Source organism: Providencia sp. PROV119, from assembly GCF_028482435.1.
In the GTDB taxonomy this organism is placed as follows: domain Bacteria; phylum Pseudomonadota; class Gammaproteobacteria; order Enterobacterales; family Enterobacteriaceae; genus Providencia; species Providencia stuartii.
In genome coordinates this window covers 1-55,499 of record NZ_JAMPQL010000022.1, presented here as the reverse complement: position 1 = coordinate 55,499, position 55,499 = coordinate 1, and the positions used below count along the sequence as shown (strand labels likewise).

Genomic DNA, 55,499 nt, shown 5'->3' with positions numbered 1-55,499 from the left:
TTTCATCACGCATTGGTAATGCACTATGCGGGGGCCGGAGCAAAGCAAAGTAAGGTAAAAACGGCTATGCCGTTTTTTATTTGTCTATTACGGCATCACATTATAAGCCTGTAAATGCTGAATCTGTAATTGCCCAAAATGGGCGTGAGCAGGGGCGGGGTGTGAGGTCGTTCTAAGGCAAAATACTTTGTACTGGCAGAACAAAGAAAGAATGAACTTTCACATGTGAAAGTTTTTGGGGTACGGGATGGAACAAGCAATTCAAAGTTACTTGGCTGACGACCGGCAATATCAAGACAGGATTACCGCAGCTCTCAGCCAGGTTGAAGAGAAAGGTGCAGAGTACGAAGCTCTTTGCCAACAGCGTGCTCAGTTGGGGATCTGGCAAAAAATTATAACGTTCTGGCAGTTTCGTCGAGACATCGCCGTTATACGTTCAGCACTAAAAGGCCATAACAGCGATTTGCGGTATTTGCGCCGTGGGAGAGACCAGCTCAAAGAGGGATTGGTTTCTCGGGCCGTGAAGCAAGCGATTGACGGTAGCCAGATTCTGGAACGAATCACCCAAGCTCAAGATAGGCTTGACGCCGCATCTCGACTCCACGAGAGCAACAAGCGACTGGTGGACATGGGGCAAAAAGCCTTACGTGAAATCAGTGAGGCCTCTTCCAGTATTTCATCAGCACAAACAATGGAGGTTCTCGACCTTGTGACTGACAACAAGGGCATTTCCGTCATGTCGTCGATGTCAAACTCCTCGGCCAGCAGTGAAATAGACGATGCGAAGAGAGCTGTGAAAGCCTTCGCAAATGCGCTGGGGGATCATCGTGACATTGTGGGCTCACTGCACCACTCAATGGCAACTGAGTTTATCGATCTGGGTATGGACTTTGCCGGTTTGAATGATGGTTTCGACTTTGGGAGCGTCTTCTCGCTGTTCAGCTTGTCGTCTGCCAGTTCCTCTCTGGACAAAGTAGAGTCTCGCGTTGAATCTCTGATGCCAGATCTAAGACGAGCCGCCTCCAATTCGGCAGCAGAGTATGCCCGTGTTAACGAAGAGTTCTTTGGCCTAAAACAACAGGCCTGTTGCCAAGTGCATGAGTTGCTGGTGACAAATGGTATAGACGTGTCAGTCAAGCGCGTTGAGTCCGCCGTGAACAGCTACAGAGTTGGAAGGTGATATTTACAGCATCATAAAATGAACTTATGATGTGAGGTGATCAACAAGTCGAAATTTATTTAAAGGATAAGCGATGAGCGATATTACACAGCAAATGGACAAACTTGAGATTCCAATCAAGTTGTCCTTTCCAGTCATCAACGTTAGCACTTTTGAGCTGGGCCGTGCAGAGAGCGTTTTCTCTGACATTGCAAAGAAAGTCGGCAAGCACTTTATTGTGATGCCATTCAAGAAGCTGCCCGATCCAGGCACGATGAAGGCAATGGTGGACGAGTCCAAGAAGTCCTCCAAAAACGGTGTTGTCGTGTTCGACACTTTCTTTTTCGACCGACAACGTGCAAACCCGGAAACACTCCCAGCCCTCAAGTCATCACTGACCTATCTGGAGAATGAGGGGATCAACTACATCATCGCTGGCAAAGACGTCTTCAATGAAGAGTTCGTTTATCACATCGATCTCCCGGCTATGAGCAATCAGGAAATCCTGAAACTGCTCCAGACCTGTGAAGATAACGTGAAAGATGGTGGAGTCTTCGAGAGCAACGAACGTGCTGTCATCGCAAACCACGCCCTGGGCTTGTCACACACCCAGATGAAGAACGTCTTCACCTATTCCGCTTACTTGAAATTCAAGGGTGAAGAATACCTGGGCGAGATCCGAAAAGAAAAAGCTCACATCTTGCGTGATGTCGGCCTCGATGTGCTTGAGGCCATTGATATTGGGAATGTCGGTGGGCTCGAAAACCTCAAGGAGTTTCTCCAGATACGTAAAGCCGGTTGGGACAAAGACCTTCCGGTAAAAGGTGTCCTTCTGGCCGGTGTACCTGGTGGTGGTAAATCGCTGACGGCAAAAGCCGCTGCCGGTGTACTTGGCACTACCTTGGTTCGCCTGGATATGGGCCGTTTCTATAGTAAGTATCTCGGTGAAACCGAGCGCCAGTTCAATCGTGCATTGCAGACCATTGAGCAGATCGCACCCGTTGTTGTGTTGATTGACGAGATGGAGAAGTTTTTTGGTAATGCCGATGGCGAACACGAAGTATCCAAGCGCCTGCTGGGCTCTTTCCTCTACTGGCTTCAAGAGCGCAAGAAGAAGATCTTCATTGTGGCGACGGCCAACCGGGTTCAGTCGCTGCCTCCTGAATTGATGCGAGCTGGCCGCTGGGACCGAGCATTCTTCATTGATCTGCCAAGTGTGGCTGAGCGCCAGAAGATTTTCGAGATCCACCTCGCCAAGCAGAAGGCCAACATCGCCGCGTTCGATATGCCTACGCTACTGCGTACCACCGAGGGATACACCGGGGCAGAGATTGAACAGGCCGTCATTGACGCGATGTATCTGGCGAACGCTCAGGACAAAGAGCTCAACAATGAAGCGCTGGTGGATGCGGTCACTCGCATTACCCCGACCAGTGAAACTCGCCGAGAAGACATCAACCAGATTCGCAGTTTGCGGGATCAAGGCTTCTATCCGGCCAATAACTTCGATGTTCAAGAGCAGAATGGCTCTGGACGAAAACTCGCCATCGAGGACTAAGCGATTAACTTTGTCATGCCGGAACACGGCATGACCCCCGAAACAACTCAGGAGTGATGAGATGAGCCATATCGTAAAAGGCAAGGTGCAGGTCGCCTACAAAGACAAAGAGCTGCTGTTGAAGGCTCTGGAGGGAGTTGGCGTCGTTGTTGAAAACGAAAAGCTATACCGCGTGGGCGCTGGCTACACCTTCGAGAAATACCCGATTGTTCTGATCGACCAGAACAACAAGGAGCACCGGATTGGCTACAAGGAAAAAAACGGTGTTTGGGAGCAGTACCAGGAAAACTACGGCTCTTATGGCCGCTGGACGCAGCAGGCAAGCAGCAAGGTGCAGGATCGCTACATTGCCTTCCACTACGAGCAGCAGTTGAAAGAGGAAGGTTTCAGCGTGACGGTGAAGCAGCATCACGATGGCACTTTGGAACTGGAAGCTGAGGAAGCTGTTTGGTAATAGCGCCAAGGCAATCAGATTAGTTGAACTTAACGACGAGGTGACAAAGTGAAAAAGGTAAACATCAAGATCAAGGGCGGCAAGATTGCTGCCGATTTCACGGGGTTTCAGGGTAAGACCTGTGAAGCGCTGGAGCAGCGTATTCGCCCGGAAGAGCTCGAAGTCGAAGAAAAAGAGCTGAAACCCGAGTACCACTTCAATGCTGGTCAAACCCAGCACGAAACGGAACAGAACGAATGGTGATGAGAAGGACAGGGCGCGTCCCCCTTCTTTTGCTGGTTGGTCTCATGGTCGCAGCTCCTGCGGCCTTTGCCAGTGACTTTGTGACTGGCGTAATGGTGGGGCAAATGCTCTCAGATGACTCAGGCAGCAAGAAGGTAGAGGACACTGGCCCGGAGAGCAAAACGGTCATTGATTACCATGACGGTCAGCCAGTTGTGACCAAAGTGGAGGCCTTCAAAAGCAATAAATGGCGCAAACTGGATGGCCCTCAGGGCGGCTATTTTGTTTGCCCAGGTGAATACCGTAGCTATTCGGGAAGGCTGCGTTGTCGCGTCCATGATGACGGGCTCAATGGCTTTATGGGCGGTATGACTGATGCTCAGGAGCTACCGCTCCAAGAAGCTCTGACCAAGTTGGAAGGTAAACCCATCTCCCTGCAAACCATTGAAGTCCACGGGAACAACCTGGCAGTCAAATACCAGTTAGCACCACCAGCACAAACGCACGTCAAAACTCAGGACCTGGGGGTGGTTAAGCAAGATGGTGAAATGCAGAAGGTTGCCAGCCAACCACCAGCGCTATCCATAGAGACTGCACCAAAGAGTGAACCTCCCAAGCAGATTGGTGCTGCACAAGACACCGACCGCAATACCAGTGCGTTTCAAAGTCCGTTCGAGGAGGTAAGTGACTCCATGATCGGTCTAATGGATAGCTCTTTCGTCAAAGTCATAGCGGGGTTGATGCTGGTGTTTGGGGTTGCTAGTGGAATTATGAGGCAGAGCCCATCAGGAATTGTGATGGGGATAATGCCTGCAATTATGATCATGACCGCGCCAACGGTTATTCGTACCATGTTCGATACAGGCGCGGCCAGTACCAAGCCAGTGGAAGATAGCGGAAGCTCATTTCCTTTCTTCTTGGTGGCAATAGTGCCGGTGCTGATTTTCTTTGCCTATAGAGCTTTTATGAACAACCGGAGCGACTCCGAAATTGATGAGTTGTTAAGAGAAGCCCGACGTGCTGAAAGGGCTGAACGACCAAGCAATGAGCCTCCCTCAGTGGATGAACTCCGTGAGCGCCAGCAACAAAACCCAGAAAGAGAACCGGTGGTTGTCAGCTCATCAGCTCCGGCACCAAAGGTGCAAAAGGAAGAGCCAATCGAAGTACAGCCAGGCAAGCGCAAAATTATTTTGGATTAGTGGGGTAGGTTATGAGCAAAAAGCGCATCGTAATCAAAAATGGTGAGGTCTGCGGGTTTGCCGATGAGGTTTCCTTCAAAGGCCTTGAAGTGCAGGAATACAGTAAAACAAGGGTTTCGCGCATCGTGCCGACGAGCGGCATTCTAATGATTGCGTTCTATGTTATTCGCGGACTTTGTTCAGACGAGTCAAAGATTGCGGCATGGACTCGTGTTTGGCGTTGCCAGTGGAAGGTGCTGATCGACGGTAAAAGCTATGGACCATTCAGCAGTCGTGCGGATGCTATCTCGTTCGAGAAGGACGAGATCTACAAACAAGGCAAATTCTTTGCCGATGCCACTCACGAGGCGGCAGTATGATGACACGGGCGGCTATGGCCGCGCTGTTATCCGCGTTGGTAATAGGCCTTGTGTCTGATTTGTCCGCACAAGAGCTGGTGGTAAGCCAGGTGGCTATAGACAAGTCCACTGAGGTGGAGAAAGAAGCTACCTTCCACAACCGCAAGTGGGTGTTAAGGACGGGGCAGGTTAGTGGATTCTTCATCTGCCAAGGAGATAACAAAGACATTTACTACCGGCATGACAGGGTGGGCGCTCACTGCCAGAAGACATCGACTGGGTGGCGCAATGTACTGGGTCTCAGGGACGATGTTCCGGAAGTTGAGCTGAGCGTGTACCTGGGGACCGTTGAAGGTGTCCCCGTGAAAGTCCTTCATCAGGAAGTGGATGGTTACGATCTGAAAGTGCAGTACAAGGTTGCACGTAAAGGGTCAGCAAATGAGTGAGAGTGTGCGTCGGTCAACGCCGATGGTAAAGATTAAAATCCTGCCGAGTTTCGTAGGGGTTCCCTTCCCGTCGGTGCTACTTATCGTTGCGGGGCTCCTTAATGGCCCTTTGTGGGGCTTTGCCGCATTCGTCTTTCATATCGTCATCAAGCGGTACATCTACAGAGAATACCGGAGGTTGCCATATCCGATGCCAACCGGCTCAAGGCCTATGGATGAGTTGAGCGAGCTCCTTGTAAAGGGGATACCGGAGGAATTTTTCCGGCGGCTTGACGCAGCTTGCAGCTCTGATGCGTCAGTACAAATAACCTGCCCAAAGAAATACCGGCTGCTCAAAATGTCGTTGAATCGCTATGCCAACCGCGCTGGTTGTTACCCGCAGTTCCGGGAGGGGGATGAAATAGCGATTGAGGTAACAGAGCAGAGACCAAGAAAAGCAGGAGCAGGGAAGGGCTTTCCAAGTATTCAAGTTCTGAAAGCGTCAGAGGGTGTTCTGAGTGAACCGGAGCAGCCTATCGAAATTCAGAAAGATAAGCGCAAGATTATCTTGGATTGAGGTGGGTTGGAATGCGGTCATTTTTATACAGAATATTGCTTCTTTGCTTCGTCATTATCGTCCAGATAGGGCTAATCGCCATTGATGCGAGCCCGTTGGTTGTTGCTATGTTCCTCTCGCTAACAGCTTTAGTCGCTGGGGTCTGGATGGCGTACCTTCATTCCCGATTTTTGATGGCGGTGACTCCAGTAGTTATCTCTGTGCTAATGGCGACCCTCGCCATGAAAATGTTTGAGCCGAGACTCTTTGTTTCTGCCAGCGAAAAAGGCTGGTTCCCTTTGTCATTGTTCGTCTCGATACCGTTTTACTTCTACTTGAGTTACTTGCTTGAGATAGAGGAGAAGAGACGTACATTCCGGGCCAATGTGATTGGGTTTTTGCGTGGAGTTTCGGAAGAGATCCGTCGTTCAACCAGAGAGCATAGAGATCAAGGTGAGATAAGACACGGTGGAACAGAGCTGGGGAGTATTGACGAACTACAAAGGGGCGAGGCCAAAGAGCCAGAAGTCATCAGCTCTACATCGGACCAGAAAGAACAAGGCACTCCCAAGCGAGACAAGAGAAAAATCATTCTGGACTGAACATGGAACAAATCAGAAAAGGCTTAACCCTCGAATACGCAAAAGAGAAGCGTGAGAAGCTCTTGGCGGAGCTCAAATCAGATGAACACTACAGCCAGACTGAAACAGTAGCCTATGGGCACCACGACCCGCTCAGCGTTCCTGTGGCAGCCTGCGATAGTTGTCATGGCCGGGCGCAAATGCAGAAGGTTATAGGTCCTCCTGTGCGCTGGAATATGGTCTGCCTGGGTTGTGGGAAGGCGATCCAACAAATCCAGAAACGACCGTGGCAAGCAGCAATGGCGTGGAACCAAATTAACTTGGGAACACAGGACTACAGACAACTGCCCCTCTTTGGACTTGGGAGTCTGTCTCCTGAATCAGCAAGACAGAGAATGGTGGGAATACGCAGGAACCTGGAGCTGAGAAAGAGCCTCGCCGGTATCGAGAGGACGATAGCCCACAAGGAAGGTCAACGCCCACCAGGGAAAGAGTACCAGCAACGACTGGAAGCATATCTGCAATGGGCCATGCTGGCGCTGAGGTTGCTCAAAGTCAAAGCAAGTTAGTGGTGAGAAGGAAGAGAGAACCCGGTACTGTAAAGCGCCGGGTTTTTTATGCCGCCCTGTTTACAGTATCAAAAAGTGATGCTATAAAGTGAGCAAGTCACAAGGAGAACCAACGAATGGCTGTTATCAACTCACTCCGCGCTCTCAAAGGCGTAACCGCCCCCGAAGAACTGAAAAAAGGGGATGGATTCACTATCTCTCCTCAGCTTCTGCTGGAGGAAGAAGGGTTTAACACCCGTGGCGCTTTCTGCGAGGACTACTACGAGCGCCCGGACATCAAAGCTGGTATTCGAGTGCTGGCCGATGCTTACAAGCGTGGCGACTATGTTCCGCCGATCATCGTCAAAGTTATCGACGGAAAGGTGTATGTCCGTGAAGGTCATCGCCGTCGCCGCGCCATCCTGCTTGCTATAGAGGAAGGTGCCGACATCCAGTTCGTGCAGGTCGTAGAGCACAAGGGCGATGAAGCCGAACAGAGCCTTCTGATCGCCACCAGCAACGATGGGCTCCCTCTTTCTCCACTTGAGCGAGCCGTGATCTACGCTCGGCTTGCAAACTGGGGGTGGAGCGACCAGATGATTGCCCAACGTGTTGGCCGCTCGGCTGAGCACGTTCGTATCGCCCGTGCCCTTTTGGAGATGCCTCTGGAACTGAAACGGATGATTCAGGAAGGCTCTGTGGCTGCCACCTACGCTCAGGAGCTCTACAACGAGCACGGCACCAACGCTGTTGAGATCCTGAAAAAGGCGCAGGAAGAACAGGCCAGTGGCAATGACGGCAAGAAGGCCCCGAAAAAACTGACCAAAAAGTCTGTCGAGAAAGGTCCCCGCCTGGGCAAAAAGGTGGTTGAAGCCATGCACCGAGGCGTGAGCTCTATTACCAGTCGTCTGGACAACATCAAGCCGAACGATGACGGTGAAACGTTCACCCTTACCCTGAGCCGGGAAGATGTTGATGCGTTTCAGGAGCTGAAAGCCAAGCTGGCGGAGCTGGAGCCCAAAACTGACGAGTCCAATGAAGACCAGCAAGAGCTGGATTTGGCGGGTAATCAGTAATGGGGCGCTGTACTGTTGAGGATGCCATCCAGTTGCTGGAAGGGGGAACCATTGTTGCGGTCGTACCGGCGTCATCCGGACCAGATACGCTGGTGGTTTCCTCTATCAGGCTTGAATCCGGACTGACAGTACAGTTTTCCCCTCCAGCGGCAGCCAGTGTCAGTGTTCAGCTCGCGGAGCTCGATGATGAACAGTGACAAGAAATCGTCTGAACTAGCCAGACTGAGGCGTCAGCATCAGCTAGTTTGCTCTGTCATCGCAGCCTTGCTCATCTGTGCAGGTATATATGGGACCGTTGCACGTTTGGGCTTCATCCTGATGGCGCCATTGTTTGTTATCGCCTTAGGTGTGTTAGTCGATGCGTTCCTGCCAAGGGTAAGTTGGTTCTTCTGTGTGCGGGACGTGAGAGACATATTTGGGTGGAGAAAACGATAGTGGCGAAGTTGAAGGTTTATGGCGGGATCACTTATGGGGCCGAGGGGCAGTTCAGAACTGTCGTTGCGGCCACAAGTAAGAGCAAGGCTGCTTCAATTCTGAATATCACGATTTACCAGATGAATAGCTGGTGGACGGAGACTTTTAACAAGTACGAGGTCGAGGCGGCGATGTCTGAGCCGGGGGCTATTTTTTCAAAGCCTCTCGATGGCAGAGACCCATTTGTAAAGCAGGAAGGATAATTGTGAGAAGTGTTTTTGTATGGTTGAAGGCCGGGGCAATACTGGCTTTCCTATTCTTCGGTATTGCTGGTGCTGTCAACCGGGTCTATTGGGTTAACAGCCAAGGTTTGAGCCAGGGGTCGATGTCATCCACATTGGTTAAAGAAAAGTTTGGCCTAGACCTTGGTGCAATGTGCCGTTATGACAAACCCCAGCATGTCGAGTTCAAAGTCCTTCCTGATCAGACAATCCAGTTCCGCTGCTCATGGTTTGAAGGTGGCGGATTAACCTGGTGGCCTTTCTACACCGAGCATGATGTAAAGAGCGCCGAGGCGACCTCTGTGCTCAATGACATATTCCAGGGTACGGAGGGGCATGATGAGTAGCCAGCTAGAACTCTTTCATGTCCAAGAGGCGTATGCCAAGGCCGATAAGCCGTTATCGAATGAGGAGCTCTACGATTCGGTGGCAGAGCTCGCTGGAATCCCGAAAAGCGCTCTGAATGAACAAAGTGAAATTGGCAAGGCAAAGGTCAAGCGGAGCAAGCTGAAAAGACAGATACGCTGGTATCAGCAAACCCTCAAGTCGATGAACCTTCTCCAGAAGGTGGACGGCGAGCGGGGTGTCTGGGAGCTCTCAAGCAAAACCAAGAAGGGCCTGCATGAAGCGCTAGGTGGCGTTCGACTGGTCGCTTATTCAACAAATCTTGGGCTGGCGGTGTGGTCAAACAACAAGAGCTTTTTCTCTGACCTCGATGAGCCGGTGCATCTGTGTGTGACATCTCCGCCGTTCCCGCTCCGTATACAGCGTGGCTATGGAAACGTTGATGAAGCCAAATGGGTGGATTTCATTACTCAGGCACTCGAACCGATAGTCAAGAACCTGGTGCCAGGAGGAAGCGTTGTCCTGAATGTCAGCAATGACATATTCGAGGCCAAGAGCCCCTCCAGATCTCTCTACGTTGAGCGAATGGTGCTGGCGCTCCATGATCGGCTTGGGCTCTCTCTCATGGATAGATGGCCGTGGATCAACCTGTCAAAACCACCAAGTCCGACCCACTGGGCTTGTGTGAACCGTTACCAGTTGTGTGCCGGGTGGGAGCCTGTTTATTGGTTCACCAACGACCCTGACAGGGTGCGTTCTGACAACAGAAGGGTCCTGATCCCTCATACAGAGAAACATCAGAAGCTGATGGCCCAAGGCGGTGATAACAGAGTGGTCAGTTATGGTGACGGGGCATATCGACTGAGAGGGAACGCATTCTCTAACGTCACGGAAGGACGGATACCGAAAAACGTTATCCAGCGCGGCCACCGTTGTGCGGATACTCTGGAGCTTCGGAGAATCGCTAGAGAACTGGGGTTGCCACCGCACCCGGCAATGTTCCCAACAGACATACCTGAAATGGCTATCCGCTTTCTGACGGAAGAGGGCGACCTTGTTGTTGATCCGTTCAGTGGGTCGAATAAGAGCGGGTTGGCCGCAGAAAGGAATAACCGGCGCTGGATCGCCTGTGACATCATTCTTGAGTACATTCGCACCCAGGCGGAAATGTTCACCGGCTTTGATGGATTTTGGATGAACCCGGCCATAGCAGCAGTGGGCGGGGGAGCGTTGAATTAAGAGAACAATGCCCATGAATTTAAGTATTATCGCAAGAGTCTTGCGCCAATTGGCAATTATTTTTGTCCTCTCCGTGCTTCTTGTGGCCGGATATATCTACTATGCCGGTAAACAACATCAGCAGGCAGCAATCAACTTTTGGGGTGAGCAATACCAGCCTGATGCCATCTCGACGCAAATTGATTGGGGGTTTATCGGTAATTGGGTTATTCCTCGCGGGGGGCCAATTATTTCTCCGGGCATTGCTGGAGTGTGTCCCAATACACCACTTCCCGTTGTGCCTCTTAAAACTGGTCCTGATGGCCGGGGTTATGTTCTCTGTGGCATTGGAAGTGAGGCTGTCGCTACCAGCTTTGATGTCAATGACATCCAGGATGAAGAGATACGAAACACATTAAAAACGATGTTTGAGGAAGAATTTGAAAAAACTGTTAAGGGGGATAAATGGACACTCAAGAACTGAACCACATGATAGCTGAGGCCTACAGCCGGGATTTGCAAAAGCCTGAGCTGGTATCGTTCAAAGAGGTGAGTCGCTGGGGGCGTAAGTACGGTTTCCCCGTCGTATGCACTCTGGCCGATGAAAGTGAAGAAAAGCAGATTCACTGGGCTGCCAGTTTGCTCATTCAAGTAGCCGGTACTTGGCCGCGAGAAGATATGCCGGAATTGCTCACACCGGAACGGGGCTCCGCGCTGTTCAACGATGCGATGCAGTTATTGGCGAATGGGCTTGGAGCAGCAAATCAATTGCGCTGACAGCACAAACCTTGTCAATAAGCGGCCTTCATGGCCGTTTTTTTGTTTAAAGTTTGTTTTAACAGAACCATAATTAGATATTGCAGTATCATTTTATGATCGCTACAATCTTTCACATGTGAAAGTTTGGGGGTGGTCTTGATCACCTGCGAGAAACCAAAATAGAGGTGGGTATGGCAAAAGTAATCAGCTTCGCCAACCAGAAAGGCGGAGTGGGTAAGAGTACCCTCTGTATCCAGCAGGCCTTTTATCTGGCGTTACAGAAGAAAAAGAAAGTGCTGGTCTTGGATATGGATGGTCAGGGGAACACGTCCTCTCGACTGGCCCCCAGACGAGAGCTTGAGGATGGTGACTACGAGCCCATCCTCACTGGAACCAAAACCGCAGAGCTGTTCGCTTACGAGCTGGACGGCATTGAGGTCATGCACTGCCCTTGCGGTGCAGACCTCATTCATACGCCGAAGAATGACCCGGATCTGTTTGAGATGGAGGCTGTGCCTCTTGACCAAGCCATGAATCCGGCTCGCCATTTGGCTGAGCTGTTTGAGAACTACGACTACGTGCTGATTGATTGTCCGCCTAGCCTCGGCAGAAAGCTGGTGGCAGCGTTGGTGATGTCTACCCATGTGGCATGTCCGGTAAAGCTCTCTGGCTTCGCTGTGGACGGCGTAGAAGGTCTCCTGAACACGATTATTGGTGTGCGCGAGGCATACAACCAAAATTTGGAGATCCTGGGCATCGTGATCAACGACATGGACCGCTCTGTCAATCACGACAAAGCCCTCAAGTCGCTGGAGAACACAGTTCCGGATCTGCTGTTTGAGAACAAAATTATGCACCGGCCTCCGCTCGATACGGCGACGACTGATGGCATCCCTGTCTGGGAGCTTCGCTATGGACATGTCGCGGCCAAAGAGGTTGAGGCGGTGTTGGAAGAACTATTAGAGAAGGTGGGCTAAGCGATGGCATTGAACAATTTAAAAGGCCTGTCCGAACTTGCTAAAGCCGCCAAAGGCAAGAAAGGCAAAGAGGTTCTTACCGTACCTGTTGACGACGTTGTATCCAAGGTCCAGGTTCGTAAGCGCTTCCGTAACATTGAAGAGCTGGCGGCAACCTTGCTGACCGAAGGGCAGCAATCTCCGATCATCGTGTTCCCGAAGAATGAAGAAGGCAAGTTCGTCATCCAAAAAGGGGAGCGGCGTTGGAGAGCGTGTAAACACGCTGGTATCGAGACCATTGACCTGGTGGTGAATGATAAGGTCCAGAACAATTTGGACGAGACTGCTGGTGAGCTGATCGAAAACATCCAGCGGGATGACTTGACTCCGGTAGAGATTGCCGAGGCGTTAAACCTGTTTATTGAAGAAGGTTGGAAGCAAAAGGATATTGCTGATCGGCTCGGTAAGAATATCACTTTCGTATCTACGCATCTGTCGTTGCTCAAGCTACCTGACTGTGTGCGTGAGTTATACGATAATGAAGTATGTTCTGATACAGAGACCTTGAATAACCTTCGTCTCTTGTTCGATCTGAATGAAGAAAGATGTCGCGCCGTCTGCGCGGTGGCTATGTCTGACGGGATTACTCGTAAACAAAGCCGTGAGCTGCTGAATGATGCCAAACGTATCAAAGACGAAATGGAAAAAGGCCCACTGACTGGCTCCCACCAGAATGATGAGCTTGGCGCTGGCAACACCGACGAGCAATCCCTCAACTCGGGTGGGGATGGTACGTCGGAACAAACCGGGAATGACGACCTGAACCTTGCCCAGGAGGAACTGGAAGGGGGTAAAAATTCCAATGGTCAGGACGATGATGACGAAGACCCTTTGCGTGATGAAGAGGGTGAGCACAAAGATCCTGTCAAGCAGCCAGATAACAGCGGCAAGGACAAAGATGAAGAAGGCGGTGATGCTCTTCCTCCTCTGCCGAAGGACAAGGAATGGAAGAACGTCCGGGCTGACAGTTTGATTTTTGCTGTCAACGTTAACCTGGATGGCGAGACCAAACGTGGAGTCATCATGACCGACCGTGTTGCTCTGGTTCCGTCTACTGTCTGGGTTAAAACGCTCGATGGCGAAGGCAAGGAAAAGCATGTTCATGTGCCTGTGTCAGACATTGAACTCCTGAGTGTCGAAGGCTAATAAAGGAGGCCCAGCCAAAGAGGTTGGGCCTGTCAAGAACAGGTGAATATGAAGATCTCACAGGACATGAAAAGAAAATTTGCTTTGGTGAATGCCCTGTCTAAAACGGAGAAGCCAAGTCTCCAAGACCTTCACAAGGCAACAAATATTCCTGAATCAACGATCAAGAGACAGTTGTCTGCCCTGCGTGATGAGTTCGGAATGAATATCTTGTTCGTCAGGGAGTCTACCGGCGAACGAGGTGCCACCGGCTACTACATGCTGACAGACTGGGGGATCTTAGACAGGTCTTCGTTCTTGAACCGGTACGGAAAACTGTAAGGTGCCATAGAGCAGCGCATTGAATGCAAAACCCGCCAATCGGCGGGTTTTTTTATGCTGCCACGGTAGCGGCGGTTGCTGGAGGTTTTTCGGCGTAGTAGGCGATGTTCTTGGTTCGTCTGCTAAGGGTGTCTATGCCGACGATACTCAGCGTTTTGGGAGTGGTATTGCGGGACTCGAAATAATGGAATAGCTGGATCATGCAGCACTTCACCATCAACGGATCGATGTCTTCCAGGTAGATTGAGGCTTCTCTCAATGCTTCGGGACCGTGGTTCTCGATCAGGTTTTCCATCCAGTGAATGGCGTTGATGCCAGAACCACAGCAGGGCTCATAAAAGTCTGCCGAAGACTGTGAGCCAACAATGAGTGACATCAAGCGGCCAATCTCTGGAGGAGTGGGGAAGTAATTGGTGCCCTTCTTGTGGAAGCCAGACATGCTTAGGACGTAACCCAAAACATCGCTGGTGGGGTCGCGCTTAATGGCGGCAGACAGGACGTGAGAGAGCTCGAAGGCGACCGGCTGAAGTTCTTCCGGGATCTCCTCCTTGGCTGGGTATAGGCCAGTCTGCAAGTATGCCCACTGGTCAATAAAGGCCTCAACAAACCGAGATGTGCCCATTCTGTATCGGGACTGCTCGATGAGAGATAAAGCCTTGGATGTAAGTTGCTGTGTTTCTGGTGACATAAGCGCTCCAGTTTGTTCTGACGAAACATTCAAGAGGTAGAAACGAAGAACCCCGCCGAAGCGAGGTTCTTTGCTTTCCTGCCTGATCGCCTTAATGCCGAAGCAAAGACGTCTTGATAAAGTCGGGGCAACCGGACATTTCCCGGTCGATGAAGTCCTGACGTTTCGCCAGCGGCCATTTCATGAACGCCGCGAGCGGGATGCGCTTATTCGTGTTAGTATTGCCTTGCAGCATAACAAAGCTCCTTAATTGCTTGATTGTGTTGTAAGGGCTGCAACGAAGGTCGAAGAGCGATGCGGCCCTTATTTATGATTATTACAGCATCATAAAATAATATCAAGAGACAATAAAACGATACCAAGAAACAAAACTTTCACATGTGAAAGTCTCCCCGCTGTCCACCTCGCACACTCCAAACGCCCAAATAACTTGTCTATCTGCCCAAAATGGGCGCGTAAGCGTCCGATAGAAAGTAATTGTTAGTGAGATATTGACTACACGGAATATGGCTATATCATAGAATCATAAAATGATGCTGTAAAAGTGATATGTATGCCAAAGCAAGCAAATCATCTCCGTTTGAAGAAACCTTGCGCCAACTGTCCATTCCGGAAGGAGGGCGCTATCGAGCTGGCCCCTGGGCGATTAGAAGGCATCATCAACGACATCGTTGAAAACGACATGACGACGTTTCATTGCCACAAGACCGTGCACTCAAAGTCAGGTGGTGAATGGGATGAAGAGGGTAACTATGCACCTTCGGGACAAGAGTCGATGTGTGCCGGTGCTGCGGCTTACTTGATGAAAATAGGCAGGCCGACAGTGGCTATGCGAATTGCCTTTGCGTTTGGTGATGCAAAGGTGTCCGACTGGGACGAAGCTCAAGAGCTGGTTGTCGAGCCTTTGGTACAAGGGGACCGAAATGAGTAAGCGATATGCGGTAGTGCCGCATCCGAAACTGAAACGAGAGTACAAAGGTCGGCTGGTCAGAACTACTCGGGTACTAAAAAACGGCTGGGGGTTGATCCCTCTAGGGGCTGTGGCAACGGTCACGCATCAGTCTCCCAAGGGATCAGAACTGACCTTTGAACCATGCGACTGCTGCGGCCTGAAAGCCATTATCAGTCATGTAAGCATGGACTCCATTGAATTTATCGAACCGATTACTGAGGAAGAAGATGGACGAGAACAAGCTCAACATTGAAACGGTCGATGGGCACAACGAGCTGGTAGTCAGCTTTTTGTCCAGAATGGTAAGCCTGAGTGACGAGGAAAAGCAGACAGTATTGTCCTGCCTTCCGGACACCGGCAAACAAACAATCACCCAGCTCTATGAGGCGCTGCGTTCTCAAGGGCACCAGGATCTTGCAGAGAAAGTCGAACCATACCTCCAGCAGGGGGTGTTTGGGCCGATCTTCGATAACGCCAAGTCCAAGGTGTTCGTTCGGGACGAAGCGCCTTTTTTCCTCATGGATGAAAATCCTTTGAACTGGGATGACGCTAAAGCATTCAATCGCCTACGTATGAGTACGACCTGTGTTCTTGGCCGTGGCGGCTGGACTATCGGTGAGCGCTTTGATGACCGCTTTGATACCGAGGTGGGCGGAACACAGCTTATCGTCACTCAGTCACTCAACGAAAAAGGTGAGATTGAAGGAGGACTTCCTACCTCGATGTCGCTGAATGACTTTGCTGAGTTCCCTAAACAGCCAAGGCCTCCTCAAATAGTCGATTACCAGGAAGACAAGCGATACACGCTTGAGGAAGCGGAAGCTATCCCTGAGCTCGCACCAGTGGTTCAGCGTCTGAAAGAGCGCATCGAAGAGTATGAGGAGAGAAGAGCCCATGATTGACCTGACATGCCGCCTTTGTGCTGGTTCCGGTGTTTATGACTTTTCCCCTTCCAAAGAAACCTGCGGTATGTGCCAAGGGCATGGGAAATTTGTTGACGCCAAAGCAATGCTGGTGGCTGCCATCGAGCTGGCAAAGAAGCAACGCGAGCCTGTCATTGAAGTGGTAATGGGGTTGGTGCTCCAGGGTGTGGATGTTAGAGGGAAGGAGCCTGGAGAGCGGTTCAAGGCTGCTCAGGCCTTTAACGCCCCAGGGCACAACCTATTACGATACGGGTGGGATGCTTGGGAGCTCTATGCCCTCCATGAGGGTGTAAGTCCAGAACTTGCATCGCTTGGCCGAAGTGTGATGCGCGAGTGGCATAGCCATTCATGGGGCCGGTTCAGTGGAGAGGTAGGCTTTAACGCCGCCGAGATCATGATCAAACAGGCCAAAGACAACCCAGAAAAAGCAGAAGAGCGCTGGGCGTTCCTGCTTAGTGAAGAATGGATGGTGGAGTAATTGTCGTGACAGAACAAACCAATAAGAAATTGATGCTGGATGAGTCTCCAGATATGCCCCTGCAATTCAAGTGGAGAAAGTTTGGTGGTGCGATTTTTACTGCCACGCAAACAATGGAGCACGTCAAGGAAGGACGTAAGCTCGGGCCGACTCCAGCAGGGATGCTACCTCAAGAAGTGTGGCTGAACCGCCTGATCGCTATGGAAGAAACCCTGCCACGAGGGAAGTTTTTTGACAGATTCCGCCGCCGCGACAAAAACGAGCAGTATGACTTGGCCGCCGATCATCTCCGTCTTGTCGGACAGAAAAAGCGATAGGGGGATAGATGAAAGCCCAGGCATACCCACCATCAGTCATTCGTAAAGGCGCTGTGTTGTACGCAGCCCTTTATTACATCTCTGATGATGATAAAGCAAAGGTCGAGGTTACAGAGTGGATAGTTCGCTCTATTCAGAAACGACGCAACTCAACCAGCGATCAACGCTATGTCAATCTTGCCCAAAAGTTAGATGGGATTACGTGGGGGAAAAGGTCACGGAAGAATGGGGACTTTGGTTGGTTGCCATCTATACCGAGCTGGTGCTTGAAGCAGTTCCGGGAAGGTGGCGAATTGCCTTTTGGCGTTTATACGACGCGACTGGCCGCTCTCAAGTTTGCGAAAGTCAGCTTGCAGGAAGAGGTCCAATATTGCGAGGCCGAGCTGAAAAAGGCTCAGACAGAAGAGGATACTCAGGAACTCCAAGAGGAGCTGGCGGAGAACCAGAGACTTCTGAAAGCTGCTGGAGCAATGGTGAAGCGCGAGCAAAACAAGAAGAAAAGAGGTTGACCAATGTTACCGATCGTCTCCCCCTCCGTAGTAACCAAACAACTTGCGTTCAATCGAGTAGGCGATAAACGCAAGGTTAGGGTTTCGTCCAACTTTTTGGATGTTATGGGGTTCAAGCCAGGTATGGGCATCGCCGTTGAGCCAGGGGAGGGGATGGGCGGTTTTTCGGTGATCCCAGCGACCGATGAACTACAGACACACCAGGTTTATCAGCGCCGGTATCAACCAAAGAGTCGCTCCAACAACCCGCTGGAAACCGTTATTGAGTTTTCTGGACAAGGGCTCATAGATAAGTGCTTCCCTCGCTATACAGAGCGTTTCCACGTCGAAATGCGAAAAGGTCGAGTAGTCTTCACTCCCGTCGCAAACAGAGCCTTTGCCATTGCTGATCGGTTCAGAAAAACCAGCCCTTTCCGTGCCTTTGTGGCATTGACTGGCGGGGTAGACATTCATGTTATGGAATCGCTTGGCTGGAAGGCTGAGATTGTTTTGGAACATCGTCCAGTTGAAGCCAGAGACAGAGCATCCGGGCGGAACCTGAGTGAAGTACATGCGCTCAATACGCTGGTGAACAGCTCCCCGCGTATCCTGCTGAATGAAGACATTCATCACCTGGAGCTGGATCGCCTTGGAGCCTTGCTGGCGGAGTGCCCACCAATTGGTTTGGCCCATTACTCGTTGGGGTGTGATGACCACTCAAACGCCAAAAGTCCAAGGGACAAAGAGCGTTCTCTTGAAGATCTCTCCACCATGCTCGACATGGTTTACCCGGCACTAAAACAGATCGAGGTCGTGAACCCTGCCGTCGTGCTGGTGGAAAACGTCCCGAACTTCAAAGCATCCGGAGCCGGGGCGATGATGGGAACGACACTGCGGCGGATGGGGTACTTCCTCACTGAGATGGTCTTGAACGGTCTGGATTTCGGCGCGTACCAGGGGCGAGAACGCTATTACATGGTGGCGTCGGTCTTCCCTGGGTTCGTTCCACCGAAACCTGAGCAGAGAGCTGGTGGACGATTGTGGCCGGTGATCGAGAAGCACCTCGGGGATTGTGCAGACGTCACAGCGTTGAAGTCAATTCAGGCCAGAGAGTCAACTTCTCGCAGGATGCCTGCGTTCTTGACGAGAGAAAGCACCAGTTGCCCGACCATCCTCAAGTCTCAGGATCGTGGGGTAAAGGATGCAGTGTACATCCAAGACGGTGGCCGCATTTACAAGCCATCGGTCGATCTGGTTCAGGAGTTGATGTCGATACCTGATAGCTTTGATATTTCGTGGATGGCAAAAGAACAAGCGACAGAAACACTTGGGCAGAGTGTGGATTACAGATTGCATTCAGCGGTCATGGCCGCAGTTCGGGATCACCTGAATGTGAATTGCGGTCGCCATACCGTGGTGCAGCACGGTATCAGAAGTAAGGAAGGTAAATAATGGCAGTCATTTACTACGGCGAGGGAACCCATGACGCCGGTTTCGTCGGGTTCCGTGTCGCACGAACAGTTGGGGTGGCGGATGATTACCGGCAGGAATACTTCTCCTTGAGAGAGTATTCCTACGCAACAGCTCACCGGCTGGCCTACAGCTTGGACCGAAAGTGGGAAGCTGAGGCAGAAGAGGTGAAGCGTCAGAATAAGACTTGTAAGCGGCGACGCAACTCCGGGCCAAATATCATTGCTGAGGGGCTGAGGGCTTATATCAGTATCGAGAACCGGAGCCGGATGGGGGTGAAGAGAACCTACTTCGCACCTTGTTTTCTCGTCACAAAGCCAGGCTACGGCAATGGGGATATTGTTTTCAGGATTTCCACTCATGGCTACGCAGAAGCCTACGAAAAGGCGGTGGAAAAATATTGTGAGATCCATGATTTGACGGATGAGCAGTATGTTGAGTTGCTTGACCGTATGCCGAGTACAGAGGTGTTCACTGGATACCTGCTGAATGCTCTTTTAATACGCGGTCATCGCGCCACAAAAGCTGAAATACTGAGTAAGCTGGGGGCTGCGAAGAATGAAGATGACATCACCAATAGCAAAGGGAAAAGCGGCCACAACAGAGTGCGTTGCCCAGAGTATCGGTGGGCGCAATAACAGCGCCAGATGTTCAAACCATGTTTTATAGCAACACCTCTTTGGGGGCGGAATTATGTTTTTTGATAACAAAGTAGAATCTCACTCGCTCGTAATGGGAGCCAGCGGGAAGGGCAAATCGGTCTTGTCCGAACAAGTGCGGAAAAACGCGAGGCTGCGCGGTGATCTGCTGGTGGATACTGAGATGTACCGTGAAGGTCGAGGGTTGAAACCATACGAGCATGAGTACGCTCGTCGCTTAGTTCTGGGGCTAAGTGGACCGTTGCCGCGTGAACTGCGTGGGAAGCCGGTGACGGTTATCTCTGATGTGTCCAGACCAAAAAAGGTAAAGCGTCAGCCAAAGCAATTTGTTAAGACCGTAAATGGCGTCACCCTTGAACGCCAATTGGTGGCAGATGCAAGAGACCAGTTGGAAATGCAAACAGGCGTCTGGCTCAAACAACCTCAGCTCATCGAGCTGATGGAAGAGTCGGGCATAGACGAAACTCTAGCCGATTTTGGTGAGGCTGAAACACAGATCCGAGAAATGCTGGCGGATGCGTTGGCGATGAAACTGGTAGGGCGCTCATGGCCCAAGTGTGGAGCCCTCTATAACGCGGCAGAAAAGTCCGACGTTAACTTTTCCTCCGAGCTTGATGCTGCGGCAAAAGAAGCTGGATACATGGTTCGCTGAATGGGATTTGGTGTGGACAAGATAGATCGGCAAAGTTGGCTCGTTAAATTCAGGCGAGCGAAGTGTCAGGACACTTTAGACACGATGCGGGATGCGGCCATTCGCAACTATGAAGGGAATATTCGTGTTATCGCGGATATTGTATTGGCCCATGAGGCGAGAGAGACAGAAATTGAAAAAGGGATGTTTTGTCTAATAGTTAGATAGTCTGATGAGCTATCAGGTGGTGATTATGAAAAAGAGAATACTTCATCTGCCCGTAAAAAAGATTTACTTCGATCAGATCAAATCTGGAGAAAAACCAGATGAATATCGCCTCGTCACAGACTACTGGATAAAAAGACTAGAGGGGCGCGAGTATGATGAAGTCCATGTTAAGTGTGGCTACCCAAAGGCTGGAGATATGTCCAGGATAGAGATTCGTCCTTGGCGTGGCTTCTCAAGGAACGTCATAACGCACCCGCACTTTGGAGATTATCCGGTTGAAGTATTCGCCATCCATGTGAATTGATTTTGGTATTCTGATTTAAAACTATTGTAGCTCAGGTATCAAAAGAACTTGGGTAATTAAAGATAAGGGGCCGACGGCCCCTTAATTGTTTTAGTTTGTGAATATTGAACAATCGAGGTGGGATAGCGCTTGTTCGTAGCTACCTTTGTTGTTCGTCTTACGCAGTGCCACCAGCTCAACAATCAATTGGCTTAAAGCCAGTGATTGAGGCTCCCAGACGCGCTTGCATTTGTCAGCCATGTTGGCATTTACGTCTGTAATGACGTAGAGGAAATCAGGGACGTCTTTCAAGGTCCCCAGGCCTTTTGCCATATCAACAGCCTCAGGGTTTTGATAGCTTCGAGTGGCGCTCAGGTCATCGTGGGAAATATAGCTGGCAGATGTCTCAGCGAAACCTAACACCATGCCTTTTCCTGCGCTTTTTGCAATGGCCGAGCCGATAGCTAGAGTTGGCATGATGGCCTGACCTATTTGGCGGGTAGATGCAGTTGCCAAGCCTGAGGCGATGTTCTTCCCGGCATCTTCGGCAGTGGCAGAGCTGGTTGTGAGCATCGCAGTTAAAATGATTTTTCCAAACATACTTAATTCCTCTATCAATCCATAAAGTCCGACTTTTTGAAGGGCATAGTGCCTTTGCAATCGGGATACGCTGTGCAGCCCCAGAACTTAGAGGCTCGTTTCTTGCCAGGGGCTTTTCCTTTCCTGAGACGCATCGGGCTACCGCAATCTGGGCAGTCTGGACAATCCTCCGCCGCGATACGTTTCTCGGGTTTCCCTCGGTTGTCTGGGAACGTCTTCTTGCAAGCCTCGTTCTGGCAGCCCCAGAAAAAACCGTTCTTCCCTTTGATCCGGTGCATCTCTCCACCGCAGTTGAAGCATTCGTGTGAAGGAGGCTTCGCGCCCTCGAAGGCTTTAGCCATCGCGCCACCTTCTTTGGTCAGAACCGGTGCGGCCACTTTGAGCTGCTCAACCATTTGGCAGATCCAGGTGGAAATCTGCTTCATGAAGACAGACATGTTCCCGGAGCCGGAGGCAACTTTCTCAAGCTCCTGCTCCCAAGCCGCAGTCATGCCGGGTGATTTGATGGCTGGTGGAAGCACTGCTATAAGCGCATGAGCCTTATCAGTTGCAAGCAGTACCTTTTTCTGACGCTTGAAGTAGCCTTTATCAACAGCGCCCTGGATGATGCTTGCGCGTGTTGCTGGAGTGCCTAAACCGGCTGTGTCTTTGAGGATTTGTTTGAACTTCTCCTCAGTCACGAACCGGGCAATGTTCTCCATCGCGGCAAGCAATGTGGCTTCGGTGAAGTGCGGTGCTGGCCGCGTCATTTTGTTTGCCAGCTCGGCCCCATTCAGCAAGGCAGGTTCGCCCTGGCTAACCCTGGGGAGCTTCTCTTGTTCAACCGGCGCGTCGGTGTCTTCCCCCTCGTCCTTGGGACTGCTTTCACTATCAGAAGCAAACAAAACCTTCCAGCCTTGTTTGGTAGGTGTCTTACCAGCGGACGCAAAGAGGTGACGCCCACACTGCACCTCGATGGAGGTTTTGGTGAACTCGAACTCGCTGTAGAACTGCGCGATGTAGAAACGACGGATGGCGTCGTAAAGATTGAACTCGATCTCAGACATGGCACTGATGTCTGTTCTGGCCGGTGTTGGAATGATCGCGTGGTGCGCGGTCACTTTGGCGTCATTGAATACCCTGGCCTTGCGATGAGGATCTGCGCCAGCCACCAGCCCAGAGACGTTCTGATCGGACAAAATGAGCGCCTGGAGAATGTCCGGAATGTCTTCCTTTTGGCTCTCGGGTAGATAACGACTGTCAGTACGAGGGTAGGTGGTCGCTTTGTGCGTCTCGTACAGAGCTTGAGCTGCATCCAGTACCTGCTGAGCTGTGTATCCCCATCGTTTGCTCGCGTATTGTTGCAGCGACGTTAGATCGAAGGGGAGGGGGGCTGACTCTTTACCTGGTTTGGTTTCTGCTTTGCTGATAACAGCATTGGCACCATTGACCTGGGAGGCTACCTGCTCGGCATAGGCCTTATTGACGCACCGGCCTTGCTCGTCACTGCACTCTTCTGGTGGTATCCATTGGGCGGCAAACTGTCCATTCTGTACGGACACGTTCACACCCAGAGTCCAGTATGGTGAGGGGGTGAAACCGGCGATCTCTCGGTCCCGTTGACAAACAAGAGCGACGGTTGGGGTGATAACCCTGCCAACGTGAAGAGTGTGGTTGAAGCCGACATCTCGGGCCAGCACTGTGTAGAGGCGGCTCACGTTCATGCCTACCAACCAGTCAGCGCGTTGCCGTGCCAATGCGGCGTAGTAGAGTGAGACCGTATCCTTGCCATCCTTTACGTTGTTCAGCGCTTTCTTGATGCTTGACTCATCGAGAGCCGTCAAACAAACTCGGCGAATAGGGCCAGAGTAGCGGAATCGATCCAGAAGCGAACGGGCGATAGCCTCACCTTCTCGGTCGTAGTCCGTTGAGATGTAGATGGTGCTCGCCTTTTTGACCAGTCCCTCAACAATTTTGTACTGTTTGAACGCACTCTTGCGAACGTTGTACCGCCATGACTCTGGTGCAATAGGGAGGGTCTCCAGTGACCATGACTTGTAGCGTTCGTCATAATCGTCTGGCATATACAATTCCAGCAGGTGGCCGAACGCCCACGTAATAACGCGGTTTCCTCCATCATGGAGAAATCCATCACCTCGTTGGGAGGCCTTCATTACGCCAGCCAAATCTTTTGCCTGAGAAGGCTTCTCGCAGATATAAAGGTCCATTAAGCAGCTCCTCTCATCTTTGATTCCAGATTCGCCAGCTCAGTCCAGCTTTGAGCCAGACCTTTGACTTCGGGGTAGTCTCTGGAGAGGTTTTCGAGGACTCCAGAAATGACATAGGCCGCTTCGCTGGAATTACCCCTCGAACCGGCCTCCTGGAGCATGATTAATAAAGCGTCGAAGAGCTCAGCCTTACGGCCTAGCTCTGTCTGGTTTCTTATTTCAGAGCTTTGCATGGGTTCACCACTGAATAGGGACGCACGGACTCGCGCACAATGCGGCGATCTGCGTCAGTTACAGCCTGACTGGTGCAAAAGTGCGTCCAGGCATTCAGATAATCTTTATAGGTGTGGGTAGGTGGTATGCAGCCGGTTACAACGTCCTTGGGGATGTTTGTGGTTCCCTCGGCTTCCACAAAGCGCCAATCGTGCTCGTCCATACCTTTGCCACCATCGCAATAGCGTTCCCAGCGTGACAACTCGTACAGCGAGTAGCCTTTGCCTTTATTCATGGACTTGAAGGTATTGATGGCTTCGTTGACATCCCCGTGCTGTTTGATCCCTGCTGGAGTTTTATCTGAACCAGCGGAGTCATCTTTGACCTTGTTCATCGTTGCGCTGACATTACCGTCGCCCAGCACATGGATATAACCAGGTTGACGTAATGCAGCACCACCGCGCCCCATGTTGTCCCATGCCATCGACAGTTCCCGGCTAACTCGGGCAGGTTTGTCATTTTCGGCAGGGGCAGTCTGGGGCTGAGGCTTTTGCTCGGGGGCGTTAGAGGCACACCCGGCCAGAATTGCCACTCCCAGAATTGCTATCAGTTGTCTCATCGTGTCGTTCCTCATAAAAAATTGTCGATGAGCCCATTCTAAAAGGGGGGGGATGGAAAGCTGGTTTCTCAAACTGCCCAAATTGGACAGATAGGCGTGTGTGCGATCTAAAGGTGTTTTGAGAGCATGTAGCGACGAGAAATACGATAGGAATATGGTCAACCTACATGCTGAAAGCCCTTAACAAGTTATTTGGTGGGCGAAGTGGAGTGATCGAGACCGCGCCGAGCGTCAGAGTGTTGCCGCTTAAAGACGTGGAAGATGAAGAAATCCCTCGATACCCACCTTTTGCCAAGGGCCTGCCAGTGGCCCCACTAGACAAGATACTGGCAACCCAAGCTGAACTGATTGAGAAAGTGCGGAACTCTCTCGGTTTCACTGTGGACGACTTCAACCGGCTTGTTTTGCCGGTGATCCAGCGGTATGCCGCGTTTGTTCACCTGTTGCCAGCTTCCGAATCACACCACCACCGTGGCGCTGGTGGTCTGTTCCGACATGGGCTTGAAGTGGCCTTCTGGGCAGCTCAGGCATCTGAGTCAGTTATCTTTTCCATCGAGGGGACGCCTCGTGAACGCCGTGACAATGAGCCGCGTTGGAGACTGGCGAGCTGTTTCTCCGGGCTGCTGCATGATGTGGGTAAACCGCTCTCGGATGTGTCCATTACGGACAAAGACGGGTCAATCACATGGAACCCGTATTCGGAGTCACTTCATGACTGGGCACACCGTCACGAAATCGACCGTTACTTTATCCGGTGGCGCGACAAGCGACACAAAAGACATGAGCAATTCTCGCTGCTGGCGGTGGATCGAATTATTCCGGCTGAGACTCGGGAGTTTCTGTCCAAGTCTGGCCCGTCCATCATGGAAGCGATGCTGGAAGCTATCTCAGGAACCAGCGTCAATCAGCCTGTGACCAAGCTGATGCTTCGCGCTGACCAAGAGAGCGTCTCACGGGACCTTCGCCAGAGTCGTCTCGATGTGGACGAGTTCTCCTATGGTGTGCCTGTCGAGCGGTACGTGTTCGATGCCATCCGCCGCCTGGTTAAAACCGGAAAATGGAAGGTCAATGAGCCAGGCGCGAAAGTCTGGCACCTCAACCAAGGTGTATTCATTGCCTGGAAACAGCTTGGGGACCTTTATGACTTGATCAGCCACGACAAGATCCCCGGTATTCCACGAGACCCTGACACACTGGCCGACATTCTCATCGAACGTGGTTTTGCTGTACCAAACACGGTGCAGGAGAAGGGTGAACGTGCGTACTACCGCTACTGGGAAGTTTTGCCTGAGATGCTCCAGGAGGCGGCGGGATCGGTGAAGATCTTGATGCTCCGACTCGAATCAAACGACCTGGTGTTTACGACTGAGCCTCCTGCGGCTGTTGCTGCGGAAGTTGTTGGTGATGTTGAGGACGCTGAGATTGAGTTCGTTGATCCTGAGGAAGTCGATGACGACCAAGAGGAAGATGTGTCAGCTCTGAACGATGACATGTTGGCCGCAGAGCAGGAAGCAGAGAAAGCTCTAGCTGGTCTTGGCTTTGGTGATGCGATGGAGATGCTGAAAAGCACCTCAGATGCTGTCGAGGAGAAACCAGAGCAAAAAGATGCTGGATCAACGGAATCATCTAAGCCTGACGCTGGCAAGAAGGGTAAGCCGCAGAGCAAACCGGGCAAAGCAAAACCGAAGAGTGATACAGAGAAACAACCCCACAAACCAGAGGCAAAAGAGGATTTGTCCCCTCAGGACATTGCCAAAAACGCACCACCTTTGGCAAACGACAATCCGTTACAAGCACTCAAGGATGTTGGGGGTGGACTGGGGGACATCGACTTTCCGTTTGACGCATTCAGCGCATCGGCAGAGACAGCCAGCACTGACGCAACAAACTCAGAAATCCCAGATGTGGCAATGCCCGGAAAGCAAGAGAAGCAGCCAAAACAGGACTTCGTTCCACAAGAACAAAACTCCCTGCAGGGCGATGACTTTCCAATGTTCGGTAGTTCTGATGAACCGCCATCATGGGCGATTGAGCCGCTCCCTATGCTGACTGACGCACCAGAACAAACAACACCAGCGCCAGCAATGCCACCTACGGACAAACCTAATCTGCATGAGAAAGACGCAAAGACCTTACTCGTTGAGATGTTAGCCGGGTACGGAGAAGCATCGGCGTTGCTTGAACAAGCGATCATGCCTGTTTTGGAAGGTAAAACGACGCTGGGCGAAGTCCTATGCCTGATGAAGGGTCAAGCCGTCATTTTGTACCCGGATGGCGCTCGGTCGCTGGGTGCGCCGTCAGAGGTTCTCTCGAAGCTGTCCCACGCCAACGCGATTGTTCCAGACCCGATTATGCCAGGTCGCAAAGTTCGTGATTTCAGCGGAGTGAAGGCAATTGTACTGGCGGAGCAGCTTTCAGATGCAGTCGTAGCGGCCATTAAGGATGCCGAGGCGTCAATGGGGGGATACCAGGATGCCTTTGAGCTCGTCTCTCCCCCTGGCTTGGATGCAAGCAAGAATAAGTCTGCACCGAAACAACAAAGCCGAAAAAAGGCGCAGCAGCAGAAGCCTGAGGTTAACGCCGGTAAACCCTCGCCTGAACAAAAGGCGAAAGGTAAGGACTCCCAGCCACAGCAGAAGGAGAAGAAGGTCGATGTTACTTCTCCGGTTGAAGAGCCGCAGCGCCAGCCGGTCCAAGAAAAACAGAACGTGGCTCGCCTTCCTAAGCGGGAGGTTCAACCAGTGGCTCCTGAGCCCAAAGTTGAGCGTGAGAAGGAATTGGGACACGTCGAGGTGCGAGAAAGGGAAGAGCCAGAGGTTAGGGAGTTTGAGCCGCCTAAGGCGAAAACAAACCCGAAAGACATCAACGCGGAAGATTTCTTGCCGTCTGGTGTTACGCCTCAGAAAGCACTCCAGATGCTCAAGGACATGATCCAAAAACGCTCGGGCAGATGGCTCGTGACACCTGTCCTGGAAGAGGATGGCTGCTTAGTAACCAGTGACAAAGCCTTCGACATGATTGCCGGTGAAAACATCGGCATCAGCAAACACATCCTCTGCGGGATGCTGAGCCGGGCACAGAGACGGCCTTTGCTCAAGAAACGTCAGGGAAAACTGTATTTAGAGGTAAATGAAACATGACAATGAGTTATGACCCGCTCGCCTACGAGATGCCGTGGCGGCCCAACTATGAAAAAAATGCTGTAGCAGGCTGGCTTGCCGCCTCCGGCGCGGCTTTGGCCGTAGAGCAAGTCAGCACGATGCCTCCGGAGCCCTTCTATTGGATGACGGGGATCTGTGGCGTGATGGCGATGGCTCGTTTGCCAAAGGCTATCAAACTTCACCTGCTCCAAAAGCATTTGAAGGGGCGTGATCTGGAGTTTATTTCTATTGCGGAGCTCCAAAAGTACATCAAGGACACGCCGGACGATATGTGGCTTGGTAGTGGGTTCCTGTGGGAAAACCGCCATGCCCAGCGCGTGTTTGAGATCCTGAAACGCGACTGGACTTCCATCGTAGGGAGAGAGTCCACGGTCAAAAAGGTTGTCCGGAAGATACAGGGTAAGAAAAAGGAGCTGCCAATCGGCCAGCCCTGGATTCACGGGGTAGAACCCAAAGAAGAGAAGCTGATGCAGCCACTCAAGCACACTGAGGGGCATTCGCTGATCGTTGGGACCACCGGCTCGGGCAAGACCCGTATGTTCGACATCCTGATTTCACAGGCCATTCTGCGTGGGGAAGCCGTGATCATCATAGACCCGAAAGGGGATAAGGAGATGCGGGACAATGCACGACGTGCCTGTGAAGCTATGGGGCAGCCGGAAAGATTCGTCTCATTTCATCCAGCATTCCCGGAAGAGTCGGTGCGTATCGACCCTCTGCGTAACTTCACCCGCGTGACTGAAATTGCAAGTCGTTTGGCAGCGTTGATCCCGTCCGAAGCAGGGGCCGACCCGTTCAAATCATTTGGATGGCAGGCACTGAACAACATCGCTCAGGGCTTGGTCATCACTCATGATCGTCCCAACCTGACAAAGCTCCGCCGATTCCTTGAAGGTGGCGCTGCTGGCTTGGTCATCAAGGCCGTTCAGGCTTACTCAGAGCGAGTTATGCCCGACTGGGAGGCAGAAGCAGCGGCTTATTTGGAGAAAGTCAAAAACGGTTCGCGTGAGAAGATCGCTTTCGCGTTGATGAAGTTCTACTACGACATCATCCAACCTGAGCACCCAAACTCTGATCTGGAAGGCTTGCTGTCGATGTTCCAGCACGACCAAACCCACTTCTCCAAGATGGTGGCGAACCTCCTGCCGATCATGAATATGCTGACGTCCGGGGAGCTAGGCCCTCTGCTGTCTCCAGACTCATCTGATCTGAGCGACGAACGCCAGATCACTGATTCCGCAAAAATCATCAACAACGCTCAAGTTGCTTATCTGGGGCTCGACTCCCTGACCGACAACATGGTTGGTAGTGCTATGGGGTCCATCTTCCTGTCAGACCTGACAGCGGTTGCCGGTGACAGATACAACTACGGCGTCAACAACAGACCCGTAAATATCTTTGTTGATGAGGCTGCTGAGGTGATCAACGACCCGTTCATCCAGCTCCTGAACAAAGGTCGCGGTGCGAAACTTCGTCTTTTCGTTGCAACTCAGACTTTTGCTGACTTCGCAGCTCGACTGGGTAGCAAAGACAAAGCGCTCCAAGTGTTGGGGAACATCAACAACACGTTTGCTCTGCGTATCGTCGATGGTGAAACACAGGAGTATATCGCAGATAACTTGCCGAAGACCCGGCTCAAGTACGTCATGCGGACTCAAGGCCAGAACTCGGATGGCAAGGAGCCCATTATGCACGGAGGCAACCAAGGCGAGCGTTTGATGGAGGAGGAAGCTGATCTGTTCCCAGCCCAGTTATTGGGAATGCTTCCGAACCTGGAATACATAGCCAAAATTTCAGGCGGAACAATCGTAAAAGGCCGTCTGCCCATATTGACCCAGTAAGAGCAGAGCTATGTGTGACAAGAAGTATAGAAATTACGAGGTAGCCATCATGGTCGATGTGAACCCTTTCGACAGGGTTATGAATGAATTGAAAAGTCGTGGCCGCAAGAACGCTCACATCCTGAGCATCCTCCAATTCGACTGGCCTGCATCGGAGGCCATCATCGAGAAGCTGAGCTGCTACATCACAGACGGGATTAAGGCTAATCAGGAGCCTGTGATTTACCCGATCATTGAAGAAGCTCTGCATCGCTACAGCCAGCTCGTGTTTCATGAGCAGAGAGAGAAATATGAAGACCCGGCCAGAATTGGGGCATTTCTGGAAACCCTGATCACCGAAACCTGCCGGGCGTTGGAAGTGCAAATTGTCGATAGTGGCGGTGATTCATGGTCTGTCGATTCAGGAGAGTCGTTCTCACTGTGGCTTTCTTCCCATCCAGGAGAACTATCCATTAACCCGCAGCCCCATGAGGATGAGACCTCTTTGCGTGGCTTGCTGTATGAGCTCATCACCTGTGAGAGCGTGAAAACTGTTTTAAGGAGAACCGACTATGAAGAAGCCGTGGTTGCTGGTCGCATGGCTGCTGGTTATTGAGTTGCTGGCAATATTGCTGCTGATCCCTGGCGACTGGACAGACAGAGCCATCAAAAGGGAATCCGAGCTGGTGGAACAGAGTCTTGGTGTCGAAGCAAGAGACTGGATACAGAACAAAGCATCTACCTGGTTCAGGTCGAGCGTTATTGATTCAGGATTCTATGAGGGGATGTACCAAACGCTGATCCCATCAGAAGAGGAGCGCCAGAAGTCCAAGGGGATGCAGGACATGGGCAAGGGCTGGTTTGTGTGGGTCAAAGGCCGCATGGAAGCCTTTGTCAACGTCATTTACCAGTTCTACACAAGGTTGGCACTGTTAGCCGCGTGGGCTCCCTATATGCTGATCCTGTTCGTACCTGCGGTATATGACGGGATGATGACATGGCGAATTAAGCGGACCAACTTCGATTATGCGAGTCCGGTTCTCCATCGTTACAGCGTTCGCGGAACGATGTACCTGATGGCCGGATTGTTCATCGCGTTCTTCATCCCCATAGCGCTCGATCCGGTTGTCATCCCGATGACAATGATGACGTGCTGTGTCCTGGTTGGCCTGACGTTCGGCAACCTCCAGAAACGGGTATAGGGAGGGAGGATGAGCTACTCCGTTATAAATCAAGATGGGGTGCATCTGTGCGACATCCCATTGAACGTCTACCAGGTGATACGTCGCCAATCCTTGTCTGCGTTGTGGCTTTACTGGGCGCAGAGCTTGAATTTGGTGAAGGTGCTCATTGCTTGCGTCGGAAAGATGATCTTTGTGATGCCGGTAATGTGGTTCTGGGTGCTGGTGGTGTGCCGCTTGGTTGAACCAGAACGTATCTCAGACGTGTCAGGACTTATCTCTCCGGACGTGATCGGGTGGGCCGCTGGTGCGGCCATCACCCTCATTATCTTTTCCGTATTTACACGCCCAGCGTTGTACGGATACCACAACTTTTTCAAGCAGCATATTTGCTCAAGAGTAAAGCAAGTAACGCCGGAACTCAGAACAGTCACTGGGCCACTGTTCTTTTACCGAAACGAAATTGGAACGATATAGAGAGGAACCATGAAAGTAACTAATAGACTCCAACTGCTGGCACTGGGGCTGTGTATAGCCGGTACTGCCATCGCGGCTCCTGATGTGCTCAATGACGACGCAAAGCTCAAGAACCTTGAGAAGGTGTGTCCCGACTGTCAGATGGTGGCAAAAGATGTACTCAATCTGCGGGTTGAAAACTGCCAGCTCAAAGACACTTCCAGTGCAATGATGATTGGCACCATGCAAAATGACCCTATGTTTTCGTTTATGCTGGCTGTACACACAGCGGCAGGCTCGGAGGCATACAAAACGGTAGTTGGTGCCGCTGGCAACCATGTTGACTGTGAAAACCCGTTGAACTGGATCAAGCTGACCCAGCAAGCGATTAAAGGTGGCAAAGTCTAATGCGTAAGAGAGATTTCTTTTTTGGAGAGGTGTATGAGGGGAGTGGAGGAGCCACTCTACGACTGAGTGATATGGAACCATTGGCAAGAAAAGTGTCGGCAGAGTTCTTCACTGCACAACTGAACCGTATACTGAAAGAGCATGACGGTCAGTTGACGCTCAGCGATGGAACGTCGTACCCCAGCTTTTGGAGCTTCATCGACAAGGTTGATCCAGAGCAGGTTGGTTTCGTGGAGATCTACGCTCGGCAGGATGTTAACGATAATGTTGAAGCGACACTGGCGTGTGACATCGTTTTGGTAAATGGTGTGATCACCGTTAAACCTCACTGGTGTGCTTACAAAGACATCAGGGCTGACGAAGTGATTTCCACCTTACTGGTGCCTTTGCATTTGAAGGCTCTCCAGGGTAAGGCTTACATTCGCTGGGATGATGGTGAAACCGAACCTCTGTTACAAAACGACGACTATCAGGCTGAACTTGAAAATGTGTTTAGTGTTTCCAAGTACCCATCAGCCATGAGCTGGGGCGATACAGCAGACCAGAAGGTTAAGCAGTACAAGATGGACCTTGAGTGCGCCACAGATGTTGGTCGTCGAGGTGTCTCATCAGAGCAAGCATGGGATGCTTATCGAGAACTCCGTTACAATAGAACAGTGTGAAACAAGCGGCCATCGGCCGCTTTGAACTTTCACATGTGAAAGTTTTTCGCCTCCCGCTCTTATCATCTCCTCGAATAAACCTCCATAAAGTGCCCAAAATGGGCCGTAACAGCACTGTTCCTAGATTGATCAATTAAGAGACGATTACTCCGTGATGACGACAAGTTATTTGGAGGGTCTATGTCCGCACAAGCTCACGTCAGAGAAAGCGAAAGCTCATCTGGTTCATTCATCTCCTGGCAGTTCCTTGTCTGGCAGGTGATGTTCGTTATAGGTGTTGTTGCAGGGATGAACCTGGAACACGCATTCAATTTTCTAGGTTAATGGGAGGAAGTGTGAACCTTAATAAACAATTTTTCTGGTTTTTGATGAACGCGGTGCTGATGTGCATCTTCATCGTTCCAGTGGCCGTCGCGTTTTGGCTGTCTGCTTTTGCGGCAGGTTTTGACTGGAGTCAGTGGGTTAAGTTGGCTGCTGATACGGCCAACAGAGCTGCAAGTGACCCGGCCAAGGCTCTGGGCACGGTTCAGACCTACTGGGGCATTCTCAGCTTCTTCCTGCTGGCGGCGTACAGTCTGATGTTCAAGTTTAAAGCCAATGCTAACAAGGAAGTGAAAACTCTGGAGGTGGCCCGACCAGCCAATGAAGTTAGCGTTGCGGCTTCGGAAAAACATTCGGAAGCGGTTCCTCAAAATCAATAACCGATCCAGTAAACGCAAAAAAGGCGGCTTAGGCCGCCTTTTTTTATTTGTCGCTGGAAGTGCCCGAAAAGGGCGCGAAGCCGTGGCAGAAAATCAGTGACCCTGAATGAGAATACAGGCCACTAGGAAAAGAAGAGGGTTGCTATGAAGCCTGTAAAGATACCGCGCCGGGTCGATGAGCCCCCGCATCTGCTGTTGTGGAGCGCAGATGAGTTGGCCCCGATGCTTTTGGGGCTAACGATAGGGGTCATCATCGGTAAGGCTCTGATCTGCTTTCTGGGGGGGTTACTTGTAACCAACCTTTATCGCCGATTCAGGGATAACCATCCGGATGGATACCTGCTCCACATGATCTACTGGGCCGGGTTCATCATGACCAAGGCCAAATCTCTCAAGAACCCGTTTGTCCGGAGGTATTTGCCTTGAACCTGAAAAAGTATCTCAAGACCTGGGAAGGGACCCAAACAGAAAATAAGTGGGGGCGAATCTTCCAGGGTGGTCTTATTGCTATCGTTTTCCTGCTGGTGGTCCAAGTATTCAGCAAGGAAACCATCGTCACTATCCAGCCTTTCACGCTCACGGAAGAAGCCTGGGTGACGAAAAGTAACGCCTCTCAGTCCTATAAAGAGGCTTGGGGTTTCGCTTTTGCTCAGCTCCTTGGCAATGTGACGCCAGGAACCGTTGACTTTGTGAAAGAACGGATCACCCCGCTTCTCTCCCCGAGCATCTATCAGGACGTGATTGATGCCATCGAAATTCAAGCTCAACAGATCAAGAACGACCGCGTAACCATGCGGTTTGAGCCGCGTTTTGTTGAGTACGAGCCCAAGAGCGACAAGGTGTTTGTCTACGGATATTCCTACGTCAAAGGGGCTTCTTCTAACGAAGAGCGTAGCGAACGCTCCTACGAGTTCGCCATCAAGATTTCAAACTACGCGCCCGTGCTGGACTACATCGACACCTATGTAGGAAAGCCACGCACCAAAACTGTTTTGGAGCAACTCCAGCGCAAAGAAGAAAACCGGAGAAAGCATGAAGAACAACGCTAAACTTTCGCTCCTGGCGCTGTCCTTGGCGCTTGGAACTTCAATGGCCTATGCCTCGGATGACATTCCTGTTGTCCCGGCCAGTGTTATGAAAAAGGATGTTCCTGCCCCTGTGACGTCAGGACAAAGCTCCCATGAGGTTGTGGGCAGCATGAATGAAAACCCCTTACTGACGATGAAGCCGGGGGTTAACCAGATCATCCCGATAGCCGTTGGTCATCCGAACCGAATCGTCACGCCTTTCAGCAATCCTGAGATCGTTTCAACATCTCTGACCGGGGCGACGGATAACGGCCAGTGTGGTGAGGTCTGCATCAAAGAGAATGTGGTCTATGTCGCCACGGATAAGCAGTATCCGGTGACTATGTTCATTACTGAAAAAGGCTCGGAAGCCCAAGCTCTCAGCCTGACGATGGTTCCCCGTCGTATTCCGCCCAGAGAAGTCTTTCTCAAGCTCGATGGTGGTGTAGGTATCACTGGTGCTTTTGCCAATACCAAGGCTGAGACCTGGGAACAGAGCCAGCCTTATGTCGAAACCATCCGGTCGGTATTCCGCAAGATTGCTCTTGGTGAAGTCCCTCAAGGTTACACGTTGAACCGCATCCCTGCTGGTGCTGCGGTGCCGAGCTGCGCTCATCCTGGGGTAAAGGTGGATTTCAGCAAGGGGCAATACATGATGGGCCACCACCTTAACGTGTTCATCGGTGTCGCCCTGAACGTCTCTGATCAGCCTATTGAGTTCAAAGAGGCGTTGTGTGGGAGCTGGGATGTGGCTGCGGTGACTACGTGGCCGCTTAACGTGCTTGAGCCCGGCCAGAAGACGGAGATCTATGTGGCGAAGAAGCAGAAGCGTGGTCTCGCACCAACGTCTAAGCGTCCATCGCTGCTGGGAGGTGCCCAATGATTAAGCGATTTTGGACACAGTTAGACCCCAACAAGAAGCGTTGGGTGTCTATCGCTGGCGGCGTCTTCGTTCTTTTTGCGGTCGTGACAATGTTCTCTGGTGAACCCAAGAAAGAAGAGAAGCGCGGTCGCCAAGAAACCATCAAGCACGTTCTCACAGACAAAAACACCCGTGAGATCGGGATAGATTCGTTGTCTGCCGATGTGAAGATGGTGTCTCGTGAAAACTCCGACCTGAAAAAGGAGCTGGAACGAGTCAAGAAAGAGCTGGAGGAAACCAAAACCACTGCCGGGAAATCCAGTGATGTTGGCCGTGAGATGACCCGCCTTCGTCAAGATTTGGACCGCCTGACCCAGAAGAACATGGAATTGGCTAAGAAAGTCGAAACCGGCGCTGCTGGTGGAAAAACATCCTCTTCATCAGAGGATGCCAGAGCCGATGTTAATGGTGCATCTGGTGGTGATGGTCAGTTCATGGAGAAAAAGCTCGACTACAAAGATCCTGCATCCTTTTTTCGGGACGCACCGCTTCCTGACTCGAAGGGTGGGGCTCCTGCAACTGGCAAGGGAGACGGTCGTGATGCAACTAAACCAGGCATCCAAATAGTGAGCTACTCGCAGAAAGCGCCAGAAGTTGAAGAGAAGGACAACAAGGATGATGAGTCTATCTACCTACCTTCTGGCTCCATCCTGACAGGGGTGCTCATCAACGGTATGGACGCACCAACATCTCAAGGTGCTCGTCGAGATCCGTTCCCTTCGACCCTCAGGATTCAGAAAGAGGCTATTTTGCCTAACCGCTTCCGTGCGGATGTTCGTGAGTGCTTCCTGATTGTTTCAGGCTATGGAGATCTCAGTTCAGAGCGAGCGTACCTGCGTGGCGAGACCTTCTCGTGCGTTCGGGATGATGGGGGTGTCATAGAAGCGAAGCTGGATTCCTATGCAGTGGGTGAAGACGGTAAGGCCGGTGTCCGTGGTCGCGTCGTATCGAAGCAGGGGCAAATCATCGCCAAGAGCTTGATGGCAGGCTTCCTTGGTGGCGTTTCCGAAGCCTTTGACGTCAATCCTGTGCCGGTCGTTAGCACTAACCCTGGCTCAAATACCCAGTACCAGTCTGTGTTCTCCGACCAGATGTTGCAGGGAGCAGCAGTGAAGGGGGCCAGTAAGGCGCTAGATCGCATCGCTCAGTTCTATATCGACATGGCCGAAGGCATCTTCCCTGTTATCGAGGTCGATGCTGGCCGTCAGGTAGACATCATCGTGACCAAAGGAACCAAGCTACAAATTCGTTCCACCGGGGGAACCAAGAAATGAAAAATTTGAACATTTTGACCAGAAAGGGCAGTTCCAGAGGCGAGGCTCAAAAGGAACAGGCAGTAAGATCCGCAAAGATGTTGGGGGTGGGTGCAGCGCTACTTATTTTGTCGGGCTGTTCGACGTTCAACATCGGCAAGGATGAGTATAGCTGTCCGGGAATGCCGAATGGTGTTCAGTGTATGTCAGCGCGAGACGTTTACGCCGCAACCAATGACGGAAATGTCCCGCGTCCAATGAAACCAGAGGAAGTCGAGGCCAAAGCGGAAGCGGATGGCGAAGGTTCCTCAAACGTTTCAGCGAACTCATCTAGCTCCGGAGACCCGGTGATTGACAACTATGTCGCACCGCGTCTTCCGGATCGCCCGATTCCAATTCGTACACCAGCACAGGTTATGCGGATTTGGGTAGCTCCCTGGGAGGACACCAATGGTGATCTCATCGTGACAGGGTATGTCTATACCGAAATCGAACCGCGCAGGTGGGTGATTGGGGATGGCACACCGCAAAGTGAGCCAGTTTTGAGACCGCTGCAAACGGTACAACACGAACCGAAGTCTGAAACAACCAAATAGGAGATGTTCTTGATGAACGCAAATCAGTTGGCGAATGCCTCAAGTAAAAACAACGCACTCTTCCTCTTCCTGGGGTTGATGGTGGTAGCCTTCCTGCTCGTGCCGGATCAGGCCCACGCTGGTACTGGTGGTACAGCGTTTGACGACGTATGGGTAACTCTCAAGGATTGGACCCAAGGTACTTTGGGTCGAATCGTTGCGGGTGCGATGATCCTGGTCGGTGTTGTTGGTGGTATCGCTCGCCAGAGCCTCATGGCTTTCGCTATGGGTATCGGTGGCGGTATGGGCCTGTACAACTCCCCGACCGTAGTGGAATCCATCATGTCTGCTACTCTGGAACATGCAGAGAAGGTCATCCCGGCTGTTGTGCAACTCAGCAATGGCCTGGGGGTGTAAAAGACACCTTGCCGTTAATCAACGGGTGATAGGGGCAGCCTAAAAGCTGCCCTTATTTTTTGGCAAAAAGTCCAGTCATAACAAATTCCAACTATTTCCTTATTTGCTCAAAAAGGGCACTTCCACAGCCCATGTTTATGCACTCCCTCCCGTAACCTCCAGCATTGGGTTCTTGTAACTCAAAACGAATGGAGAATGCGATGATCAATTTCAAGCCTAAAATTCCGGCGATGCTTGGGGCTCTGGCGGTTCTTACCGCTGGTGCTGCTCATGCAGAGCTGCTGGAATACACCTTTAAGGCTCCAGATGGTACGCAACGGTCTCTGACTCCGAATGCCAACTATGCCAACCCAACGGGCAATATCTCGTTTGCCTTGAGTGCCGGTATCGACCGAAAGGTAAAGATTTCGGTGCTTCGGTCGGATGGAACAGTGGTTTCGACAGCGACCAGCCACCTTCTTGGGGCTACTGATCGCATCACAGTGGGTGGAAAATCCTACTATGGTGCGGAACTTCAACTACCAGCTCCAGTTGGTGGGGCATACACTATCAGGGCGGAAATTCTTGCCTCTGATGGTTCTACAGTACAGACGGATGAATACCCTCTTACTGTCGATGTGACGCCGCCAACCTACTCTTCGCTTGCCCCGGTTTATAGTAACTATGGGCAGGTTACTAGCGGTGATGTTTGGAAACTGGGTCTAGGTGGCTCTGAGGATAATGCCTTTTTGCTGTCAGGAATCTCTGATGAGTCACCCATCAAAGGCGTCAAAGCAAAGCTGTATCGTCAAGACGGTTCACTCTACAAAGATGTATCCGTGAACTACGATGACGCTAACGGACAAGCTAGACAGTCTTTCCAATCTGGCTTTTTCCCAGCCTCTGACTTGGATGAAGTGTTTACACTTCAGTTTGAGATAAGCGATAGCGCTGGAAATAGCTATCTTTCACCTCGTCAAAAAGTGATGTTTGATAGCATAACCAATGCTCCGTCTGCACCTTTTGGTGTTTATGACCCTTCAAGTACAAACAACTTAGGCCCTGGATTAACCGGATTTGTTGCTTACACTGAGGGCATGACAGTTAAAACTAACCCAATCAAGTTAGCTTGGCGTGTTCCGCGTGATAACTGGCATGAGTATAGAGAAGGTGGGATAAATATGACCAATGCCTTGGGAGAGATGTCCAAGGTAGGAGAAGATGCCAGCTATGTTTATCTCGTCACAACCGCACCTTATGGCAATACCGACGGCAATTATTGGCGTTGGGTGAACTTCGGCCAGTGGGGGGGAGGCGGTATTGCTTATAACCTCACACTCTCTCCATCAGCGCCTAAAAGTCCCAGACTTTTGGGTGTGGACTACAATTACAGTGATATAGGATGGTCTAGTTTTTACCGCTACTGGGTGAACAATTCTGTTCTTCCTGTCACTGTTAGTAGTATCCGTGTCAAAGTTGAACCAAGGCCTTACGTTCAAACTGCCGTTCACAGGGGAAGCTGTGAAATTCCTGTTGGTCAAGATAGCTGCGTGATTGCAAATAGCTTCACAATGGCTAAAGGCACAACAGGGTACGTCCACGATAATGCGACAGTTTTCAATCCGGATAAATCTCTTCGCTCGAATCCTCTTTGGGCAGAGGTTAACTGGAACGATCAGCACTACCCTCAGCTAAGTCAGCAGTTCGATCAAAATAGCAAGGTATTTACCTTATTCGTTAACCAGCCAGGACGAGGCGCTTACTTTGATAGGCTGCGTCTGCGAAGTGCATGGATTGAAGATAGCAAAGGCAACAAGCTGTCTCCAACTGGTGGGTTAATAGCCAACAACTGGGAGAACTACACTTACCAGTGGGATCTTAAAACTCTCCCTGAGGGGCAATACAGTCTTGTTGCCGCAGCAGAGGAGATGCACGGGCCTTTAACGCGACAACCAATGTTCCAGATAACGTCTGATAGAACGCCACCAACCATGACACTCAGTGTGGCAGATGGAGCAGCTATCCAGACTCTAGATGATGTTGTTATTACCTTGGCTGATGCTATCGACCCTTCACCTAAATTGACCTCTATTGCCCTTGTAGGGGGGCCTGCCAATGACAAGGTGCAGTTGTCTTGGCGTGAGGAGTCGAAAGGTCGATTCCGCCTTGAGTACCCGGTAATGTTCCCTTCTTTGAAGGAAGGGGAATCTTACACGCTGACTGTTTCCGGTGAGGATGCACAAGGCAATGCGGTTCAAAAGGCTGTTGGCTTCGAGTACAAACCTCGTCAGGTAATGCTGGCGGATGGGATGGATGGCAAGGTCATGGTCCCCGCTGTCACTCATGAATTTGTTCATGCAGATGGCAAACGGATCATCGAAACCAAGCCGCTGACGCTCAGTGATGGTGCTGTCGTGACAGGTTCATACGACGTGTTTGCGACCCTACGTTCTGATGCGAAAGTACCGCTGGTGGTTAATGGGGTGCGTATCGAGCCAGGCCAGACAATGGGGATCATGAGCCAACATGATTTCGGTGCGTCAGGTGGTCGTTTGAGCATTCCGGTTAAACCTGCTGTTCCTGATGTGGTCGGCTCTTCCAGCCTTCTTGTCATGACCTCCGCGCCGAACTCACCCATCTTGGTTGTGGACATCAATACCTGGAAAGGGACGGCTAAGCTCTCTGCTGAATCATGGACAATTCGCCAGGTCATTGACCCAGTGAAAATCTATGCCCTGCCAGAGTCGGGTGTGCCTTGCCGGTTCACCACGAAAGAGGATGTGGCTATGGCCGCAGACCCAATTCGTGACCCGGTGTGTTTGCTCCAGTGGGACAGAACTCCAGATGAGGCTGAACAAACTACGCAGGACAACAACGGGATGAAAGTTGCTGGGCTGGTGGGGCAGGCTGTGAGCATTGGTGAACAACCTGTCGAATACAGCCTGTACCTGTTCAGTGGTGACGGTTCCAAGGTAAAAGTTGGGTCTGGCTCTCAGAACCTGACGGTAACTACTGCCTATGGCTCTGTTGGCTACACCCCGATTGATGACATTGCTCAGGTGAATCGCGTCATTGAAGATTTTGATGTGAACTTCAAGCAGAGCAAGGGGCCAGACTGTTCTATAACCCTCAGCGCAGACCGTGCGAAAAAAGAGGCCGCGAACAAGGCTGTTGGTAGTGCAAGCCGTGCCTGTCTGTTCGAGTGGCAGCAGATCCCCGATGGATTGGTCCAAGACCCGTTATCGGAATCACCTTCGCTCTCTGGTTCATTGGCCTCCAACGGCGTTCATCCACTGGGGTGGCGGGTAAGTATTTTCACCCGTAACGGCACTAGGGTGACGTTGAACGACGAGACTTTCAATGTCGAAGCGGTTGACCCACCAGCTCCGACCGTTGAACTAGCCTCCGACTACAACTTCAAAGACAACATCTACTTGGTGCCGATGACAGGTAACTACCTGGGTGATGCCATTATCAACTCTGAACGAGCTGATCTGGATATTGCCATATCGCGCAACTCGGATGTTCTTGAGTCTGAGACCTTCACTCCGGGATGGGGTGCCACCAATAAGGTGTATCGCCGCATCAATACCGATGAGCGAGCGTTGTGGGAGGAGACCACCTACAAGGTGAACGCGGCCTACAACAAGGTGCCTGATGTGAAGACTGAGGTTGTCTACCGGGCTATCTCTGCACCTTCTGACAGTATCCGTCCTATCGTTGAAGTTAAAGGTGATACCGCGATTGACACCCAGGCATTGCCGGTTAGGGTTCTCATCCGTGATCAGTACAAACCTGATGGTGACTATGACGCTAACACGATGGGGGTGTGGAAAGTACGCCTGATCCAGCAAAAGGCCTACAACGAGACGGTTGCGCTCACTGATTATGCGGAAGCATCGAACGGTGAAGCTCAGTTCTCAGTAGACCTGTCTGGTGTGGATACTTCCTCCGTCCGTATCGCTGCTGAGGCTGTTCTGGAAAGCCCTGTTGAGGGTTACAACCGCACAGAGTTGTCTATCAGACCTGCCTTCTTGACAGTGCTTCGCGGTGGTGCCATCGGTGCTGGCGTGGAGGCTCGCAAGTTGTCTGGTGAAGCTCCGTTCACTGCTGTGTTCAAGCTATCTTTGGACGACCGTCAGGATCTCCGGGCTACCGGCCAGGTTGTGTGGGAAACCAGTAAGGACGACGGTAAAACCTGGGAGCAGTTCATCCCAGAAGATCGATACAAGTATCAGCTTGTGAAGACCTTCGACAAGGGGGAGTACCAGGTTCGGGCCAAGGTGGTGAACGTCAACTCAGGTGCGGAAAAGTACACCGAAGCGGTCAGTGTTGTCGCTTACGACAAACCTGATATTGCTGTTATCGGCCCGACCACGTTGTTTGTCGGAAGTGAAGGCAAGTACACAGCGAACCTGACGTTGAACGATGAGCCAATCTCCGGTGGCAATGCCATTGTTGAGTGGTCTACTGACGGTGGCAAAACCTACGCGCAGACAGGGGATAGCATCACGCTTTCGAGCGATGAAGAAACCCGATACCGCCTGTGGGCTCGTGTGCGCTCTGCCACGGCACCGGCTGATGACGGCTATGCCTATGAAGTTGCGAAAACGGCGGTTGACTTCCGAGCAGTGAAGGCACCTCGTCCTTACGTGACAGGGCCGCGAGTTATTGAGACCGGTAAGAAGTATGTGTTCAAAGCCGAAACCAGCCTGCCTTACCGTGGGATGGACGTGAAGCTGAACGGGTTCTTCACGCTGCCTGATGGCTCGATTGTGCAGGGTGATACTGCTGAGTACGAACCCTCTGACACTGACCTCAATCAGGCTACTGTAGAAACGAAGTACACCACCTGGATCGAAGGATACCGAGATCAGGGTGCAGAGGCTTCGCATAGCCTACGCTCCCGCGTTTGGCAGTATGTATGGCCGAGCTTCGGAATGCAGGTTAGGAAGAACGCAGACGTGGCTCCTGCGACGATCACCGCGTCAGTGCGGCCAATTGCCTTCAACGGCAAGCTGGAAGAGCCGACCTACGAGTGGGAGTTGCCGGAAGGCGCTGTGATTCAGGATCAGCGGCAGGATATTGTCCGGTCCTTTGTGATCAATGAGCCGGGTGATTACAACATCAAGGTCACTGTCCGTGATGCTCGCGGCCATGAGACCGTGATCGAGCAACCGCTCAAGATCGGCCAGGCAGCGCCCTATGCCATTGACCTGCAATACTCTGGCTCGAACAAATACGAGCGTGAGCCTCTGGATGTGCTGTTGCGACCGTACATTTCTGGCGGCCACCCACGCGACCGTATTTCGACTCGTGTTTATTCGGTAGATGGTACACCGTTGGAAAGCAGTGGTTACTACGGCAGAGCAACTCTGGGCGCTGGTGAGCACAGCATCAAGCTGAAAATAACCTCAGAAATGGGGCATGAAGCTGAGGGCGAGGTGAACATCAATGTTGCAGAGAACAAGTTGCCTGCATGTAGCCTGAGCTCACGAGAGACCGTTGGGTCGTGGATCGTCTATGCGAACTGCGAAGATACCGATGGCCGCATGAAGTCCTACGAATGGACCATTGCCGGTGAGTTGCAGAGCATCAGCTCTGATCGAGTGACTATCAGCAAGGGCACCTATGAAACGATGCCGACCATCTCTCTGGTTGGGGTCGATGACTCTGGGGGCAAATCCGAAGCTGTTACCATGAACTAAGGTTCATTCCTCTCAAAGCCCGGTTCAGACCGGGCTTTTTTTTGTATCGCGCTGGAATTGTCCAAATTGGGCTATTACAGAGGCGAGTCTATTTCCATCCCCCGGATACACTGCCCAGCATCCAGTAATCCAATCTTAGGGGATAGACATGCGGACAAAATTACTTGGGGCGCTGATGGTGTTCGGGATTATTACCGGCACGGCTCATGCGTCATCGAAATTGGAAATCACCGATCCCAGAGCGGCGAAGATAGAGGACATTGTAGAGCTACCCATCAAAGGGGTTCGAGCCGTCCAAAGTGATGGGCAGATCATGTTCCTCTCTGAAAACGGACGATTTGTTATTTCAGGACAAATCTACGACCTGTGGAGCAAGAAGCCCCTCAACACGATGTCCCAAATGAGGGATGTAGCGGAGCGTATCCACTTCAAGAGCATGGGCATGGATGTGGACACGCTGAACACTGTGTCGATGGGGCGTGGTGACAAAGAGGTGGTGGTCTTTGTTGATCCTAGGTGCGCGGTTTGCCATCAGCTCATGGGTGATGCCAAATCGCTGGTGGATGATTACACCTTTAAATTTATCGTGATTCCAGCTCTGGGTGCTGAGTCCAACCGCCTGGCAAAAAACTTGTACTGCGCGAAAGACAAAACCCACGCGCTTGATGCGCTGATGAACAACACCCTGGGTTCCCTTCCTTCAAAAGAAACCTGCGACCCCGGCCAATACGACCAAACGCTGCTGACAGCTCATTTCATTGGGATTGAGGGCGTTCCGTTCGTTGTTGCTCCGGATGGTCGTGTCAGCAAAGGACGTCCGAAGAACCTGAAATCATGGTTGGAGAGTGCTGAATGATCGTAACCATCAAAAAGAAACTCGAAGAAACGTTGATCCCGGAGCACTTGCGAGCTGCCGGGATTATTCCTGTCCTGGCCTATGACGAAGACGATCATGTCTTCCTTATGGATGATCACAGTGCAGGCTTTGGTTTCATGTGTGAGCCCCTGTGTGGTGCCGATGAAAAAGTTCAGGAGCGAATGAACGGTTTCCTGAATCAGGAGTTCCCGTCGAAGACTACGCTCCAGTTTGTCCTGTTCCGCTCCCCGGACATCAATCAGGAGATGTACCGGATGATGGGTTTGCGTGATGGCTTCCGTCACGAGCTGCTGACATCTGTTATCAAGGAACGGATTAACTTCCTCCAGCACCACACGACAGATCGCATATTTGCCAAGACCAACAAAGGTATCTACGACAATGGCTTGATCCAAGACCTCAAGCTGTTCGTTACGTGCAAAGTCCCCATCAAGAACAATAACCCGACTGAAAGCGAACTCCAGCAGCTCGCACAGCTTCGCACGAAGGTCGAATCATCGCTTCAAACCGTTGGTCTGCGTCCTCGCACAATGACGGCGGTGAACTACATCCGGATCATGAGCACCATCCTGAATTGGGGGCCAGATGCTTCATGGCGACATGACTCTGTGGATTGGGAGATGGATAAGCCCATCTGCGAGCAAATCTTCGATTACGGCACCGACGTGGAAGTCAGCAAGAATGGCATCAGGCTGGGTGACTACCACGCGAAAGTCATGTCAGCGAAAAAGCTGCCTGACGTTTTCTACTTTGGTGATGCGTTGACCTATGCCGGGGATCTCAGCGGCGGCAATTCCAGCATCAAAGAAAACTACATGGTCGTGACCAATGTTTTTTTCCCTGAGGCAGAAAGCACGAAAAACACTCTGGAGCGCAAACGCCAGTTCACTGTAAACCAAGCCTACGGGCCGATGCTCAAATTCGTGCCGGTGCTGGCGGACAAGAAGGAGAGCTTCGACACTCTCTATGAGTCCATGAAAGAGGGGGCTAAGCCAGTCAAGATCACCTACTCGGTGGTTTTATTTGCTCCAACCAAAGAACGTGTTGAAGCGGCGGCGATGGCCGCACGAAACATCTGGCGTGAATCTCGGTTCGAGCTGATGGAGGACAAGTTCGTTGCTCTGCCGATGTTCCTCAACTGCCTGCCATTCTGTACCGACCGGGATGCAGTGCGAGACCTATTCCGCTACAAGACCATGACAACCGAGCAGGCTGCTGTGGTCCTGCCGGTGTTTGGGGAATGGAAGGGGACCGGGACCTATCATGCAGCGCTGATTTCCCGCAACGGCCAGCTCATGAGTCTGTCTCTTCACGACAGTAATACCAACAAGAACCTGGTGATCGCAGCCGAATCCGGCTCGGGTAAATCGTTCCTTACCAACGAACTGATTTTTTCCTACTTGTCCGAGGGGGCTCAGGTCTGGGTTATTGATGCCGGTAAGTCCTACCAGAAGTTGTCGGAAATGCTCAATGGCGACTTCGTTCACTTTGAAGAAGGAACGCACGTCTGCCTCAACCCGTTTGAGCTCATACAGAACTACGAGGACGAAGAAGACGCGATAGTCAGCCTCGTTTGTGCGATGGCTTCGGCTAAGGGCTTGCTGGATGAATGGCAAATCTCTGCGTTGAAACAGGTCCTTTCTCGCCTGTGGGAAGAGAAAGGTAAAGAGATGAAGGTTGACGACATCGCTGAGCGCTGCCTGGAAGAAGAAAATGACCAGCGCCTCAAGGATATTGGTCAGCAGCTCTACGCCTTTACGTCGCAGGGCAGCTACGGGAAATACTTCTCTCGCAAGAACAACGTCAGCTTCCAGAACCAGTTCACTGTACTGGAGCTCGATGAACTGCAAGGGCGTAAGCACTTGCGTCAGGTTGTACTACTCCAGCTTATTTACCAGATCCAGCAAGAAGTATTCCTGGGTGAACGTAACCGCAAGAAAGTCGTCATCGTGGATGAGGCCTGGGACCTGCTCAAAGAGGGCGAGGTCTCGGTCTTCATGGAACATGCCTACCGCAAATTCCGTAAGTACGGTGGCTCCGTTGTCATTGCAACGCAGTCCATCAACGACCTCTATGAGAACGCAGTGGGCCGCGCCATCGCGGAGAACTCGGCCAGCATGTACTTGCTCGGCCAAACCGAAGAAACCGTGGAATCTGTTAAACGTAGCGGTCGTCTGACCCTTTCAGAGGGCGGGTTCCACACCCTCAAAACGGTACACACCATCCAAGGCGTGTACTCAGAAATCTTTATCAAATCGAAGAGCGGTATGGGCGTCGGTCGCTTGATAGTGGGCGACTTCCAGAAGCTACTTTATTCGACCGATCCGGTGGACGTTAACGCCATCGACCAGTTTGTGAAACAAGGCATGAGCATACCTGAGGCAATCAAGGCCGTAATGCGAAGCCGTCGGCAGGCTGCATAACCAGGGAGACAGTAATGGACATTAAATCAATCGCAATCGCCGCCATTCTCGGTGCCGCTGGTGGCTTCGGCGGTAGCTACTACGTGATGAGCGAACAAACGGCAAGCATCCATCAGCGTTTGAATCAAACCCCGCCAGTGGTCGTGGTTGACTTCGCTAAAGTGGCGTCGGCGTATCCCGCTGGTGCCTCTCAGGAGGAAGTTGAAAGGCTGATGGTCAAGACCAATGACGCAATTTTGAAGTTGAAAGACGCAGGTTATTTGGTCCTTGACGCAAGTGCTGTCGTCGGGGCTCCAAGTGACGTGTACCTCCCTGATGAGGTGCTGAAATGAATTTTCCACTCAAGAAGTATTTCGTCAAAAAGGAATCCTGGAAGCGCTTCGGGGTTAAGGCAGGTGTGACACTAGTGGTTCTTTGGGCTGCTGGTGCGGCCTTTGCCAGCCGCTACCGTATTGGCATTGATCCACAACAGGAGAAGTGCCTGCCGGGTTACACCTTCTTCCTCATTGATCTGAACGACCAAACTCTGGAGAGGGGAGCGGTTTACGCCTTCCAAGCCAAGAACATGCAGCCTTTCTACAAGGACGGGACTCGCATGGTCAAAATCCTCACCGGTATGCCGGGGGATAAAGTCGAGATCAACGATAAGTGGAAGATCACCGTCAATGGTGATGTCGTCGGAGAGGGGCTCCAGCTCGCAGGGAAACTACATCTGCCAGAGAGCCACTTTTACGGCAAGACCACGCTGAAAGAGAACAACTACTGGTTTATGGGCAAAAGCCCATTCAGCTTCGACTCACGTTACTGGGGGACTGTGAAAAATGATCAGATCATTGGCCGCGCATATCCCCTGTTCTAAGAGCGTTCTGGTGGCGTTGATGTTCTCTGTGGCTGGCGGGGCATACGCTCAAGAGTCTCCGCTCACAGAGCAGGATAAGGCGCTTATTGAGCAAGGAAAGCAAATTGCCCAAAAGGCCCAGAAGATGGAAATGCCATCTCTGTTGCAAAACCAACACATGGACGAGGCTCAGGCCGAAGCCAAGGCATTTTTCAAGCAGCTCCAAACTACTAACCCAACGCTCAAGGAGATGCACCGGAAACAGGCTGAAAAGGGTATCTACTCTGACCATCGGATACTGGTTTTCGCCTCGTTGTCTCTTGGCGAACAGGGGTTAGATGACGTCCTAACGGCGGTGTCAGGCCAGCCTGATTCTGTAATTGTGTTCCGTGGCATCCCGGAAGGAATGAACTTGGGGCAGGGAGTTAAAGCTATTCAGGCGCTCGCGGCCAAAAAAGACCCAGTGCCGAACATCATCATCAACCCTACGTTGTTCAAAACGTACAACATCACAGCCGTTCCCACGATTGTGATGCTGGAGGATGAGCCGCTGCCTGGCGAACAACCAAACGTCGTCGCCCAGGTCTCCGGGTTGTCCGACCCGGTATGGTTGGCTCGGGAAGTGGATAACGGAGAAAAAGGCGATCTCGGCGTTAAGGGGCCGGTGGAGAAAATCAGTGAGCCAGACCTTATTGATGTTGCCAAGAAACGCCTTGCCAATATCGACTGGGAAGAGAAGAAGAAACAGGCTATAGAGCGCTTCTGGACCAAGCAGAATTTCAATGAGCTGCCAAGAGCGCCAAAATCTCGAACACGAGAAATTGACCCTAGCGTCATGATCACCAGTGACATCAGCACTCCGGATGGCACTGTGTTCGCTCACGCGGGTGACGTGATCAACCCATTGTGCGATCCGAAGGAAGTTTGCAAGCCTGGAACGCGGCCATTTACCCAAGCGGTCGTAGTTTTCGACCCGCTGGACAAAAAGCAAATGGAACTACTCGCCAAGAAGCTGCCTGAAATCAAGCTGGAGCCTGGCGTACAACGGATCACCTATATCGCCACAGAGTTCGACAAAGACAAAGGCTGGGATTCCTACAAGAGTGTCACCGACAACTTTGACGCGCCGGTATATCTGCTGACGCCAGATCTGATTACCCGGTTCGAGCTGGAGCACACACCGAGCGTCATTACTGCCAGAGGCAAGAAGTTTGTTGTCCGCGAACTTGCTGAGGAGGGCGGTGAATGATTTTTGCCCCGGCTTTCCAACCAATTAAAGACGTCGGCACAGGTTCGTTTGTCGCTGCTGAGGTACTGGCTCGTTGGTACGACGAAGGCCGGGTTCTTACACCATCCTCTCTGTCATCTCCTCCTTATTGGGGACTGGTGGATATGGAGATGGCACGGTTCATTCAGGACAACCTTCATTATTGCTTGGATCTGTACCCGGCTCTCTTTCTGAATGTCTCCGAACAAACTTTGCAATCAGACGTCATCTTCAAGGCGTGGTGTAGGGTTGTCCGCGACATTGCTAAAAATCACTCATCACGGCTTGTCATCGAGATTACAGAGGGCATTCAGGACGCCTCTCTCGCATCGAGATGGGAGGCTCTGACCGAAATAGGGGTTGAGCTGGCGCTGGATGACTATGGAGACAAAAACTCTTCTCTGGATCGCCTGAGCCGTTATGACTGGCACTATTGCAAGTTTGACGCGAGAAGACTGCGGTCGCTTGAAGACTACCCGGCCATCCTCCACTGCCGCCGAAAAGGCATACAGCTCATTGCTGAGCAGGTGGAGAGCTTCCCATTGGGGGAGAGCGCCAAATTACTTGGACTGTCATGGCAACAAGGTTTCTATCACGGGAAGCCTGCTGTCATGGAGAAAAATTTGAATTACGTAAAGGCCTTACCATGATGCAAAAAATTCTACGGATCATGGCCGTTAGCGCGGTCTTTTGGGTTGGTTCGGTATCGGCTGACCCTGGGTGCCAGAATGCGGAAGTGATCGGCGGAAAACTGATTACTGACATCTGCTGGAGCTGTATTTTCCCTATCAAAGTAGCAGGGGTTCCTATAAGTGGTGGAGGCGGATCATTCCCGAGTGAAGCCGTAAGCAACCCTCTGTGTATGTGCGAGGATAATCTAGGGGTCCCTCGGCCTGGAGTCACCACTTCTATGTGGGAGCCAGCACGGCTCGTTGAATTTCAGAGAGTGCCTGGCTGCTCATCAGTCTTGAATGGTGTCAGGTTCCCGTTTGATAGGACTAACCAAGGGCATCATGGCATGGGAGACATGGATGGTGGTGATGGTTCTTTTATGCACTATCACTACTATGCGTTTCCTCTGTTGGTGATGCTCGATTTATTTATTAAGCAGACCTGTAATGCTGATGGGTATATGGATCTCGACATCATGTACATGTCGGAGCTCGACCCGACCTGGAACAATGATGAGCTCGCTTTTTTTACCAATCCAGAGGCGGCGGCAGTAGCAAACCCAATTGCGGCGGCTGCGTGTACTGCTGATGCTGTCTCATCAACCGCTGGAAAACCTTTAAAACAGCTTTTCTGGTGTGCTGGTTCATGGGGCACCCTGTATCCATTTAGTGGCAACCAGAATGGTGGAAAAGGTGTTATCCGCGATAGCAGTCTTCTTAGCACAAGGGTTCTGGCTGCTTTGCATCGCCGGGGGTTAGCGTGGAAGACAATGGGTTCTGAGGCTATGTGTAGAGGCGTTATTAGCCCAACACTACCCAAAACGCAGTACAAATTCACGCTATTGCATCCGGTTCCAGAGACAAACTCATCTCACGTAATTGGCGAATCCACTCTTACGTGGGGTCTGGCGCGAACTATACCGGCAATTGGGCAAGACCCTATTTACACCATCTGGCGATGGAATGATTGCTGTAACAATTGAGCAGACCCTAACGAATTTGCACGGGCATTTTAGATTATGCCCCAAAAGGGCCACTACACGTACAGGTGGCCCTTGTCTTCTCAGATAGCATGGGAAGGTTGAAATGGAGAACACAATGCGAAGTCATAATTACTTTATGAAAGCTGTGGCCTCGCTGTTGACAGTAACCATGTCTGCGCTGCCGATACATTCCTACGCTAACGGTAGCCAAGACCAGGACATCACAGCGGTGGGTAAAGAGGCCCAGGCTTTCGGACAAAACCTCTCAAACTCATTCAAGTCGAGCTCGGGGACTGTGCAAGATGGCACAATCTCTATGCCGACGTTGAAAGACGGTCAATTCCAAATGAACGGGGGGAGTCAGATTAATGTCAATGATCTATTCCCCGGAACGAGCGGGACCAACAATAAACCTGATAGTTATTACTTCCCTGATGCCAATAAACCTGATGTGGGCGGTCTGCAAGGCATTTACGACTCTGGCGATGACATGGACAGCGTGGGGAATAATGCAAAAGGGTCGCTGTGGAGTGATGCCAATAGTGCTAATCCATCAATCTCTGGTGCGGCATACAAGGTTCTTCTCGATGCCTCTAATCGATCACGCCCTGATTTCAGTAATGACCCGGTACTAAATCTAAGCAAAAAGACCTATGAGGATATGGACCTCATCGCAGGTGGCTTTGGGGATTGTTCTGCCGAAACAACCATCAATCAGAATACTATCAACGCCCACATTCCAGAGTATGAACGGTGTCAGCGTGTTGTAGATCAAAGCGCGGACTGTGAGGTTGTCCATGACTACGACGCCTCTGTGGTGAAGCACTATGATGGTCCATATAACCTCAAATCTTGTGGAGAAGGCTGTACTGAGTTGTGGATTGGTCGAGTGGGGGACAACTACTGGAGTGGTAACTGCAAGATTTATGAGGAGTACACGCGGGTCCAAGTCAGCAATCCAGATGCCATAGTGTCTGCAACGCTTGAATACGCCAAGTGGGATGACTACATGCAAGTGTGGGTCGGTAAGTCCGGCCAAGAGACTAAAGTGTGGTCTGGCCCAGATGGCAACTTCCCTCCAGAAACAGCCGGTAGATGTGAGCTCTCCACGAGTTGGGAGCGAAACCCTAATGTTGATGTCACTCCCTATTTTAAGAACGTGAAAGATGGTGATGTTGTTACGTTTAAGATCCGCGTTTCAGTAAGTGGCGAAGGTGAGGGTTTTGGCCGCATAAAACTCCGCTATGACCCATCGAAAGCCATTACCAAGGATGAGTGGGCTCCACAGAGCTGCATGGATTCAGCCAAAGGGGTGGTAGATGGTTTTGCGGAAGGCGAGATCACATGTATAGATGACCCGACTGATGCTACTGGCTGCACAGTCATCAATGGGATCAAAGTTTGCGAATCTCAACTCAAGCCGTCACCTTTGCCTGGTATTCCAAAACTATGCAAAAAGGTTCGAGTTAAAGCTGACTATGACTTCTATAAGGGGCAAATGGACTGCTGGACAGACCCTCAAGGTGAAACGCACTGTCCGGTAAACACGGGCGGGAATCTCGATAGCTGTCAGAAATATGAAGAAAACCCTCAGTGCGGCTTCATCAGTTCCAAATGTGTTGATGGTGCTCAGGGAAGTTCTGGTACGTGCTACGTCCACGAGGATACTTATGACTGTGGTACAGATGTTTCTGTTCCGACCTTGGAAAAGGAAACTGAGTACCAGTGCGGTGGGCCTATACGCTGCATGGGAGATGACTGCCTTGATTTGACCAAAACACAAAGCACTGATTTTGCTCGCGCTACTGCGTTGCTCAATGCAGCCCAATTCATGACGCAGGATATGAGCTGCACAGGCCAAGATGGGGATGACAATCCTACCGGGGATGAAAACGTTATTTGCTCTGCTTTTGCAGGGGAAGCTGGCGAATGCAAGATAGCTGTTGGGGGAGTTTCTGATTGCTGTGAAAAGCCAACCAATATATCTCTTGCCGATTATCTGAACCTAATAATGGCCGTTCCAAAGCTCGATGGCGCAGTGATGGGGCTGACTGATGGTAATGCGCTTAAAGGTGCTTATCAGGTACTTAGGGAACCTGCCCTTCAAGGGTGGACAGAAGTCACAAAACCGTTCACAAGTTATATAGAGAACGTTTCAGGTGCTGTTGATTCGTTCTTCCAGCCTGTAGAGCAGTTTGTTGATCAACTCATTGACCAGCTCAAAGAGCAAGTCAAAGAAGTGATGATGGATGTCATGAAATCAGCAGGCCAAGATGCAGCAACAGAGCAGGCGGCTGCCGCAGCATCTGAACAAGCTGCCGAAGCAATGATGGAGACTGCGACAACATGGCTTAGCACTGCCATGACGATATATACCGTCTATGTCGTTGCGATGGTGATGATCCAGATGATTTATAAGTGCGAGGAAGAAGAGTTCACTATGAACGCAAAAAGAGCGCTCAAGAATTGCACCTATGTAGGCTCTTATTGTAAATCTAAGGTGTTGGGCGCTTGTATTGAAAAAAGAGAAGCGTATTGCTGCTTCAATTCTCCGCTCTCTCGTATTATACAAGAACAGGTTCGCCCTCAATTGGGGCAGAACTTTGGAGACCCCAAAAATCCTCAGTGTGAAGGGATTCCACTAGATAAAATTGCCGAAATTGATTGGAGCAAAATTAATTTGGATGAGTGGCTTGGGATATTACAGCAGAACGGTAAATTCCCTGATCCGGCCTCAATAAATCTCGACTCGCTGACTGGAGCAGGGAATGACTTCAATATTGACGGGACGCGGAAGAATGCTCAGGAAAGGGCGTTGGAGCGGTTGGAAGGGATTGATATTGACGCGAAGCGAAAAGAGGCGACAAACAGCATAGACCCTCAAACAGGCGCGCCAACTGGTGGTGGATAAAAAAAGGGGCCTTTCGGCCCCTTTCTCATGTAGATTGATTACGCTTCTGGGTAAACAAATAACTCTGCTTTTCCCTGATCAAGAAGGTAAGGGAAAGCAACTTTTTCGCCATTATCCAGCTCAACCGATTTTGGAGCAAGGTAGAGGTAGGCCCAAGCTGGTAGCTGTTTGCTAATAGCTGCGTAGATCGCTTGCTGAGGAGCATGGCTTGCTGCCCCATTACCGACATTCACAAAGTTGTATGCGGTCTCATGGCCTGATGTGAAGGCATACGCTGTACCTTGAACGCCAGAGACAAAATTAGGAGCTGACCCTAGGCGAGGCTCCACGATTTTCACCTTAACGGAACACATGTCAGCTACCTTACTTTGTCCGTTCACCCACGTCGGGCAACCCCATTCATTCTTGTAGAACTGATAGGTTAGGCGACCGTCTTTGTCATACAGAAGCGTGAAATTGGCACCCAAATCAGTCAGCGCTGACTCAATGGAAACTTTCACATGTGAAAGAAATTTGGCCTGAGCGTCTGCCGGTGAAACTGCTTCGTTAGCAGGCATCCAAGCGATCAAGCTATTGCGAGCGCCATGCTGTTTGGGGCCGATAGCCCAGTTCGCAAGGTTGACCAAGCCACCTTGCCAGTCGGTCATTCCGAGCTGAGGGGACATGTAGCCAGACAGCACGTAGGCTGCCCCAAACGTTTTGGTGTCGGTCAGACGCTCCAGCTTGTCACGCGGAACAGAAGCGTCTTGGATGCCTGTTACCAGGCCACCGGCCTCCGCGATGTTGTAAGCGCGACTGTGATTGGTTTTGTACGCTGTGGGTTCGTAACTGCTGGTGGATGCACAGCCAGATAGAGCTGCTACAGCCAGAGCCACGGTGGTGATTAAAGCCTTTTTCATGTTGTTCTCCGTTCTTACCTGAGTTGAATCTGATTTACTTCGATAATATCACAGCATCAAAAAATGCAACCATAAAAGACAAAAAAAAGCCCCTCGGGCGAGGGGCAAAGGTTTGGGCTGGGTTATGCTGCTTTTGTTTTCTCGGCTTCGTCTGCGATTTCCTTGTCGCCGGTTGCAGATTCCGGAGCGGCTTCGGCCACTTCACCTTCTTTGCCTTTGCTGTGGGCGGAAATGCGAGCCCGTTTCTCGATGCCGATGATTCGACCGGCCAGCTTGATGAGGCGTTGCTGCCATTGGTAAGTGGCGTCGGTGCGCTGCTTGCTGGTCAGTACGGTGTTCAGCCAGAGAGTGTCAACGATCCCCATCAGGGTATCCAGTTTGCGGATCAGGTGTGCAAACTGAGCAACCTGAGGAGAGTTGATCTCGATGGTGTATTCATTCGGGTTGGTGTAGCCGGGCATCATGTCGATGCCGTTGTCTTCCATCAGCTTGTTGAGCTGGGCGGTAGCTTTGTCCAGGTCTTCGGAGACCTTGGAAATGTGTTCCAGGATGACGGTTTCAACCTGGTCGATTTCGTCCTGCTCACCGATGATGCGAAGGATCACGTCGATGGAGAACAGGGAGTTGGAAACTCGCTCAAAGCTGCGTTCCATGACGCGCTGAGCTTGGAGGCTGTTTACTTTCAGAACTTGCTTGAAAACAGGGCGAGAGTAGTGGTTGCTGCGGTCGTTGTTTGTGTCCAGTGCTACTTGTGCTTCTGCCATTAGAGATACTCCTAAATTTGAGGTACAGATAAACGCACTGGAAAGGATAAATGCGGTCAATCTGTAACCTGACCTCTCGAAGTGCCCAAAATGGACAGTTACAGCGTTTTCTGTTTAGCAAAGGTGAGCTATATTTGAATCATCTTAGTCGCTCTGCGGCTATAGGTGAGATAGCTGGTCTCCGAAAACAAACAGCATCTAGTCTTATGCCGTATGGCATTACTTAACCCCAAGCCGGGGGCTTCTCCCGGTTTTCGGGTGTTGCCCCTGTTTTTTTTACATAGGAGCAACACCATGCACATCATCACTTTCATTGTAGTTCTGCTTGCATCTCTGGGCGCACTGTACGTAGGCGCGAAGGCATTTGCTTTTTCCTTCATCGTTCTCGCTAAAGTGTTCCAGCGTATCGGTTTGTTCCTTTGGAACAAATTCGCAGTTCCTGCAATGCGGTCTGTACAGGCCGTCATCAAAGAACGTGCTGCCAAGGCTGAACAAGCCAAAGCAGTCGTTGAACCTGAGGTAACTCAAGTTCAAGAAGTCGCTAAACAAGAACCTGACTGGGATTATCTCGAAATCCCGACTTACCTTCGTAAGGGCAAGGAACTTGTTTGGTAATAACTGTCGCTGAGTAATCTTCGACACTTTCAAACCCATCGGGGCAACCATACCCCGACGGGGATGTTGCCCCTTTTTGCTTAGGAGCAACATCATGGAAATCGCTATCATCGCTTTGTGTATCCCTGCTGGTTGGGCAATCTCTCGTCCTTTCGTGAGAATCGCTGAATCGTTCGGTTACTGCTGATAGTCAACGCAAAGGGAGGGGGCAACCCCTCTCTTTCTGGTCAAGCCTCTGTGGCTTGTCCTCAAAGTCTTCTGGTGTCAGTTGGCTTTGACGACAAGCTACAGGGGGAATGTCGAATGCAACAGAATCTTCATGTTTACGACGATCACGCAGGCATCATCTATCTGGCTGATGGACGCGAGGTGAAATTTGATCCGAAACTGTATTCCAGCTCCTACCAGGCGCACAGTGAAGCAGTGAAGTGGGCCAAAGAAACCGGGGTCATTGGTCAAAACGACGATGTGGTGATGTTCGTCCATTGAGGGAGTAGCCTCCAGGAGAGGCTACTCTCCTCGCTCCTTAAAAGTCTTCTTACTCATGGTGAATACCATCAGTAAGCAGA

The 55,499-nt window shown here is 51.3% G+C and carries 64 protein-coding genes; 56 read left to right on the top strand and 8 right to left on the bottom strand.

What is annotated here, in order from left to right:
• Nucleotides 1–247 precede the first annotated feature (247 nt).
• The 19 genes from PSF11_RS16185 to PSF11_RS16095 all read left to right on the top strand — a co-directional run bounded on the left by PSF11_RS16185 (nt 248) and on the right by PSF11_RS16095 (nt 13,616).
• Nucleotides 248–1,180, top strand: a complete 933-nt coding sequence (locus PSF11_RS16185; protein ID WP_000434070.1) for a hypothetical protein — start codon at nt 248–250, stop codon at nt 1,178–1,180.
• Between the two features lie 73 nt (nt 1,181–1,253).
• The gene (locus PSF11_RS16180; RefSeq protein ID WP_001280522.1) at nt 1,254–2,717 is read left to right on the top strand and encodes an AAA family ATPase; all 1,464 of its coding nucleotides are present in this window, start codon (nt 1,254–1,256) and stop codon (nt 2,715–2,717) included.
• A 61-nt stretch (nt 2,718–2,778) separates the two neighbouring features.
• Nucleotides 2,779–3,171 (top strand): hypothetical protein, encoded by a 393-nt coding sequence (locus tag PSF11_RS16175; RefSeq protein ID WP_000018404.1) that lies wholly within the window; start codon nt 2,779–2,781, stop codon nt 3,169–3,171.
• A 48-nt stretch (nt 3,172–3,219) separates the two neighbouring features.
• On the top strand, nt 3,220–3,414 hold the full coding sequence (locus PSF11_RS16170; protein ID WP_000757530.1) for a DUF2997 domain-containing protein: 195 nt from the start codon (nt 3,220–3,222) through the stop codon (nt 3,412–3,414).
• Between the two features lie 44 nt (nt 3,415–3,458).
• Nucleotides 3,459–4,592 carry a hypothetical protein gene (locus PSF11_RS16165; RefSeq protein ID WP_223369384.1) on the top strand — a complete coding sequence of 378 codons (1,134 nt, stop codon included), beginning with the start codon at nt 3,459–3,461 and terminating at the stop codon, nt 4,590–4,592.
• An 11-nt stretch (nt 4,593–4,603) separates the two neighbouring features.
• Complete coding sequence (locus tag PSF11_RS16160) at nt 4,604–4,951, top strand: hypothetical protein (RefSeq protein WP_000039129.1); 348 nt, start codon at nt 4,604–4,606, stop codon at nt 4,949–4,951.
• Nucleotides 4,948–5,376: a hypothetical protein gene (locus PSF11_RS16155; RefSeq protein WP_000988988.1), complete on the top strand. Its 429-nt coding sequence runs from the start codon at nt 4,948–4,950 to the stop codon at nt 5,374–5,376. The genes PSF11_RS16160 and PSF11_RS16155 overlap by 4 nt, the downstream gene beginning before the upstream one ends.
• A gap of 337 nt (nt 5,377–5,713) precedes the next feature.
• Entirely contained in the window at nt 5,714–5,932 is a 219-nt protein-coding gene (locus PSF11_RS21370; RefSeq protein WP_070120082.1) for a hypothetical protein, read from the top strand.
• An 11-nt stretch (nt 5,933–5,943) separates the two neighbouring features.
• Entirely contained in the window at nt 5,944–6,513 is a 570-nt protein-coding gene (locus PSF11_RS16145; RefSeq protein WP_001256126.1) for a hypothetical protein, read from the top strand.
• A gap of 2 nt (nt 6,514–6,515) precedes the next feature.
• On the top strand, nt 6,516–7,061 hold the full coding sequence (locus PSF11_RS16140; protein ID WP_000435225.1) for a hypothetical protein: 546 nt from the start codon (nt 6,516–6,518) through the stop codon (nt 7,059–7,061).
• A 116-nt stretch (nt 7,062–7,177) separates the two neighbouring features.
• The gene (locus PSF11_RS16135; protein ID WP_000268394.1) at nt 7,178–8,116 is read left to right on the top strand and encodes a ParB/RepB/Spo0J family partition protein; all 939 of its coding nucleotides are present in this window, start codon (nt 7,178–7,180) and stop codon (nt 8,114–8,116) included.
• Between the two features lie 434 nt (nt 8,117–8,550).
• Nucleotides 8,551–8,793 carry a hypothetical protein gene (locus PSF11_RS16130; protein WP_001096360.1) on the top strand — a complete coding sequence of 81 codons (243 nt, stop codon included), beginning with the start codon at nt 8,551–8,553 and terminating at the stop codon, nt 8,791–8,793.
• A 2-nt stretch (nt 8,794–8,795) separates the two neighbouring features.
• The gene (locus PSF11_RS16125; protein WP_001258026.1) at nt 8,796–9,158 is read left to right on the top strand and encodes a hypothetical protein; all 363 of its coding nucleotides are present in this window, start codon (nt 8,796–8,798) and stop codon (nt 9,156–9,158) included.
• Nucleotides 9,151–10,395 (top strand): DNA-methyltransferase, encoded by a 1,245-nt coding sequence (locus tag PSF11_RS16120; protein WP_000098294.1) that lies wholly within the window; start codon nt 9,151–9,153, stop codon nt 10,393–10,395. Before PSF11_RS16125 ends, PSF11_RS16120 begins: the two co-directional genes overlap by 8 nt.
• 13 nt (nt 10,396–10,408) lie before the next feature.
• Nucleotides 10,409–10,858, top strand: a complete 450-nt coding sequence (locus PSF11_RS16115) for a hypothetical protein (protein WP_001053910.1) — start codon at nt 10,409–10,411, stop codon at nt 10,856–10,858.
• Nucleotides 10,840–11,151 (top strand): hypothetical protein, encoded by a 312-nt coding sequence (locus PSF11_RS16110; protein WP_000380893.1) that lies wholly within the window; start codon nt 10,840–10,842, stop codon nt 11,149–11,151. The genes PSF11_RS16115 and PSF11_RS16110 overlap by 19 nt, the downstream gene beginning before the upstream one ends.
• A gap of 173 nt (nt 11,152–11,324) precedes the next feature.
• Entirely contained in the window at nt 11,325–12,110 is a 786-nt protein-coding gene (locus tag PSF11_RS16105) for a ParA family protein (RefSeq protein ID WP_001151305.1), read from the top strand.
• Between the two features lie 3 nt (nt 12,111–12,113).
• Nucleotides 12,114–13,295 (top strand): ParB/RepB/Spo0J family partition protein, encoded by a 1,182-nt coding sequence (locus PSF11_RS16100; protein WP_001207227.1) that lies wholly within the window; start codon nt 12,114–12,116, stop codon nt 13,293–13,295.
• A 48-nt stretch (nt 13,296–13,343) separates the two neighbouring features.
• The gene (locus PSF11_RS16095; protein ID WP_000703827.1) at nt 13,344–13,616 is read left to right on the top strand and encodes a helix-turn-helix domain-containing protein; all 273 of its coding nucleotides are present in this window, start codon (nt 13,344–13,346) and stop codon (nt 13,614–13,616) included.
• A gap of 52 nt (nt 13,617–13,668) precedes the next feature.
• Here the strand turns inward: PSF11_RS16095 and PSF11_RS16090 are convergent, their stop codons facing one another.
• Both PSF11_RS16090 and PSF11_RS16085 read right to left on the bottom strand, forming a co-directional pair.
• Nucleotides 13,669–14,304, bottom strand: a complete 636-nt coding sequence (locus PSF11_RS16090) for an N-6 DNA methylase (RefSeq protein WP_000074431.1) — start codon at nt 14,302–14,304, stop codon at nt 13,669–13,671.
• Nucleotides 14,305–14,395: 91 nt separating this feature from the next.
• Nucleotides 14,396–14,539, bottom strand: a complete 144-nt coding sequence (locus PSF11_RS16085) for a hypothetical protein (protein ID WP_000939033.1) — start codon at nt 14,537–14,539, stop codon at nt 14,396–14,398.
• A 447-nt stretch (nt 14,540–14,986) separates the two neighbouring features.
• On the opposite strand from PSF11_RS16085, the gene PSF11_RS16080 reads away from it, so the two are divergent.
• From PSF11_RS16080 to PSF11_RS16030, 11 genes are read left to right on the top strand one after another with little or no spacing between them, the layout of a single operon-like run.
• Nucleotides 14,987–15,235, top strand: coding sequence for a hypothetical protein (locus PSF11_RS16080; protein ID WP_350244850.1), 249 nt, complete (start codon nt 14,987–14,989; stop codon nt 15,233–15,235).
• Nucleotides 15,228–15,509 carry a hypothetical protein gene (locus PSF11_RS16075; protein ID WP_000044823.1) on the top strand — a complete coding sequence of 94 codons (282 nt, stop codon included), beginning with the start codon at nt 15,228–15,230 and terminating at the stop codon, nt 15,507–15,509. The genes PSF11_RS16080 and PSF11_RS16075 overlap by 8 nt, the downstream gene beginning before the upstream one ends.
• The gene (locus PSF11_RS16070; protein WP_000344149.1) at nt 15,484–16,158 is read left to right on the top strand and encodes a hypothetical protein; all 675 of its coding nucleotides are present in this window, start codon (nt 15,484–15,486) and stop codon (nt 16,156–16,158) included. Before PSF11_RS16075 ends, PSF11_RS16070 begins: the two co-directional genes overlap by 26 nt.
• The gene (locus PSF11_RS16065; RefSeq protein ID WP_000566443.1) at nt 16,151–16,657 is read left to right on the top strand and encodes a hypothetical protein; all 507 of its coding nucleotides are present in this window, start codon (nt 16,151–16,153) and stop codon (nt 16,655–16,657) included. The genes PSF11_RS16070 and PSF11_RS16065 overlap by 8 nt, the downstream gene beginning before the upstream one ends.
• A 5-nt stretch (nt 16,658–16,662) precedes the next feature.
• Nucleotides 16,663–16,974 (top strand): hypothetical protein, encoded by a 312-nt coding sequence (locus PSF11_RS16060; RefSeq protein WP_002210541.1) that lies wholly within the window; start codon nt 16,663–16,665, stop codon nt 16,972–16,974.
• A gap of 8 nt (nt 16,975–16,982) precedes the next feature.
• Nucleotides 16,983–17,483: a hypothetical protein gene (locus PSF11_RS16055; RefSeq protein ID WP_000647188.1), complete on the top strand. Its 501-nt coding sequence runs from the start codon at nt 16,983–16,985 to the stop codon at nt 17,481–17,483.
• Nucleotides 17,484–17,486: 3 nt separating this feature from the next.
• Nucleotides 17,487–18,914, top strand: coding sequence for a DNA cytosine methyltransferase (locus PSF11_RS16050; protein WP_000936897.1), 1,428 nt, complete (start codon nt 17,487–17,489; stop codon nt 18,912–18,914).
• Nucleotides 18,914–19,570 (top strand): hypothetical protein, encoded by a 657-nt coding sequence (locus PSF11_RS16045; protein WP_000268552.1) that lies wholly within the window; start codon nt 18,914–18,916, stop codon nt 19,568–19,570. Before PSF11_RS16050 ends, PSF11_RS16045 begins: the two co-directional genes overlap by 1 nt.
• A gap of 55 nt (nt 19,571–19,625) precedes the next feature.
• Nucleotides 19,626–20,243 (top strand): hypothetical protein, encoded by a 618-nt coding sequence (locus tag PSF11_RS16040; RefSeq protein WP_000464630.1) that lies wholly within the window; start codon nt 19,626–19,628, stop codon nt 20,241–20,243.
• Nucleotides 20,244–20,255: 12 nt separating this feature from the next.
• Nucleotides 20,256–20,450 (top strand): hypothetical protein, encoded by a 195-nt coding sequence (locus tag PSF11_RS16035; protein WP_231138427.1) that lies wholly within the window; start codon nt 20,256–20,258, stop codon nt 20,448–20,450.
• A 25-nt stretch (nt 20,451–20,475) separates the two neighbouring features.
• Nucleotides 20,476–20,754, top strand: a complete 279-nt coding sequence (locus PSF11_RS16030; protein WP_000746034.1) for a hypothetical protein — start codon at nt 20,476–20,478, stop codon at nt 20,752–20,754.
• A gap of 90 nt (nt 20,755–20,844) precedes the next feature.
• Here PSF11_RS16030 and PSF11_RS16025 read toward each other — a convergent pair whose 3' ends face one another.
• From PSF11_RS16025 to PSF11_RS16010, 4 genes are read right to left on the bottom strand one after another with little or no spacing between them, the layout of a single operon-like run.
• On the bottom strand, nt 20,845–21,333 hold the full coding sequence (locus PSF11_RS16025) for a hypothetical protein (RefSeq protein ID WP_000467110.1): 489 nt from the start codon (nt 21,331–21,333) through the stop codon (nt 20,845–20,847).
• Nucleotides 21,334–21,347: 14 nt separating this feature from the next.
• A complete protein-coding gene (locus PSF11_RS16020) occupies nt 21,348–23,540 on the bottom strand; it encodes a DNA topoisomerase III (RefSeq protein WP_000366823.1) in 2,193 nt (730 codons plus the stop codon).
• Nucleotides 23,540–23,773: a hypothetical protein gene (locus tag PSF11_RS16015; protein ID WP_001191890.1), complete on the bottom strand. Its 234-nt coding sequence runs from the start codon at nt 23,771–23,773 to the stop codon at nt 23,540–23,542. Before PSF11_RS16015 ends, PSF11_RS16020 begins: the two co-directional genes overlap by 1 nt.
• Entirely contained in the window at nt 23,755–24,372 is a 618-nt protein-coding gene (locus PSF11_RS16010) for a hypothetical protein (RefSeq protein ID WP_001249395.1), read from the bottom strand. Before PSF11_RS16010 ends, PSF11_RS16015 begins: the two co-directional genes overlap by 19 nt.
• Nucleotides 24,373–24,539: 167 nt before the next feature.
• On the opposite strand from PSF11_RS16010, the gene mobH reads away from it, so the two are divergent.
• From mobH to traN, 24 genes are all read left to right on the top strand, one after another.
• Complete coding sequence (gene mobH, locus PSF11_RS16005) at nt 24,540–27,512, top strand: MobH family relaxase (protein ID WP_001326173.1); 2,973 nt, start codon at nt 24,540–24,542, stop codon at nt 27,510–27,512.
• Nucleotides 27,509–29,374, top strand: a complete 1,866-nt coding sequence (gene traD / locus PSF11_RS16000) for a conjugative transfer system coupling protein TraD (RefSeq protein ID WP_000178857.1) — start codon at nt 27,509–27,511, stop codon at nt 29,372–29,374. The genes mobH and traD overlap by 4 nt, the downstream gene beginning before the upstream one ends.
• A 49-nt stretch (nt 29,375–29,423) precedes the next feature.
• Complete coding sequence (locus tag PSF11_RS15995) at nt 29,424–29,969, top strand: hypothetical protein (RefSeq protein WP_000228720.1); 546 nt, start codon at nt 29,424–29,426, stop codon at nt 29,967–29,969.
• Nucleotides 29,926–30,555 (top strand): DUF4400 domain-containing protein, encoded by a 630-nt coding sequence (locus PSF11_RS15990; RefSeq protein ID WP_000743449.1) that lies wholly within the window; start codon nt 29,926–29,928, stop codon nt 30,553–30,555. The genes PSF11_RS15995 and PSF11_RS15990 overlap by 44 nt, the downstream gene beginning before the upstream one ends.
• A gap of 47 nt (nt 30,556–30,602) precedes the next feature.
• Nucleotides 30,603–30,779: a hypothetical protein gene (locus tag PSF11_RS15985; protein ID WP_169342285.1), complete on the top strand. Its 177-nt coding sequence runs from the start codon at nt 30,603–30,605 to the stop codon at nt 30,777–30,779.
• A gap of 241 nt (nt 30,780–31,020) precedes the next feature.
• The gene (locus tag PSF11_RS15980; protein ID WP_000869297.1) at nt 31,021–31,398 is read left to right on the top strand and encodes a hypothetical protein; all 378 of its coding nucleotides are present in this window, start codon (nt 31,021–31,023) and stop codon (nt 31,396–31,398) included.
• A gap of 230 nt (nt 31,399–31,628) precedes the next feature.
• Nucleotides 31,629–32,060, top strand: a complete 432-nt coding sequence (locus PSF11_RS15975; RefSeq protein WP_001694500.1) for a hypothetical protein — start codon at nt 31,629–31,631, stop codon at nt 32,058–32,060.
• Nucleotides 32,061–32,240: 180 nt separating this feature from the next.
• A complete protein-coding gene (locus tag PSF11_RS15970; protein WP_001275801.1) occupies nt 32,241–32,384 on the top strand; it encodes a hypothetical protein in 144 nt (47 codons plus the stop codon).
• Nucleotides 32,385–32,395: 11 nt separating this feature from the next.
• Complete coding sequence (locus PSF11_RS15965) at nt 32,396–32,761, top strand: hypothetical protein (protein ID WP_001052530.1); 366 nt, start codon at nt 32,396–32,398, stop codon at nt 32,759–32,761.
• Between the two features lie 144 nt (nt 32,762–32,905).
• The gene (traL, locus tag PSF11_RS15960; RefSeq protein ID WP_000805625.1) at nt 32,906–33,187 is read left to right on the top strand and encodes a type IV conjugative transfer system protein TraL; all 282 of its coding nucleotides are present in this window, start codon (nt 32,906–32,908) and stop codon (nt 33,185–33,187) included.
• Nucleotides 33,184–33,810 carry a TraE/TraK family type IV conjugative transfer system protein gene (locus PSF11_RS15955; RefSeq protein ID WP_001049717.1) on the top strand — a complete coding sequence of 209 codons (627 nt, stop codon included), beginning with the start codon at nt 33,184–33,186 and terminating at the stop codon, nt 33,808–33,810. Before traL ends, PSF11_RS15955 begins: the two co-directional genes overlap by 4 nt.
• The gene (locus PSF11_RS15950) at nt 33,794–34,711 is read left to right on the top strand and encodes a TraK domain-containing protein (RefSeq protein ID WP_000794249.1); all 918 of its coding nucleotides are present in this window, start codon (nt 33,794–33,796) and stop codon (nt 34,709–34,711) included. The genes PSF11_RS15955 and PSF11_RS15950 overlap by 17 nt, the downstream gene beginning before the upstream one ends.
• The gene (locus PSF11_RS15945; protein WP_000595749.1) at nt 34,708–36,024 is read left to right on the top strand and encodes a TraB/VirB10 family protein; all 1,317 of its coding nucleotides are present in this window, start codon (nt 34,708–34,710) and stop codon (nt 36,022–36,024) included. The genes PSF11_RS15950 and PSF11_RS15945 overlap by 4 nt, the downstream gene beginning before the upstream one ends.
• Nucleotides 36,021–36,599, top strand: a complete 579-nt coding sequence (traV, locus tag PSF11_RS15940; RefSeq protein ID WP_000793435.1) for a type IV conjugative transfer system lipoprotein TraV — start codon at nt 36,021–36,023, stop codon at nt 36,597–36,599. The genes PSF11_RS15945 and traV overlap by 4 nt, the downstream gene beginning before the upstream one ends.
• A gap of 12 nt (nt 36,600–36,611) precedes the next feature.
• Complete coding sequence (traA, locus tag PSF11_RS15935; protein ID WP_000993344.1) at nt 36,612–36,995, top strand: TraA family conjugative transfer protein; 384 nt, start codon at nt 36,612–36,614, stop codon at nt 36,993–36,995.
• A 200-nt stretch (nt 36,996–37,195) separates the two neighbouring features.
• The gene (locus PSF11_RS15930) at nt 37,196–42,682 is read left to right on the top strand and encodes an Ig-like domain-containing protein (protein ID WP_000606835.1); all 5,487 of its coding nucleotides are present in this window, start codon (nt 37,196–37,198) and stop codon (nt 42,680–42,682) included.
• Nucleotides 42,683–42,830: 148 nt separating this feature from the next.
• Nucleotides 42,831–43,538 carry a DsbC family protein gene (locus tag PSF11_RS15925; RefSeq protein ID WP_001259346.1) on the top strand — a complete coding sequence of 236 codons (708 nt, stop codon included), beginning with the start codon at nt 42,831–42,833 and terminating at the stop codon, nt 43,536–43,538.
• Entirely contained in the window at nt 43,535–45,982 is a 2,448-nt protein-coding gene (gene traC, locus PSF11_RS15920) for a type IV secretion system protein TraC (RefSeq protein ID WP_000637384.1), read from the top strand. Before PSF11_RS15925 ends, traC begins: the two co-directional genes overlap by 4 nt.
• A gap of 14 nt (nt 45,983–45,996) precedes the next feature.
• Nucleotides 45,997–46,314 (top strand): hypothetical protein, encoded by a 318-nt coding sequence (locus PSF11_RS15915; RefSeq protein ID WP_000351984.1) that lies wholly within the window; start codon nt 45,997–45,999, stop codon nt 46,312–46,314.
• Entirely contained in the window at nt 46,311–46,841 is a 531-nt protein-coding gene (locus PSF11_RS15910) for a S26 family signal peptidase (RefSeq protein WP_001010740.1), read from the top strand. Before PSF11_RS15915 ends, PSF11_RS15910 begins: the two co-directional genes overlap by 4 nt.
• On the top strand, nt 46,804–48,069 hold the full coding sequence (locus PSF11_RS15905) for a TrbC family F-type conjugative pilus assembly protein (RefSeq protein WP_001447719.1): 1,266 nt from the start codon (nt 46,804–46,806) through the stop codon (nt 48,067–48,069). The genes PSF11_RS15910 and PSF11_RS15905 overlap by 38 nt, the downstream gene beginning before the upstream one ends.
• Nucleotides 48,066–48,737, top strand: coding sequence for an EAL domain-containing protein (locus PSF11_RS15900; protein ID WP_000575345.1), 672 nt, complete (start codon nt 48,066–48,068; stop codon nt 48,735–48,737). The genes PSF11_RS15905 and PSF11_RS15900 overlap by 4 nt, the downstream gene beginning before the upstream one ends.
• Entirely contained in the window at nt 48,734–49,741 is a 1,008-nt protein-coding gene (locus tag PSF11_RS15895) for a TraU family protein (RefSeq protein WP_000983282.1), read from the top strand. The genes PSF11_RS15900 and PSF11_RS15895 overlap by 4 nt, the downstream gene beginning before the upstream one ends.
• A gap of 103 nt (nt 49,742–49,844) precedes the next feature.
• Nucleotides 49,845–52,652: a conjugal transfer mating pair stabilization protein TraN gene (gene traN / locus PSF11_RS15890; protein ID WP_001447718.1), complete on the top strand. Its 2,808-nt coding sequence runs from the start codon at nt 49,845–49,847 to the stop codon at nt 52,650–52,652.
• A gap of 38 nt (nt 52,653–52,690) precedes the next feature.
• On the opposite strand, the gene PSF11_RS15885 is transcribed toward traN, so the two are convergent.
• Entirely contained in the window at nt 52,691–53,332 is a 642-nt protein-coding gene (locus PSF11_RS15885) for a hypothetical protein (protein WP_223854615.1), read from the bottom strand.
• A 341-nt stretch (nt 53,333–53,673) separates the two neighbouring features.
• Entirely contained in the window at nt 53,674–54,315 is a 642-nt protein-coding gene (locus tag PSF11_RS15880) for a hypothetical protein (protein ID WP_000796664.1), read from the bottom strand.
• Nucleotides 54,316–54,609: 294 nt separating this feature from the next.
• On the opposite strand from PSF11_RS15880, the gene PSF11_RS15875 reads away from it, so the two are divergent.
• Together PSF11_RS15875 and PSF11_RS15870 are read left to right on the top strand one after the other, a co-directional pair.
• Nucleotides 54,610–54,930, top strand: a complete 321-nt coding sequence (locus PSF11_RS15875) for a hypothetical protein (RefSeq protein WP_000547566.1) — start codon at nt 54,610–54,612, stop codon at nt 54,928–54,930.
• A gap of 303 nt (nt 54,931–55,233) precedes the next feature.
• Nucleotides 55,234–55,419 (top strand): hypothetical protein, encoded by a 186-nt coding sequence (locus tag PSF11_RS15870; RefSeq protein WP_001186917.1) that lies wholly within the window; start codon nt 55,234–55,236, stop codon nt 55,417–55,419.
• Nucleotides 55,420–55,499: the final 80 nt, after the last annotated feature.

Bases quoted from the DNA above. Each gene is read 5' to 3' on its own strand.
- PSF11_RS16090 (WP_000074431.1), bottom strand. From the start codon at position 14,304: ATGTCACCAGAAACACAGCAACTTACATCCAAGGCTTTATCTCTCATC.
- traV (WP_000793435.1), top strand. From the start codon at position 36,021: ATGAAAAATTTGAACATTTTGACCAGAAAGGGCAGTTCCAGAGGCGAG.
- PSF11_RS15930 (WP_000606835.1), top strand. From the start codon at position 37,196: ATGATCAATTTCAAGCCTAAAATTCCGGCGATGCTTGGGGCTCTGGCG.
- PSF11_RS16165 (WP_223369384.1), top strand. From the start codon at position 3,459: ATGGTCGCAGCTCCTGCGGCCTTTGCCAGTGACTTTGTGACTGGCGTA.
- PSF11_RS16045 (WP_000268552.1), top strand. From the start codon at position 18,914: ATGGCAGTCATTTACTACGGCGAGGGAACCCATGACGCCGGTTTCGTC.
- PSF11_RS15990 (WP_000743449.1), top strand. From the start codon at position 29,926: ATGAAGAAGCCGTGGTTGCTGGTCGCATGGCTGCTGGTTATTGAGTTG.
- PSF11_RS15870 (WP_001186917.1), top strand. From the start codon at position 55,234: ATGCAACAGAATCTTCATGTTTACGACGATCACGCAGGCATCATCTAT.
- traN (WP_001447718.1), top strand. From the start codon at position 49,845: ATGGAGAACACAATGCGAAGTCATAATTACTTTATGAAAGCTGTGGCC.
- PSF11_RS16020 (WP_000366823.1), bottom strand. From the start codon at position 23,540: ATGGACCTTTATATCTGCGAGAAGCCTTCTCAGGCAAAAGATTTGGCT.
- PSF11_RS16180 (WP_001280522.1), top strand. From the start codon at position 1,254: ATGAGCGATATTACACAGCAAATGGACAAACTTGAGATTCCAATCAAG.
- PSF11_RS15925 (WP_001259346.1), top strand. From the start codon at position 42,831: ATGCGGACAAAATTACTTGGGGCGCTGATGGTGTTCGGGATTATTACC.
- PSF11_RS16075 (WP_000044823.1), top strand. From the start codon at position 15,228: ATGAGTAAGCGATATGCGGTAGTGCCGCATCCGAAACTGAAACGAGAG.
- PSF11_RS16100 (WP_001207227.1), top strand. From the start codon at position 12,114: ATGGCATTGAACAATTTAAAAGGCCTGTCCGAACTTGCTAAAGCCGCC.
- PSF11_RS16110 (WP_000380893.1), top strand. From the start codon at position 10,840: ATGGACACTCAAGAACTGAACCACATGATAGCTGAGGCCTACAGCCGG.
- PSF11_RS16185 (WP_000434070.1), top strand. From the start codon at position 248: ATGGAACAAGCAATTCAAAGTTACTTGGCTGACGACCGGCAATATCAA.
- PSF11_RS16010 (WP_001249395.1), bottom strand. From the start codon at position 24,372: ATGAGACAACTGATAGCAATTCTGGGAGTGGCAATTCTGGCCGGGTGT.
- PSF11_RS16115 (WP_001053910.1), top strand. From the start codon at position 10,409: ATGAATTTAAGTATTATCGCAAGAGTCTTGCGCCAATTGGCAATTATT.
- PSF11_RS15980 (WP_000869297.1), top strand. From the start codon at position 31,021: ATGAAAGTAACTAATAGACTCCAACTGCTGGCACTGGGGCTGTGTATA.
- PSF11_RS15915 (WP_000351984.1), top strand. From the start codon at position 45,997: ATGGACATTAAATCAATCGCAATCGCCGCCATTCTCGGTGCCGCTGGT.
- PSF11_RS15895 (WP_000983282.1), top strand. From the start codon at position 48,734: ATGATGCAAAAAATTCTACGGATCATGGCCGTTAGCGCGGTCTTTTGG.
- PSF11_RS15970 (WP_001275801.1), top strand. From the start codon at position 32,241: ATGTCCGCACAAGCTCACGTCAGAGAAAGCGAAAGCTCATCTGGTTCA.
- PSF11_RS16145 (WP_001256126.1), top strand. From the start codon at position 5,944: ATGCGGTCATTTTTATACAGAATATTGCTTCTTTGCTTCGTCATTATC.
- PSF11_RS16175 (WP_000018404.1), top strand. From the start codon at position 2,779: ATGAGCCATATCGTAAAAGGCAAGGTGCAGGTCGCCTACAAAGACAAA.
- PSF11_RS15880 (WP_000796664.1), bottom strand. From the start codon at position 54,315: ATGGCAGAAGCACAAGTAGCACTGGACACAAACAACGACCGCAGCAAC.
- PSF11_RS15995 (WP_000228720.1), top strand. From the start codon at position 29,424: ATGGTCGATGTGAACCCTTTCGACAGGGTTATGAATGAATTGAAAAGT.
- PSF11_RS16120 (WP_000098294.1), top strand. From the start codon at position 9,151: ATGAGTAGCCAGCTAGAACTCTTTCATGTCCAAGAGGCGTATGCCAAG.
- PSF11_RS16015 (WP_001191890.1), bottom strand. From the start codon at position 23,773: ATGCAAAGCTCTGAAATAAGAAACCAGACAGAGCTAGGCCGTAAGGCT.
- PSF11_RS16065 (WP_000566443.1), top strand. From the start codon at position 16,151: ATGATTGACCTGACATGCCGCCTTTGTGCTGGTTCCGGTGTTTATGAC.
- PSF11_RS15910 (WP_001010740.1), top strand. From the start codon at position 46,311: ATGAATTTTCCACTCAAGAAGTATTTCGTCAAAAAGGAATCCTGGAAG.
- PSF11_RS16155 (WP_000988988.1), top strand. From the start codon at position 4,948: ATGATGACACGGGCGGCTATGGCCGCGCTGTTATCCGCGTTGGTAATA.
- PSF11_RS16105 (WP_001151305.1), top strand. From the start codon at position 11,325: ATGGCAAAAGTAATCAGCTTCGCCAACCAGAAAGGCGGAGTGGGTAAG.
- PSF11_RS21370 (WP_070120082.1), top strand. From the start codon at position 5,714: ATGTCGTTGAATCGCTATGCCAACCGCGCTGGTTGTTACCCGCAGTTC.
- PSF11_RS15900 (WP_000575345.1), top strand. From the start codon at position 48,066: ATGATTTTTGCCCCGGCTTTCCAACCAATTAAAGACGTCGGCACAGGT.
- traD (WP_000178857.1), top strand. From the start codon at position 27,509: ATGACAATGAGTTATGACCCGCTCGCCTACGAGATGCCGTGGCGGCCC.
- PSF11_RS16135 (WP_000268394.1), top strand. From the start codon at position 7,178: ATGGCTGTTATCAACTCACTCCGCGCTCTCAAAGGCGTAACCGCCCCC.
- PSF11_RS16040 (WP_000464630.1), top strand. From the start codon at position 19,626: ATGTTTTTTGATAACAAAGTAGAATCTCACTCGCTCGTAATGGGAGCC.
- PSF11_RS16050 (WP_000936897.1), top strand. From the start codon at position 17,487: ATGTTACCGATCGTCTCCCCCTCCGTAGTAACCAAACAACTTGCGTTC.
- PSF11_RS15950 (WP_000794249.1), top strand. From the start codon at position 33,794: ATGAAGAACAACGCTAAACTTTCGCTCCTGGCGCTGTCCTTGGCGCTT.
- PSF11_RS16095 (WP_000703827.1), top strand. From the start codon at position 13,344: ATGAAGATCTCACAGGACATGAAAAGAAAATTTGCTTTGGTGAATGCC.
- PSF11_RS15875 (WP_000547566.1), top strand. From the start codon at position 54,610: ATGCACATCATCACTTTCATTGTAGTTCTGCTTGCATCTCTGGGCGCA.
- PSF11_RS16085 (WP_000939033.1), bottom strand. From the start codon at position 14,539: ATGCTGCAAGGCAATACTAACACGAATAAGCGCATCCCGCTCGCGGCG.
- PSF11_RS16160 (WP_000039129.1), top strand. From the start codon at position 4,604: ATGAGCAAAAAGCGCATCGTAATCAAAAATGGTGAGGTCTGCGGGTTT.
- PSF11_RS16080 (WP_350244850.1), top strand. From the start codon at position 14,987: ATGACGACGTTTCATTGCCACAAGACCGTGCACTCAAAGTCAGGTGGT.
- PSF11_RS15905 (WP_001447719.1), top strand. From the start codon at position 46,804: ATGATCAGATCATTGGCCGCGCATATCCCCTGTTCTAAGAGCGTTCTG.
- traC (WP_000637384.1), top strand. From the start codon at position 43,535: ATGATCGTAACCATCAAAAAGAAACTCGAAGAAACGTTGATCCCGGAG.
- traL (WP_000805625.1), top strand. From the start codon at position 32,906: ATGAAGCCTGTAAAGATACCGCGCCGGGTCGATGAGCCCCCGCATCTG.
- PSF11_RS16025 (WP_000467110.1), bottom strand. From the start codon at position 21,333: ATGTTTGGAAAAATCATTTTAACTGCGATGCTCACAACCAGCTCTGCC.
- PSF11_RS16055 (WP_000647188.1), top strand. From the start codon at position 16,983: ATGAAAGCCCAGGCATACCCACCATCAGTCATTCGTAAAGGCGCTGTG.
- PSF11_RS15945 (WP_000595749.1), top strand. From the start codon at position 34,708: ATGATTAAGCGATTTTGGACACAGTTAGACCCCAACAAGAAGCGTTGG.
- traA (WP_000993344.1), top strand. From the start codon at position 36,612: ATGAACGCAAATCAGTTGGCGAATGCCTCAAGTAAAAACAACGCACTC.
- PSF11_RS16070 (WP_000344149.1), top strand. From the start codon at position 15,484: ATGGACGAGAACAAGCTCAACATTGAAACGGTCGATGGGCACAACGAG.
- PSF11_RS16030 (WP_000746034.1), top strand. From the start codon at position 20,476: ATGAAAAAGAGAATACTTCATCTGCCCGTAAAAAAGATTTACTTCGAT.
- PSF11_RS16140 (WP_000435225.1), top strand. From the start codon at position 6,516: ATGGAACAAATCAGAAAAGGCTTAACCCTCGAATACGCAAAAGAGAAG.
- mobH (WP_001326173.1), top strand. From the start codon at position 24,540: ATGCTGAAAGCCCTTAACAAGTTATTTGGTGGGCGAAGTGGAGTGATC.